Raw genomic sequence first — 57,341 nt, 5'->3', positions numbered from 1 at the left:
GTGCCATTGCCTGTTGCAGGCTCTTCAACAGCGTTTGCAGAAACCACTCCAGCCACTCGGTGAGATCGAGCGTGGCTTTTTGAGAGGTTTCCAGAACCCGGTAATAACCGGTGCGGTCGTCCAGGATACTGGCGGACATAACGTAGAAACGGATGGCCTGGTGTTCACCCTGAGCGAGCGCCAAATCAGTGAGGGCACGGGTCAAACGACCGTTGCCATCGTCGAACGGATGGAGGGTCACAAACCAGAAGTGCGCGATACCTGCACGCAGCAAGGGATCGAGTTGCGTGTCAGCACGGCTGCTCTCGAACCAGTCTAGAAAGACATCCAGTTGCTGCTCCATGCCCTCCCGCGCAGGAGTCTCGAAGTGGACGATCGGTCGGTCCAAACGACCGGAAACCACCTGCATCGGCTCATTGCCGCGCAATGCGCCGACGCGGATATGCCTCGCGTTGAAGTCTTCTTCCTGAGCAGGGAACAACCATTCATGCCAACGGAACAGACGTGTGAGATCAAGTGGTTCAGCGAAGTGTTGAGTGGCATCCAGCATCAACTCCGCCAACCCTTCACTGCGCTTGCTGACTCGGTTGCCGTCAGTCTCTACCAGGCCTAGACGTCGGGCCAACGAAGAGCGGACCGAACCCACATTCAACTGTTCGCCTTCGATGGCGGATGAAGTCACGATGTTCTGAAGTAACGAGTCCAGTTCACTTTGTGCGGTCAGTTCCGCCCCTGCATAACTGGACATCCCAAGCAGCCGACCTTGTGCCAGCACACAGTCACGCAACAGCGGCGACAAGCGCTCGGACTGCCAGCGAAAGTGCGGCCAATCGGGCTGTTGCCAGATCCAGCGAGGGTGGTCCATGGGGTCGTGCTCTTGGGTGTGAGCCGATTGTGTGAGCTATTCGGCTCACCGTCCAGTAGCTCGTCAGCGCGCCTGGCGATTCAGAAGAAACGGTCGGCCATCGATCAGTCACTCTGATCCGCTGTGGACAGCACGTCATTGATCTTCCAGCAGCCATTGTTCTTGACCAGCAGCACATCAATGATCTGGATCGTACCGGGCGTATTGCCCAACGTGACCTGCTCCCTGGCTGAGGCTCCCTGCACGTTCGGTTCACCGACCTTGATTTGGGTGAGCCATTCTTCCATGTAGTCTTGAGCCTTGATGAAATAGTCCTCTTCCAGCCCATCCGGACTGGCCATCTGCTTTTTGATCTTGCCGATCAGTTCGTCCGAAACGTACTGCTTCATCTGCGTAATATCATCGGTCAGCGGGTCTTTTTCATCGCTGAAACTTTGCAGGTACCAGTTATAGAAAGCTTCGGTCACGGGCTTGGGGGAGCTGGCACAGTCGGCGAAGGCGACGGGGTGATGAAAAACCGCAGCGGCGAACAGCAGGGAAAGCCACTTTCTCATGGTTGTGTCCTTACAGATGCGATGGGTTTGGGCGAGGCGTGGGTCATCCGCCGAGCCCGTTCGGGCGCCCGATAGATTGGGCGCTTTGGGGAAGGGCAGTCAATGGACCGTATATGGGCTGATGCGGTGGAGTTCGGCTTCATTTCCGGCGGCGCAGGACCCGAAAATGCCATAGCGTATCGGCGTGACCAGAAGGTTAATCACCCCGAGAGCGCTCACATACACGATAATCAGCGTTCTTTCATTCGCCCAGCCCAAGGAAGCGAATAGCCCCATGAGTCGCTACCAGCCACCGTTAACCCTGACTCCCTCGATGCTCGCTTTGGTTGCCGAGATCAGCGAGCAGGTTGGACGACTGTCGGCACGACATGAGGCAACACTGACGCCACAGTTGCGTCGGGGCAATCGCATTCGCACCATCCAGGCCTCGCTGGCCATTGAGAACAATACCCTGAGTGTTGAGCAGGTCACTGCGGTGCTGGACGGCAGACGGGTATTAGGCCTGCCACGTGAGATCCAGGAAGTGCGTAATGCTTTTGCGGCCTATGAGGCGATGCCCGGTTGGCAGCCTGCGTCTCGGCAGCAGCTGTTCGAAGCCCATGGCTTGCTGATGCACGGACTGATTGACGACGCCGGGCAGTTCCGACGTGGTGGGGTAGGCATCTATCGAGGGGAGACGCTGGTGCATATGGCCCCGCCGCCCAGCCGTGTGCCAACGCTGGTGGATGATCTGCTCGGCTGGCTGTCCGGTACCGACCTGCATCCACTGATTGCCAGCTGCGTATTCCACTATGAATTCGAGTTCATCCATCCGTTCGCCGATGGCAATGGGCGAATGGGGCGCTTATGGCAAACGCTGATACTCAGCCAATGGCGTCCCGTACTGGCCTGGCTGCCGGTGGAGACAGTGATTTGCGAGCAACAGGACACCTATTACGCCGCACTGGCCGCAGCCGATCAACAGGCCGAGGCCACGCCATTTGTGGAGTTTATGTTGCAGGCGTTGCAACAGGCCTTGCTGGATACAGCGCAGGACGACCCGGCAAGCGATCAAGTAGGCGATCAAGTTAGCGACCAAGTAGCCCGACTGCTTCAAGTCATGGACGGTAGCGTTGCCCTCAAAGCGGGGGAACTGATGCAGCACTTGCGACTGGCGCACCGCCCTACCTTCCGCAACAACTACCTGAACCCCGCATTGGCTGCCGGACTGATCGAAATGACACATCCCGATTCGCCACGCAGTCCGGCACAGAAGTACCGATTGACTGCACGAGGTGCACAGTGGGTGGTCAAGGAAAGCAAGTAGACGACCAGACCTGTGAGGCTGGGTGAAATGCCTGATTGGGCAGCAGGCCGCTGACTCATTTCGAGAATTTAAAAGGGACTGATGCAGTAATGACCGAAGACCAGTTGGGACAAGAAGCCCTCGGATGGTTGGGCGAACTGGGTTACACCCACGTCTACGGACCCACGATTGCCCCCGACGGAGAAAGCCCCGAGCGTGACAGCTATCGCGAGGTGGTGCTGGTGGGGCGTCTGCGTAGTGCAATCGATCGACTCAGTGATCAGCACCTTCCAAATCCGCCGGAAGCTGCTGCGGTGATCGAGCACCGAAGAAACTGTCGGCCCAAGTGCCGCGGACACTTCACCAAAGCAGCAGCGGTGAAGCGAACAGATTTAAGCTCACCTCGGGGCTCCCCACGGGGTAAAATCTGCGACGTTGAGCGATTGGCTACCTTTAAGTCCATGGTAAAGCCACCAGTCTGACCTTTAGCGCCGTGCTAGCAAGTGCGGCCAATGGTATGTGTGTGATCGGTAATGAAAGTCTGCTATAGAAAAGATAAATGTGGGGGCGGTAGAGTGGACAAGGTTGATGAACTGATAATTGCTGCCTTGAAGGATGACTCCAGGGTCAGCCTGGCGCAGCTTGCGCGACAAGTTCACAAGTCTAGAACCGCTGTGGAGTCGCGCGTTCAAAAGCTGATCGATAAGGGCATTATCCTGGGCTTTACCATCAGTGTTGCTGAGGATGATGAAGCAGAGCAATCAGCGTTTTTGATGTTGAAGCTCAATGGCAGCAGTTGCCATCTAGTGTTTCCGAAGATCTACCAGTATCGCGAGGTGGTTCACGCTTATTCGCTGTTTGGCGATGTAGACATGATGCTCGACGTCAAATACAGGAACTTTGAAGAACTGATGGTCTTCAAGGAAAACCTGCTGAAGATCGAGCATGTGAGTGAAGTGGTGGTAAACCCAGTACTGAAGGCCTGGCGCTAGAAATGTAGCCGCAGCAGCCGAGGTACGCGGCTGCGGCTACATGATTCCTGAGGTTAGCCGTATTCCAGATCGTGTACGGTTTCGAGAAAGTGATGACTCAAGGCTGGCATTCTCTGGCGAAGGGTGTCGACCAGTTCTTCAATAACCGCCTGATTGAACTCGAACGGCGTGTCGTCATGTCCCAATACCACCACCAGCAGGCTTGACGACTCTTTCGTCAGCCTGAAGTCATGGGCATCGGCGTCGACCTTGCCGATGCTCGCCAAGGGCACGTCACCGCAGGTATAGATGATATCACCGACGGGAATCGTGACGTCCTTCTTGGCGAAAAGCGGGCGGAAAGCCCTGGGTTTCTCCGAGCGCATGACGTAAATATCATCCTGCTGATGATAGGTGTGCACGCCGATGCTGAGCCCATGCCGAATTGCCACGGCGTTATAGGCATCCACGATATTGTTGATGGGGTGGACGCCCTTGGCGATGAAGCGCCGGAGCAGTTTTTCGTTGGCACTGACGGTGTTTTCATAACCGAGCTTTTTAAGTTGCTTGGTAAAGCCGTTGTAAACGATGTTCGAGTCCAGCTCGTTCAGGTGGGACGCAACGTGATTCAAGTTGCTTTGCAGGACGCCCACGAAACTCTGATCATCAGACACTGTAATGCCTTCGATAACGGCGGCACACGCGTTATTGATGCCCAGGTCACTGGCTGACTTTCTTATGATCAAGCGACTTTTCATAAACTTAACACCATAACTTTTTGCGTAGATTGTCGGTACTGATGTCCAGTTGCGGGGCCGAGGGATGCTGCAACCAGAACAGGCCAGGGCAGGTGGCGAAGTCGATTGTGATCGGGGTGGTGTCGCCTGGGCTGATGAAGTACCGGTGACCGCAATAGGCAACATCCTCAACCGCGCTCTGCAATACCTGCGGCGATGGCGCACGGAAGGTGCGGCTTTCGTCGGAGCAGAAGAAGCCGATGCGGCCATGGCTGGTCTGGCTGACAGCATCAACCTGGGGGCGTGGGCGTTCCAGATAGCAGTCAATGGCCAGCGACAGCAAGTCGGGTTGGTACACCTGTTGAAACAGCTGCGGTGCGATGCCGCCGTGCAACCGACCACCGGCTTCAATCATCACGGGACCGGCATCGGACCAGATGATTTCCATGTGAATCGGGCCAACCTTGATGCTCAAGGCCGCTGCCGCTTGGCGGGCATAGTCGATCAGGGGTTGCAGGTCCGGTGCCTGGGGATCGAGGGTGTCCAGGCTTTCGTAGACAAACATGCTGCCGTTTTTCTGAATCTTGGTGTATTTGCACACCGAGGCAATAATGTACGTTCCAGCAAACGCGACCATATCGACGACGTACTCCGGGCCCGATACGAACGGCTGCACGATAAAGCCGAGGTTGATTTCTCCCAGGTCATTCTTTTGCTGCCAGGCCGCGTTGTTCAATGCGGCTTCTACTTCATTCTTGCCTTGGGCAAACACCACGCCCTCGGTCGCTGCCGAATTCAGCGGCTTGACCACGTAGGTGGCTGTGGGATCCAGCGAGGCCACCACCTCTGCAATGCGGGTCGGCGAACTCAACAGCTGTGAGGCAATGTTTGCCAGCTGGTGTTTTTTCAGGGCCTGCTGCATGGAAAACTTGTTGCGACGAAGGTCGCTGGTGATTCGGCTGTTGCCGGGGATGTCGAGAATTTCCGTCAGATAATCGGTGAGGTAGATCGCCGTTTCACACCCCGCGATCACCGCGCTCAGCGACAGGGTTTCCAGGGTAATCAGCAGGCTCTCTTCCCAGTAGTAAACCTCCTGGAAATTTTCCGTGATCAGGTCATTGCTGAAGTGCTCGGGCAAATTGCGCGTGGAGATCACGGCAATGCAACGCACGCCCTGAGCATTGAGCAAAGGGGCATAGAGTTTGCCCGTGGAGAACGGGTCAACAATCAGTACGGTTTTCAAGTCATGCACTCCTTATTCAGTGGTGGCGGTGGCCGAGACTGCCGGGGTGAGATTCCACGCCAGTACGGCAGCGGCCAAGAGGGCGGCGGAGACGATCATCAACAGGCGTGCCCCTTCGAGCCCCAGGAACCCTGCGGTGGTGAAGAACGTCAGGATCATCGGCGCCGAGCCACTGACCAGCAGGTAGTAGAGCGAGCTTTTGGCGGCGATCACGTCGGCTATCCGTGCGTTGGGCGCCGACTCGATCAGGGTTTTACGCAACTGGATCCGCAGGCTGTTGATGCTGAAGCCCAGCAGGAAGGCGGCCGCCATCATCACGTAGAGGTTCTGGAAGTAGACGATCGCCACGTCGGCCAGTATCACCAGCAAGATGGCGCTGTAGCTGTTGAGCTTGATACGTGGCAACACCGCCGCGCTGAATGCACCCAGGCCCGCCAGGCCGCTGGCCACGCCAAACAGGGTGGCATTCCACTCATTGAGCTTTTGAAAAACGATGGGCACCAGGCTGTTGAACGCGCCGATATGGAAACCGATCATGCTCAGCACGATGATCAGGATGTAGAGGTTTCGCGGCAGGTACAGTGGCTGAGCGGTGTTGACGTCTGCTGCGTGCTCGGGGGCATCGGCGGTGGGGGTTGCGGCCACGAAGAGCATGGCCACCAGCGAAAGGATCGCGCCCAGGCTGATGATCTGCAGGGTCTGGTTGACCGAGAACACATCCACAATCACCCCGCCCAAGAGGGCACCGCCAAAGGCGCCGATCTGGATGGAGGTTTGCATCAACCGCGCCGAGGTGTCGCTGTTGGTCAGGCCGGCCAGCACCAGCTTGGTGTTTTTCGACTCCAGGGTGCTGATGGTGAAGTAGTCGGTGACACCCACCACAAAGGCGATGGCCAGGAAGCCGATCGGCAGCAGGGCGGCGTCGGTAAACGACAGCCCCAGCACGGCGGCGAACGCTGTCAGGCGAATGTACAACAGCCGTTTCATGCTCAGTTCTATGGTGAAAAACTTGCCTATGTACTGTTCGCACAAATAAGGCACCACCGTCGCCACACATAAGGTTGCGCCGACCAGAAACGTCGAGCCGGTGGTCTCCAGGCCGAACCAGACCATGGCAATGACAATTGCCATGTCCAGGCCGGTGAAGAGGGTCACGATCGAGTAGAACGCTGCAAGTGTTGATTTATTAGTCATGGGATCCATCAATCGTAACGAGAGATTTTAAGTAAAGGCACGCACCGCTCGGTGTCACCCACGACGGTACTGATCTGGTTTCTGACGCGGACGGTGGGCAGAGACTTCTTTTCCAGGTTGCATACCTTGTAAGCGTTGTCGTGCCACGGGCAGATCACACTTTGTCCGTCGCCCGTCACTTCGCCCATGTGCAACGGGCCACCGCGATGGGGGCACGCCGTTGGCAGCAGTTGGGTCGAATAAGCGTGACGCTTGAGAAAGTAGGTTTTCTCCTCCACGGCCACATAGTTGGTGTGGGTGATGTTCAGGCTGATGGCTTTCATTGGACTACTTACTCAAATGGCCGTGACGGTGTAAGTGCAGGACTTGCTGATGATGTACGTGCCATGAATCATTCCCTTGGGGATCACGACACCTTCCCCGGCCTTGAGGCGGACGGTCAGTTCGGGGCTGGCGACAAAATCCAGTTCGCCTGATTCGACCCAGAACAGCTCATCATTGGGGTGGGTGTGTAATACCGAAAGCTCATGTTCAGACTCGGTAATCGTCAGGTCCACCGGCTTGCGGCCCTGGAGGGCAGTGGCCTGTGCACGATGTTCGTCCATCTCGTCATGCCATTTGATATGGGCATAGAGTTCTTCGTCGGCGATGTCCTGAAGTAACTTGAATTCTTCAAAACCGCGGATAAGGTCGGGGATTATCTTGTTGCCGAATTGCTTGATCATGGGAAGGATCAGGCGCTGGAGGGCCATTCTTCCGTGATGGACATCAATGTGTGAATGTTCATCGAAGTATTCGGTGGAGACAGTGCCGTCGAAGATGGTCTTGATGGCGCGTGACTGATGCTTGGTCGTCAGGGCCAGCGTGGCTTCGGTGTAGTACATAGCGCCGATATACCGGAACAGCTCACCATGGTTGGCCGAAACGTAGTGGAAATAGTTGGTGAGCGATAGCGAGCCGGCGGTGTAGAACTGCCAGTAGTAGTGCACGTGATGCGACATGCCCAGGTCCTTGAGCATGTCTTCAAAAATGGTGCTGTGCTTTTTTTTGTCGATGCCGTAGCCATACTCGTCGATCAGAATCTTGAACAGCTCGCTGGTGTAAACACCGCAGTTGCCCAGCACATTGCGCGCCATGGCCGAGGCTTCACTGAGAAAGTCGCCTGCGCATTGAGTCATGAAAAACTTGGCGGCACGTTTTGGTTGGCGGCTGGTGGTCAGCACCTCATAGAGTTTGGATTCGGACTGGGCGACGTCATCCAGTACCTTGTCGGTGTGGGCCACGAAGGAGTCCAGGCACCAGGGACCGTTGATGTGGACCTCTTCCTTGAGCCAGTTGTACAGGTAGTGCTCCAGCAGCGGACGGATCTTTTTACCGCAGGCTACTTGCTGTGGGTCGTAGAAATTCTTGAATTCCTTGAGATCCAGTTCCATCGGCGGCTTGGGTAAAAAGACCAGGTCTTGCTCATAAATATTCAATAACAACCGCTGCGCCAATAGATGTTGGCTGTTTGAAAGCTGATCGCTTGTCAGGCTGGTGCTGATGATTGAGTCGGTGACGTCCTGCGGCCTCGAAGGTCGCTGATATGGGCTATTTGTATAGAAGGTGCGAGGTTGAGCAAAGGCCTTGGCGCCACAATAGTGAGTAAGCGCTTCGGCATCCGCACTTAACAAAAAGTTTGCCGCGTCGTCTGAAAGCTTAGTTGTCCATAACATAAGTAGCGCCTTTCTATGGAGTTGTTCGATGGCCAGATGCTATAGCTTTGGTTTTTCTAAAGACAGATTAAAAATTGTGTGCGCATGTAGTGAAATTCACTAAACGCATAGGTGGAGTTTTCTTTATCGTTCGGGCCGGTTGATTTTTTTGGGTGCGGCGACTACACATGTTTGTCGGTTTTTATTGGCCGCGCTTGGCGTGCCTTTCGGCCGGCGATTGAAGGGGCGTTAGGAGAAATATGATGTCTGTCAGGGAGTTGATATCGGCTGGCTCGCTCCATCCCGGTGAGCCGCCGGCCTCTGGAACGCTATTCGCTGCGCGGCAGCATCCGGTCATGCATCGCGTCCAATCCGTCGTCCTGGCCTTTGAAAAGGTAACACTCCCAATGGCCACGAAGTCAGTGAGGATGTACCTCTAGCATTCGCGAAACGTCGATTAAATTTGAGTGCTTTAGTTGTAGCTGTCCACTCGGACAGTTTCGTGGTTTCAATGTTTTTAGTAACTCCTCCACTTGGAATGGGTGCCTGCATGCATCCAGCATAAATACTTGTTGAAAATGGCAAGTTCATTTTGCATTGCGTCTGGGTGGGTGGTGTTTCTGTTTTCTTGAAGGCGTTTTATTGATTGGTGTTGCAAGGCAGTAGTTGAGATTGCACTTTAATCTGCGTTTTTAATTCTTTCGATTAACCTCTGTCCAGGTGAAGAATGTCTAAAGTTCCATTGTTGTGTTTTCCGTTTGCCGGCGCCGGTCCCTCTGTCTTCCAGCCATGGAAAGCCTTGGCGGGTGATCGCTTTGAAATTCTTCCGGTGACTTTGCCGGGCCGGGAGCGGCGTTTCATCGAACCGGCCTATCGCTCGGTCAAGAACGCGATTGAGGGAAGCCTGGCGCAAGTTCTGGAACTCCTTGCGGGACGCACCGAAGTGGCCATTTTCGGACATAGCATGGGTGCCGTTCTCGCGTTTGAGATGGCACGCAAGCTTTGTTCCGTTCCTTCACTGAAGGTGGTGCAACTGGTGGTCAGCGGCTCGCCCGGCCCCATGTCTCCCCGTGAGGCTCGGGCGACAGGCCTGAACGATGAAATGTTCCTGGCGCAAGTGGCATCGTTCGCTGGTTATAACCATCCGGCGCTGAGTAACCCCGATATGCGCGCCATGCTGCTGCCTTCCCTGCGTGCCGACGTCGAGTTGCATGAAGGCTACCTGCCTGAGTCGGATCAGCCGTTGCACGTGCCGGTGCTGTCGATTCGTGGTGTTCAGGATGACCTGGTCACCCGTGAGCAAGCAGCAGAGTGGTCCCGCGCCACCACTGCCACCTTCACTTCTCTGGAAGTGGACGGCGGGCATATGTACCTGAGTGAAAACCCTGCCGCCGTATTGCAGGCTATCGACACGGTGCTGTCGTGCGTCGAGCCGGAGGCTGCTCATGCGGCTGGTTGATAAGACGGCGGTGATTACCGGTGCGGCTCGTGGGTTGGGACGTTCCTGCGCGGTCCATTTTGCCGAGCAGGGCGCTGACCTGGTGCTGCTGGATGTTGCCTCGGACATCGAGGGTGTCCCCTATGCGCTGGGCACCCTCAGCCAGTTGGACTACACCGCGCAGCTTTGTCGGGAGCAGGGTGTCTCGGTGCTGACTGCCCAGGTCGATGTTCGGCACGGTGCGCAAATCGATGCGGTGATTGCCACGGCCCTGGAGCGTTTTGGCCGGATCGATGTGTTGGTCAACAACGCCGGTATTGCCGCGCCTTCGGGAAAGATGATCCATGAAATCTCTGAAGAGCAATGGCAACTGATGATTGATGTCGACCTGACGGGGGCCTGGCGAATGATCAAGGCGGTAGGGCACTGCATGTTGGCCCAGCGCAGCGGAAGCATCATCAACATCGCTTCGACCGCCGGGTTGGTGGGTTACCGCAATTTCGCCGGCTACGTCAGTGCCAAGCACGGCATTGTCGGGTTGACCAAGGCGGCGGCACTGGACTTCGCCTCCTTCAAGGTTCGGGTCAATGCCCTCTGCCCAGGCTCGGTGCGAGATGACCCCAAGGTCGAAGGCCGGATGTTGTCGGAGATCGCCCGTTCACTTGAAGTTCCCACCGGCGAGCACGAGGAAATCTTCGTCCAGGCTCAACCGATGAATGCCTTGATTGAGCCAGAGAGCATTGCCACCACTGCGATATGGCTGGCGTCCGATGATGCACGCCAGGTGACAGGCAGCGTCATCACGGTCGATGGCGGCTTTACTGCCCGTTGAAGGCGGCCCGTCTTTCATAATTTTCCAGGGCTCGTGGTTGTGTATACCCAGGAGCAATAAGGCCAGGTTCAAAATGGACAATCTACTTAGCACAGCTGTATCGACTGAGCCTCGTGTTTCTCAGCGTTCCGCCGTTGTTGGCTCAAGGAGCCGCGATGGTGCTTATTGCCATGCCGTGCGCTACAGGATAAGTGGCGTTTCTTGCACTACACAGCTTCAACAACATTACTCACGAGTGGTCGCTCGCTATTTGCCCGGTGGCGATACCGCCGGTGCGCCTGTGCCCTCCATCCTCTGGCATGAAACCGTTGCCGGTCAGTCCCGGGATGCCGTGGCGGTACGCCGCTATTCAGCGCAATTGCGCAAGCCACTTTCGCCATCGAGCCCAGCTGCATTACGGGCGGTGTTGCTTGAGTACGAAGACGATGTGTGCGACTTGATCCTCGTCGGGCGTCGCAGCCAACTGGATTTGCGCTCGTTGCTGCTGCTGGGGGATGCATTGCTGAGCGGCAGCGACCTGCCTCTTCAGTTGGTCGGCGATGCTGAGGAGGGCACCTGCCTGCCCGGTGAAGAGAGCCTGGAGGATGAGCGTTTTCCTGCTCCGGAATGGGCGCTTGCGGAGCCTGATCAGGCGCCGCGGCTCAAACGCTTCCGGCTGGCATTGGCGCAGAGCGACAAGGGCAGCACAGCCAGTTGGCTGGCGGCTTTGGCGGTGACCCTGGGTAAGTACAGTGAAATGGAACCTTGTGAGGTCGCGACCCTGGTTATGGATAGCCAGCGCCCGCCTTATGCCATGGGCGTCTACGAGCGACTGGTGCATGTGCCGATAGCGCCTGAGTCACAGAGCCTGTGCGCTGCTTTGCTGGAAGATGTTAACGCTCGTCTGTCGCGTCTGGAGGATGCGCCCTCGGGCACGCTCAAATCCTTTGTAGCGGCCATGATTGTCCCGGATCCCCAGGCGGACCTGGTCCCGTTCCGTGACTATCAGTCGTCGTTGAGCCGCCTGTACTCGCTGCTGTTTCTGCGTGGCAGCGACGCTGAAGGCCAGGCCTATCTCGAATGCTCCTACCATTGCCGATCGTTTGATGGCGAGGTGATCCGGCATTTTGCCCAGTCACTGATCTTCGTTCATCAGCAATTGCTCCTGAACCCGCACAACAGCGTGAAAAGCCTGCACCTGCTCAGTGATAGTCATGCCCTGCACCTGGGGGCACTGGGTCGTACGGTTCAGAGCGCGGATCCGGCCCAGCGGATTGATCAACTGTTTGCCGAGCAAGCCCGCTCTCATCCCCATGCCCTGGCGCTGTCGTTCGAGGGCCAGAAGCTGAGCTATCAGGCACTGGACGAGCAAAGTAGCCAGTGGGCCCACGTATTGCGCGCCGAAGGCGTTGCACAAGGGGATCTGGTGGGCGTCTGTCTGGAGCGTTCCCTGGAACTGGTGGTCATGCTGCTGGCGGTGCTCAAGGCCGGGGCCACTTATGTGCCGCTTGACCCGGCGTATCCTGCCGAACGGCTGGCCTATACCGTCGAAAATGCCCGCATCGGCCTGGTCGTCGCCACCCTTGCGCAGTTCCCGAGCCCGGTCCGGTTACTGTCCCCCCAGACCATTATCGAGCGCTGCGTTGCTTATCCGTCGGTTGCGCCGGCGATTATCACGGACTCGCAAGCACCTGCCTATGTCATTTACACCTCAGGCTCCACCGGCAAGCCTAAAGGCGTGGTGGTTCGCCATTGCAACCTGCTGAGCCTGCTGGCTGGCACACAGGAGGACTTCAAATTGTCCGCGTCCGATACCTGGACGCTGTTCCACTCCAGTGCGTTTGATTTCTCGGTCTGGGAAATGTGGGGCTGCTTGTTGACCGGCGGGCATTTGGTGGTGGTTCCGTATTGGGTGTCCAGGTCGGCCCGGGAGTTTCACGAACTGCTGGTGCGTGAACGGGTCAGCGTGTTGAACCAGACACCCTCGGCTTTTTCACAGTTGATCGAGGCCGACGAGCACAGCGGCGAGCCCTTGGCATTGCGCCTGGTAGTGTTTGGCGGTGAGCCCCTGGACGCCGGGATGCTGGTGCGCTGGTTCGACCGTCACCCTGAATCCGCTTGTCGAATGGTCAACATGTTCGGCATCACCGAAACCACCGTGCATGTGACGGCACAGACCATTACTCGTCGAGAGGCCCTCAAGGCCACGCGTTCGGTCGGTCGGCCGGTGGATGGCTGGCACGTCTACATCATGGACGAGGCGGGTCAATTGCTGCCGCCAGGGGTCAGCGGCGAGATCTGTGTCGCAGGTGCCGGGGTAGCCCTTGAATACCTTAATCAACCGCAGCTGACGGCGGAGCGCTTTATCAGCGGCCCCCAGGACACCGGCCGGCTCTATCGCAGCGGCGACAAGGGTCGCCTGCGCCCCGATGGCCGGCTGGAACACCTTGGCCGTCTGGACAGCCAGGTCAAACTGCGAGGCTTTCGTATCGAGCTGGATGAAATTCGCTCGGTGCTGTTGCAGGTCAATGCCGTGGTCGCCGCAGCGGTTGTGCTCAATCAAGGTAAGACGGGGGATGCGGCATCGGCGCGACTGGATGCTTATCTCGTGCTCAATGGCGGCAGTGTCCAGGACGTTCGTCAGCATGCTGGCAAGTTTTTGCCGGATTACATGCTGCCTTCCACCTTCACCGTGCTCGACGTCTTGCCACTGACGGCCAATGGCAAGCTTGACGTGCGTGCCTTGCCGGCACCGACTTTGCAAGTGCAGGCATCCCTGCCCGGGGAAAAAACCGTGGCTGCCGGCGACGACGTGACCCAGGGCCTGGTCGCGATCTGGGAAGCCGTGCTTGGCGTGCCGGTGGGCCTGGATGACAACTTCTTTGAGCTGGGTGGCAACTCACTCTATGCCGTGCGCATCGATGCCATGTTGCGTGAGCAGCATTTACCTTCGATTCCCATGCGCGAGATCTACATTCAGCAGACGGTTCGCAACCTGGTGGGTTTTCTGCAGGCCTCTGAGGCTGAACAGTCGAGTGCGGGTCTGTGATGATGAATGCCCACTCATCACTTGATGACATCCTCGTTCGCGAGCGAACGCTGGACCTGACTGATCTTGCTTCAATCACCCTCAGCCCGGCGTTGGTCCTGGCGGGATGGTCGTGGCTGATTCAGGTCTATGCACAACAGCCCTTTATCGAGCTTGAAATAGTGGCGCCGGGCGCGCCATCGTTGGCCCTGAACCTTGATATCGAGCTATCCCATTCCTTCTCGGTCTTTGCTGATCAGATTGAACGGCGCCTGGGTCAAGTGCCCGGGACTGCGCTGTACGTCGCCTCCATCAGGGCCAGCGTGCCAGATGCCATCGACGCACTGCGCACCTGGCAGGAAATCAAGGTGGTCTGGGGTGGCGGGCAACTGCAACTGCGCAGTGACCTGACCCTGGATGAACCGGCTTTCGGGCGTTATGCCGATCAATTGGCGCATGTCTATCGACAGCTGGCGCAAGCGCCCGATCGGTTCATGAGTGAGATGGGCGCCTTGCCGGCCGAGCAGGTCGCGCAGGTGCTCGATGGGTTCAACCAGACCCGGCGTAGCTACCCGGCAGGCCAGACCATTGAACAGCGGTTTTCAGTAATTGCCTGGCAGTTTCCCGACCGGTGTGCGGTCATGTACCGCACTCACGGCTTGACCTATCAACAACTGGAGCAGCAGGCCAACGGGCTCGCCGCTCGCTTGCGGGCCGAAGGCGTTGTCGCGGGCCAGATCGTGGCGCTACTGATGTCGCGTGCGCCCGCCATGGTAGTCGCGACCTTGGCGATTCTGAAGGCCGGCGGCGTGTATCTGCCGATTGATCCAGACTATCCTGAGGACCGTATCAACTACCTGTTGCGCGACAGCGGCGCGGGCCATTTGTTGGTGGATGGCGCCCGGCAGGCGGAGAGGCGTGAGGTCTTTGCCGGCCGAGTCATGACGGTCGACGATCTTGCCTCCCAACTGCCAGCGGATCCCGCGCCATTGGCCCCTGACCGTGCCGGGACCGCGGCTTATGTCATGTACACCTCCGGCACGACAGGCCAGCCCAAGGGGGCGATCGTGACCCATAAGGGCGTGATGCGCCTGGTCTGCAACCCTGACTATGTCGAGCTAGATCAGCACACCCGCATGCTGCAGGCGGGGGCCATCGGTTTCGATGCGGCGACGTTCGAAGTCTGGGGCGCGCTGCTTAACGGTGGCTGCCTGCAAATCGTTGATCGCGACGTGTTGCTTGATGCGACGGCGCTGGGCCGGTTCCTCGCCCTCCATCAAACCACCTGTGCCCTGATCACCACATCGCTGTTCAACCAGTTGGCTGAACAGGATCCGGCGTTGTTCAAGCCATTGCATCAGTTGGTGATCGGCGGGGATGTCATTTCCCCCCTGCATGTTCAACGGGTGCTTCGCGCCTGTACGCCGTTACGCCTGATCAATGCTTACGGACCGACTGAAAATACGGTGATCTCGACGGCTTGCACCGTTACGGAGGCCGACGGTCTGCAGATTACCATCGGGCGTCCTATTGCTAATTCGACCGCCTTTATCCTCAACCGCTTCGGTTACCCCGTACCGATCGGTGTTGAAGGTGAACTGTGCGTCGGAGGAGACGGCCTGGGCTTGGGGTATCTGAATCAGCCGGACCTGACACGGGCTGCGTTCCGGCCCGAGGCGGGCATTGGTGGGCGCAAGATTTACCACACCGGTGACATGGCGCGCTGGCGGGAGGATGGTCGTATCGAGTTCCTGGGTCGACGTGACCATCAGGTGAAAATTCGTGGCTTTCGGGTGGAAACCAGCGAGATAGAGCAGCAACTGCTCGCATTGGAAAACGTTCGTGAAGCCCTGGTGCTGGTGCTCAAGCAACCAGTGACCCAAGAGCGTGTCCTGGTGGCATACGTGACCCTGGATGAAGCCGGGTCCCTTGACCGCGTGCGGCATTTGCTTGCGCAGAAGCTGGCGTGGCACATGGTGCCCGCTGCCTTTGTCAGGCTATCGGGTTTGCCTCTGGCGACCAATGGGAAGGTCGACCGTTCGGCGTTGCCGCTCCCTGAGCCTGCTGATTTTGCCTTCGGTGGGCTTGATACCACGCCGCCTTCGAATGAGACCGAACAGTCATTGGCGCGGCTATGGGCCAAGGAGCTGGGAATGGCTCAGGTGGGTATCCATGCCAGCCTGTACGAACTGGGGGCCAGTTCGTTGACAGCGACGCTGCTGGCGGGGCGTATCGAGCACGCGCTGGGTTTGCGCTGCCCGGTGGCACAGTTGCTGGCAACGCCGACCATTGCGCAGGTCGCGGTTTACCTGGATTCGACAGAGGGTCTTTCGGCGGCGCTTCCCGAAGGGATGAGCGCTGCTGGCAAACAACCGCTCTACGCGGTTTCAGCGCAACAACACCGCGTCTATATCGAGCAAATGAAGGACGATCGGGCTACCCACTACCATTTGCCGATGGTTGTGCAGCTCCCCGAGACACTGGACGCGGAGAAATTGTTGGGGGCCTTGCAAGAGGTTGTGCAACGCCACGAAATCTTGCGCACGGATTTTCTACAGGAAGGCACCTCAACCTGGCAGCGGGTCCATGAGCAAGTGCCGGTCGAACTGAACGTCCATGACTATGCCGGGACGGCCGAGGCATTTCTCTGCGAGTTTGTCCGCCCGTTCCAGTTAAGCAATGCTCCATTGTGGCGTGCGGCATTGGTGCGGCACAGCGGCGGTACCGCGCTGATGTTCGATATCCATCACATCATTACCGACGGCTTCTCCCTGGCCATGCTGTTCAGACAATGGGCCCAGGCCTATGACGCAGTGCCGGTCGCCCAGCCGGGCCTGCACTACAAGGACTATGCCCAATGGATCTCGCAGGGCGCAGCTGCACCACTGTTGGCGCAAGCCAGAGCTTATTGGCACGAGGTTTATCGTTTGCCCTTCAGGCCGCTGGATATCCCTTGTGATCATCCACGCACGGCAAAGCGTTCCAACGCCGGCGGCAGGCTTGATTTTGAGCTGGGATCTATGCGCACCGCCGCGCTGCGCGCACTGGCGCGGGAGCGAAACGTCACACTGTTCCAGGTACTGCTGGCCGGTTACGGCCTGTTTCTGGCGCGCGTCAGTATGGCGCGGGACGTTACCCTCGGGACGCCGGTCTCCGGCCGTAACCTGGCGCAAAGCCAGACTCTGCAGGGCATGTTCGTCAACACCGTGTGCCTGCGTTTACAGCTGCCGGGGCACGTACGTTTTGATCAGTTCCTCCAGGACGTTGCCGGACACGCCAACCAGGCTTTCGATCATCAGATCTACCCGTTTGACGGGCTGGTGAAAGAGTTGCCAATCGTCCGTGAGCCCAACCGCAACCCGCTGTTCGACAGCCTGTTTGCCCTGCAAAACACTGACCTTGAGTCGATTGATTTTCTTGGTGGCCAGCCACGTTGGGTACCCGAGGCGACGCAGAGCACGATTTTCGAGCTCAACTTGCAGATCAGCGAGCAGCCGCAGCAACTCACGGCCGCCTGGATGTACAGCACCGATCTGTTTCTTGCACCGACGATAGGCAGTTTTCGCGATACCTATCTGGCGTTGCTGGATGCGTTGTTGGCCGACCCTTCGCAAACCCTTGATTCGCTGATCACAGAGCCGGCCGAACAGGCCGTTGAACTGCCCACTATCGATTTCTGTTTCTGAAATTCTGGAGCTTGTCATGCAATCCATTGAAACCCTTGGCCAACTCAAGGTCGCCGCTGCCCAGCGCCCGAAACAAGCCAGTTACTGGCGCGAACTGTTCAAGCTGGACTGGAGTAAAACCGGTTTTGCCGTGGACAAGTCCGCGAGCGCTGAGCCACGCCAGGGTACGTTGAGCTTCACGTTACGCGCTGATGTCGCGGCCAATGTCATCAAGGTGGCCCGAGGCAATGAAGCCAGCCAACAAGTACTGCTGACTTCAGCGGTCATGGCGCTGTTGCATGTCTACACGCGTCACGAGGTGATTGTGGTCGGCCTGCCGGCCAGCTTTGAGGCCAGCCTGGCCGCTTCGCAAAACCTGGCATTCCCCCTGCACGCCAGCCTGGATGGTGCTACCAGCTTCAAGCAGTTGCTGGATCAGGTGCGCAGCCGGGTACTGGGTGCGATAGAGCACAGTGACTACCCGCTTGAGCTGTTTGCCGAAGAGTTTTCACTGCCTGAAACCGAGGGCCAGAGCCCGTTCTTCGAGGTGGCCGTGGAAATCGCCCACCCTGAAAAACCAAGCCTTGCGCAGTGTCTGGACATCGCGACGCTGTTCAGTTTCACCGTCACTGCTGAACAGGTCGAATTGGCCATCAGCTTTGATGAGCGCCTGTATGAGACGACGACGCTGCGCTGGCTGGCCATGCACCTGGAGGAACTGCTGGCCCAGGTCCTGCGAGCGCCTGAAGCGCCGTTGGCGGATCTGAACTTGATGACGCCCCGCGACGTGGATTTCCTTGCCACCGTCAATGCGACCGAGCAGGCCTACGACCAGAACGTGAGAATCGAAGCGTTGTTCGCCCGTCAGGTGGTCCAGCGACCCGATGCCATTGCGGTGGTCACGGACAATGGACAGATGACGTTTGCTGAACTGGACAAACGCTCCAATCAACTGGCCCGTACCCTGGCCGATAGGGGCGTATGTCGTGATCAGGTCGTGGCGGTGGTCGCCCAGCGCTCCAACGAAATGCTGGTGGCGATTCTCGCGGTCATCAAGGCCGGCGGGGCGTACTTGCCCATTGATCCGAACTACCCGCAGTCGCGCATCGACTATGTGCTCAATGACAGCGGCGCCCGTCTGATCCTGGCGCAGACGCACTTGTTGAGTGACTCCCAGGAGCGCACCCAGCAGGTCATCGACATTGACGATGCCAGCGCTTACGCCGCTGACGATCAGGCTCTGCCTGCCGTGGGCGACTCACGCAATCTCGCCTATGTCATCTACACCTCCGGCTCCACCGGGCAACCCAAGGGCGTCATGGTGGAGCACCACTCGGTCGTCAATCGCCTGGCCTGGATGCAGCGTGCTTATCCCATCGGCCCTGGCGATGTCATTTTGCAGAAGACGCCCATTGCCTTCGATGTGTCGGTATGGGAACTGTTCTGGTGGATGATCGAGGGCGCGACGGTATGTCTGCTGGCGCCGGGCGCGGAACGTGACCCGGAGGCAATGGTCAGCGCAATCGAGGCCCATCGGGTCTCAACCCTGCACTTCGTGCCTTCGATGTTGAACGCGTTCCTCGGTTATGTGCAAAGCACTCAATCAGGCGCCAGGTTGGCGAGCCTGCGCCAGGTGTTTGCCAGCGGTGAAGCGTTGGGGGTGCATCAGGTGCGGCTGTTTGAAACGCTGCTGTTCGACACTCACTCAACGGCCTTGATCAATTTGTACGGGCCGACTGAAGCCACGGTGGACGTGTCGTACTTCAACTGCTGCGGGCGCGATTTGAGCCACGTGGTACCGATCGGCAAACCCATCGATAACACTCGCCTGCACATTCTGGATGCCAACCTCAAGGCCATGCCGGTGGGCGTACCGGGTGAGTTGTGCATTGCCGGCGCCGGCCTGGCCCGTGGTTATCATAAGCGCGAGGCGTTGACTGCCGAACGCTTTGTCGAGCAGCCAATGGAAGGTGAGTCGCGCCTCTACCGCACCGGCGACCTGGCGCGCTGGTTGCCGACCGGAGAAATAGAGTACCTGGGGCGTATCGATAACCAGGTCAAGCTGCGTGGCTTGCGCATCGAACTGGGGGAAATCGAAACCCGCCTGCGGGCCTTTCCCGAGGTTCGTGAGGCGGTGGTAGTCGTTCGCCAGATCGGTGAGACCCAATCGCTGTGCGGCTACGTCGAGGCTCCGCAGACATTGGACTTGACGCACTTGCGCAGTTTTCTCGGACAATTTCTGCCGGACTACATGGTGCCGACGCACTTGACTGTCCTTGAGACCTTTGCCTTGTCCCCCAGCGGCAAACTTGATCGCAAGGCCTTGCCGGATCCGCTGTTGGCAAAAACCGACGACACCGAATATGTGGCGCCGCGTAATGCCTCCGAGGCGTTGTTGGTGACGATCTGGGAGGACGTGCTGGGCGTCCGGCCGATTGGCGTCCATCACAACTTCTTTGCGCTGGGGGGCGACTCCATCCACTTCGTGACCATTCTGGCCCGGGCTCGTACCCAAGGGCTGGACTTCACGTTCCAGGACTTCTTTGCCCGCCCGACGATCGCCAAGCTGGTGGACGGGCTGGCGTCAGGCAGTGTCGGCGAGCAGGCTCGCCATACCTTTGAGCCTTATGAGCTGCTGACCCAGTCTGATCGCGATCGCCTGCCGGACAGCGCCGAAGACGCCTACCCGTTGTCCATGCTGCAGGCGGGGCTGATCTTCCAGAACGAACTGAGTTTCGGCACGGCGCAGTATCACGACATCATCAGCTATACGATCAAAAGTGCGATTGACCTGGCGGTATTCGAGCAAGCAGTGCAGATTCTGGTGCAGCGCAATCCGATTTTCCGCACCAGCTATCACTTGTCCGGGTTTGACCAGTTCATTCAGATGGTCAATCGGGAAGTGGAGTTGCCGCTGACCATGGCGGACCTGCGTGGCATGGACGAGCGAGCGCAGGAACAGTGGTATCAGCAATGGCTCGAGGATGAAAAGGCCCACCGTTTCGTCTGGGAAAACGCCGGTCTGGTGCGCCTGCATGTGCATGTACTGAGCGACAACCTCTACCGGTATGTCCTCAGTCAGCACAATTCGGCCCTGGATGGCTGGAGCATTACGCTGGTGCACACGCAACTTTTTGAAATCTACTACAGCCTGCTCAAGGGTAATGCCTACGACAAGCCGCTGGTGGATAACCATCTGCGCAATTACATGGGCCTGGAACAGCAGTCCCTGGCCAGCGACGCCGACCGGCAGTTCTGGCGCAACCTGATGGAGAACGCGCGGTTTACCCAACTGCCGCGCTTGCAACCGGAGGTACCAACCTCGGGCTTGTCGGTGGTGTTCCATGAAGTGAAGATCGACAGCCTGCTGTCGGAGCGCATCATCGCCCTGGCCGACGCCCTGAATGTGCCGGTCAAAACCGTGCTGATGGCCGCACACTTGAAAGTCTTGAGCGAGCTGGCGGCCGATGACGACGTGTTGGTGGGCTATGAACACAGCGGCCGCCCGGAAGTGGATGGGGCGACGCGGGCGATTGGCTTGTTCCTCAACACCCTGCCGCTGCGGGTGAAGATTGCCGAGGGCTCCTGGGCGCAATTGATCCAGCAGGTGTACAACGCGGAAACGGACTTGTTGCCGCACCGTCGTTACCCGATGGCCCGGATCAAGCAAGACATGGGGACTCAGCAACCGCTGTTCGAAACCGCGTTCAACTACACGCACTTCTACCTGCTCAAGGACCTGGAAAGCCTGCCGGAGTTTGACCTGCTGGACGTGCGCGCCAACTCCGAAACCGAGTTTGTCCTGCGGGCCGAATTTTCCCGGCATTTTTCCACCGATGACGTCCGGCTCAGCCTGCACTACCACGACCATGTCTTCAGCGCGCAATACATTGAGCAGATGGGCAGTTATTACCGCCAGGCGTTCGAGTTGATGACCCGTGACATGCAAGCCCGCCATGACGCAACCCCACTGCCGACACCTGAGCAAACAGTGCAGTTGAACCTGGCACGTACCTCTGAGGCGTTGACCTTCCTGCGTGCGATTAAGCCGCAAGCCAATGAACAGGGAGCTGCGCCACTGACCCCAAGCTCACCGACGGAGCGACGCATTGCCCAAGTGTGGGCAGAGGTCCTTGGTGTGCCGGTAGAGAACATCATGCTCGAGGACAACTTCTTTGAGCTGGGGGGCACATCGTTGGCGGCGATCCGTGTTGCCCTGGTGTCTGAAGGGTTGATTTCCATTCCCAACCTGATGCGTCATTCCACGCTCAAACCCCTGGCACAGGCAATCGATGAAGGGGCGGGCAATACCCAGAGTCTTTTGCAGCGCCTGGCGCCTGCATGTGGCGATGCAACCATATCGGTGGTGTGCTTTCCCTATGCGGGGGGCAACGCCATCAACTTCCGGGACCTGGGCCAGACCCTGGCGTCTGGCGGCACTGCACGGGATATCTTTGCCGTGGAACTTCCAGGGCATGACATTACCCGTGCCGACGAATCCTTGCTGGATGTACGTGAGGCTGCGCAATGCGTCGCCCGTGCGATCGATCAAACCTCGCCGACCGTGCCGTTGCTGTTCTGGGGCCATTGCGTGGGGGCGGCGCTGATGCTGGAGACCGCGAGAATCCTGGAAGACAACGGCCGGGAGATTGTCCGGGTATTCGTGGGCGGCAAACTGCTGGACAACGCCGAGACGACTCGCCAGCGCACGGCCCAGACCCAGGCGCTTTCCCATGATCAGGTGATGAACTGGATGGTGGGCGAGACCGGTTACCAGGAGTTGGCGGATATGAGTGAGCAGCAGTCGGCAACCTTGATCCGTGCGTTTCGCCACGACGCCACGGTGGCCAATCTCTACCTGGCAGACGCGGAGCAGGAGTGGAGCGCTCGCACATTGACGGCCCCCCTGACCGTGGTGGTCACCCGGGACGACACCATGACACCCGAATATGCCAATCGCTATCAACGGTGGGGCCTGTTCAGCGAGGAGGTTTCCTTGCACATCATCGAGGACGGTGGACATTACTTCTGCCGGACTCGCCCTGAGGCGGTCGCTGCCGTGATCAAAGGGGCGATCCAGGCATGCACCCCACGTACTAATCCATAAGGAATTGACATGACCAACAAAGAGTCATTTGTGCAGGATGTGGCGGTTGCGGTTTCATCCGTCGACCTTGATGCCTCGCCCGCGCCCACCCGGCGAGAAGAGTTGATTGCCGGGGCGAGGGCCATGACGCCGTTCCTGATCTCGGCTTTCCCCATGGGCCTGCTGGGCGGTGCCTTCGGCATGACCAGCGGCCTGGGTGAAGCCAAGACCCTGGCGCTGGCCATGGTGTTGAACTCCGGAACCGTGCAATTTATTGCCATCAAGTTACTGCAACAGGATGCTGCGGCGTCGGTATTGTTATTGACCGGCCTGGTGCTCAGCCTGCGTTTGTTGATCTACAGCACAGTGCTGCGTTCAAGCACCCGCTACCTGTCGCAGCGCTGGCGCGCTGTGTTGGCGTTCGGCATGATCGACGCGGTCTTTTTCGTGTTGCTTGAGCGCTTCAAGAAAAAGCAGGATGCCTATCTTGGTTGGCAGTGGTTCTACTGCGGCGCTTCACTTGCCATGTACCTGAACTGGATGGTGGCGACCGTTATTGGTATTGCAATCGGCGCTTCATTGCCCGACCTGATTCAACATGGATTGGATTTCCCGATGATTGCCGTTTTTGTCGCCATGTTGGCCTCTACGCTAGTCAACTGGAAAGTCTGGGCCACCGTGACCTGTGCCGGCATTATCGCACTGCTTTTTGTCGGGTTACCTTACAACCTGGGCCTGTTGGTTGCGACCGTGGGGGGCGCGGCGATGGGCGTGCTCTGTGAAATGCTGGAAAAACGTCGCGCCAAGGAGGTTTGAAATGAGTACCTGGATCTTGATTTTCGGCTTGGGTCTTTGCACCTTTCTGCCTCGTTACCTGCCTCTGGTGCTCTGGGGGCAACGAGAGCTGCCGCCGCTGGCCAGGACCGTGCTGGGCGCCGTGCCGCCGGCGGTGCTGGCGGCGCTGGTGGTTCCAGCGATGCTGGTGCCCACGGGCACAACGCTTGATACCAGCCTGGAAAATCCTTATCTGCTGGGGTCATTGGCTGTTTTTATGCTGTTCTTCCTGACTCGGCGCATGTTGTTGTCGAGTTTCATCGGTGTGCTGGTGTTTTTTGCAGCCCAATGGTTCTTTGGTGGCGTATGAATGCTTTTAAAGGGGAAAAGAAGATGGCAGTCAGCGTATTGATCTTGCCGGGATTGTTCAATTCGGGTGAAACACATTGGCAGTCACAGTGGGAGCGGCAGTTTTCAAGCTTGCGCAGGGTTGAGCAGCAGGACTGGGAAACGCCAGTCGCTGAGGATTGGATTGAGCGCCTGAATGAGGAAATAGCTGCAGCTGACGGGGAAGTCGTGCTGGTGGCCCACAGCCTGGCTTGTACCCTAATCACCCGCTGGGCGCAGCAGTATCCCAAAGCGCACAAGGTACGTGGCGCATTGCTGGTGGCTCCTAGTGATACTGAAGCGGATAGCTATCCGCCTGGTACCACAGGTTTTGTGCCGATGTCGACGCAACGCCTGCCTTTTCCAACGATCATGGTGGCGAGTACGGACGACCCGTACGTTACCCATGACCGAGCCAAGGCCTTCGCCCAGGCTTGGGGCAGTGAATTGGTCTGGGTGGAAAATGCCGGCCATATCAACGGCCAAACCGGATATGGACCCTGGCCCGAAGGCGTTGAGTTAATGTCCAAACTGACGGGCGACCCGCAGTTTCAGCTTAAGTAGCCCTCACGGGTCTGGCTATGGCAGTGGGATCACCAACGTTCGCGGTAGAGGCCCAAGACTTTGCCACTCGTGGTAGCAAACGAATCCGGTCAGATTTTCGATTTGTTCCGGATTCAGCTTAATCGTTCTTTTTCGCCAGGTGTCCGCTTTCCCCCAGCCGTCCCCCCACTCCATCGTCGATGGGGTGGAGTTTGATCGAACAGCATCAGATAGGGAAATAGCTGTAACCCCCGGAATAGCTAAGCTATCAGGTGGATTCTCGGATGGGACAGGATTATTTCGGGCATTAAAAAGCCGGCTTGTGGCCGGCTTCTCGGGGACTGGCTTGGTTTATTTTTGGTAAACCGTACCAGCCTTCAAAACGTACACCCGGATCTTGCGTCCGGCTGTGGGACTTGGCGAGAAAGTCATCTGCCTTGTCGGTGCGATCGGACCGGCGTAGGCGGGTCGATGCAAATGTGGGGCGCAGCATACTGATTTTTTTGGGGAATTCCCAGCCTGAAGTGCTGCCCAGAGCGTTGTGCTGCTTAAAAGGGCGGTGCGGTTTCAACTGAACGGCACCGGTGGCCGCTGTTTGTTCAGCGTGGACCACCAGAAAACCCAGCCGAGGATTTCGATGTTTTGTGCTTCGATCTCTTTGGCGCTGAAGATTTCGTCGGGGTAGCCACCGCTGTTGTGGCTGCGCAGTCGCAGAGCGCCGGCGGGGAGGCGGTGCAGGTATTTGATGCGCAGCATGCCGGCGTGTTCGAGGGCGTAGATCTGGCCGTCGACGACTTGGGTCAGGCTGCGGTCGATGGCCAGGGTTGAGCCGTCTTCGATTTTCTCCGACATGCTGTCGCCGACCATCGGCACGCAGATGGCCTGGGCCGGCTCGACTTCCAGGCTTTCGAGGTAGTGTCGTGGCAGGCGGATGAATTCGCCGGGTATTTCGGCGACCTGGGTGTCGCTGGCGCCGGGCGCTGTGGGGACTTCTTTATACAGCGGGATTTCTATATCGGCCGAGTCGACGTTCACGGTGTACACGCCACGTGTTTCTTGTGCGTCGAAAACATTGCCGGTCTGATCGGCAAGTTGGCTCGGACCTGGGTGCATGGGGCCTTCGCCGTTGAGCAGCCAAAGGCTGTTGACGCTCAACAGACGGGCGATTTCGTCCATTCGCGGGTAGGGGACGCCGCGGATATACCAGTTGTTCACGTGCTGGGGCTCGACGTTGCAGAAGGCTGCGAATTCCGTCGGGGTGATGTTCACCGCTTTCAGGAGCGCTTTGAAGCGTGGGCCGCATTTGTGCTTTTTCATGAATACGGAGTTTACGGGCCGGGGTGGCCGGATTAAATAAACAACCGGATCAATTTTCGCGGGAATATTCTGGTGTAGTGCAGGATATTGTTAGTTCATATTAAACATGTCTAAACGTTAGACTTTGTTTCATTAAACGCTCTGTTTATTTTGATGTTTTAACGCTCATAAAAAAACCCCGGATAACCGGGGTTTCTCTTGAAGCTTGCCGCTAGAAGCTTACCGCTGCTTCTCAGCCTTTATAGGCAGCAACCGACTTCATGATCGCGGCGCGAGCGGCATCTGCGCCGTCCCAGCCTTCGATCTTCACCCATTTGCCTTTTTCGAGATCTTTGTAGTTCGCAAAGAAGTGCTCGATCTGCTGGATCAGCAGCGGTGGCAGGTCGGTGTATTCCTTCACGTCGACGTACAGCTGGGACAGCTTGTCGTGTGGAACTGCGATGACTTTAGCGTCGCCGCCGCCGTCGTCGGTCATGTTCAGGATGCCGACTGGACGCGCGCGGATCACCGAGCCTGGAGCAACCGGGTAAGGGGTCACGACCAGCACGTCGAGGGGATCACCGTCGTCCGCCAGGGTGTTCGGGATGTAACCGTAGTTGGCCGGGTAGAACATTGGGGTGGCCATGAAACGGTCAACGAACAGGCAATCGCTGTCTTTGTCGATTTCGTATTTGATCGGCGCGTGGTTGGCCGGAATCTCGATCGCGACGTAGATGTCGTTCGGCAGGTCTTTGCCAGCCGGAATCTTGCTGTAGCTCATTGGGCGGTGCCCCCGTAAGTGGCCAAATGACTTGGCCGGATTGACCAAAAAGTGGCGGCGATTATAGGCATATTCCGTCGCCGACGCCATGTGCCAGAGGTCGTATAGACCCTAGTCGTGTGCCTGATAAGCCGGATGTTCGGCGTGCAGTCGCGTAAGCCTGGCCAGTGGGTCCTGGCGGTAAAACAGCTGCAGTTGCTGATAGACCTGTGGATAAGTTGCGTGCAGTAAATCCGGGGCGCTGAAGAAGTACTCGCTGGTGACCGCGAAGAACTCGGCCGGATTTTCCGCCGCGTAAGGGTCGATCGGAGTGTCGGTGTGCGGGTGGCGATCCAGTTGGCGATTAAGGTCGTCGTAGGCATGCTGCATGACCTTCGCCCAATCGCTGACGCGCATGTCGCCGTGGAGCGGCGGCAAACCGTTGGCATTGCCATTGAGCATGTCGAGTTTGTGCGCCAGTTCGTGGATCACCAGGTTGTAGCCTTCCCAGCCGCCACTGGCCATCACGCCCGGCCAGGCCAGAATGATCGGTCCCTGTTGCCAGGCTTCGCCGCTGTGCTCGCCCTTCCATTCATGCTCGACGCCGCTGGCATCGCGATGGCGCTGCGGGCTGAGGAAGTCGTCGGGGTAGAGCACGATTTCGTGGAAACCCTGATACCAGTTCAGGTCGCCCAGGTGCAGCAGCGGCAATTGCGCTTGCGCGGCAAGCAGCAGGCGTTGTTCCTGGTGCAGTTCAACGCCGGGCAGGCAGGTCAGGTGTTTGTCTTGCAGGAAAAGCACGGCGGCCTCGCGCAGCCACTGATCTTCGGCCTCGCTGAGGCCGTCGAGAAAACTCAGGTGTTGGCGCACCCGCTGCCAGGTTTCATCGGCAACGGGGTGCTTGGCCAGCGTGCGCTGGCGGCGCCAGGCATTCAGGAACCACATGGACGCTCAGCGCGATTCGGCTTTGGAGCTCGCGTTGGCCAGGCGATTGCGGATCAAGCTAATGATCATCGGCAGCAGTGACAGCAGGATGATGCCCACCACCAGCAGCGACAGGTTCTTCTTGATGAATGGCACGTTACCGAAGAAATAACCCAAGGTCACCAGGCCACCGACCCAGAGGATGGTGCCGAACACGCTGAAGGCGAAGAAGCGCGGGTAAGGCATTTTGCCTACGCCGGCGACGAACGGTGCGAAGGTCCGGATGATCGGCAGGAAACGCGCCAGGGTCACGGTCTTGCCGCCATGCTTGTCATAGAAGTCATGGGTTTGCTGCAGGTAATCGCGACGGAAGATCTTCGAGTTCGGATTGCTGAACAACTTTTCGCCGGCCGTTCGCCCGACGAGGTAGTTGGTGCTGTCACCGAGAATCGCCGCCAGCATCAGCAAGCCGCCCAGCAGCACCGGGTCCATGCCGCCACCAGCCGCTACTGCGCCAGCGATGAAGAGCAACGAATCGCCCGGCAGGAAAGGCATCACTACCAGGCCGGTTTCGCAGAAAATCACCATAAACAGGATGGCGTAGATCCATGGCCCGTAGTTGGTCACCAGCATGTCGAGGTAGACGTCGAGATGCAGGATTAGGTCGATCGGGTTGAAATCCATGGTGGGCACCTGTGGTAATGACCCGACTCAGCAGGCCTGTGCGAATGTATTGGAAAATTAGGCTACAGGACCGTGGAGTTATTCTTACAGCCCGTGAGGCTCTGGATTATACGGACTGAAAGGTGAAAAGCGTGTCGAGTTTGTAGCGAGGGATTTCCAAGTCGGATCGGTGGTTCCGCACTGAACCTTGTGGGAGCGAGCTTGCTCGCGATTCAGACGCCTCGGTGTGTCAGTCATACCGAGGCGATGCTATCGCGAGCAAGCTCGCTCCCACAGAGTCTGGATCAGAGCTCTTCGCTGATCGGCAAGACGTAGTTCTTGAACTCGGTGTCTTCGCGAAAACCGATGGATTCGTAGGTTTTCTGCGCCACTTTGTTGTCGCTGCTGGTGGACACGCGCATGCGGACAGCCTGGGTTTCCTTGGCCATTTTCTTTGCGGTGCGCATCAGGTTATCGGCGACCAATTGGCGGCGGGCGTCTTCGGCGACGTAGATGTCGTTGAGGATCCACACGCGCTTGAGCGACAGCGACGAAAAGCTTGGGTACAGCTGACAAAAGCCCAGCAGTTTGTTGTCGTCATCATCGGGCAGGGCCAGATAGATCACCGACTCTTTGCGCCGCAGGCGCTTTTCCAGAAAGGCCCGGGACGAGTCCGGGTAAGCCAGCGAGCCATAAAACTCGCGGTACTTGACGAACAAGGGCGTCAGAAGGTCCAGGTGCTCGAGGGTTGCTTGAGTAATCCGCATGCTAGACCTCAACTTCAAGTAGATAGGACGACAGTTTCCAGTGGATACGATGGCAATCGGTTCACTACTCGGACAGCCGTTCGTCGACTCTGCCTGAAAGCGGATCAAAAACGCAATTCGAATACGGGTCAGGCATCCGGCGGACTCAGTAGGAAATTTCCTTTCATATCAGCGTCATCTTTCGACCCAAGAGTCTGGACCTGGGCTTCGTCCTTCAGGTTGACCCCCGACAACTGCCGCCGACAGGCCTCACGCATCAAGTAAAGCAAACGGTGTGCCGCCATGCCATAGCTCAAACCTTCGAGCCGGACATTGGAAATACAGTTGCGATAGGCGTCCGTCAGGCCGACCTTTGGATTATAGGTGAAATACAAGCCGAGACTGTCTGGCGAGCTGAGGCCAGGGCGTTCGCCGATCAGGATCACGACCATTTTTGCGCCGAGCAATTCGCCGATTTCGTCAGCCACGGCGACACGGCCCTGTTCCACCAGAATCACTGGCGACAGCGACCAGCCTTCGGCCTGGGTCTGTTCCTCCATGCGCGCCAGAAACGGCAAGGTGTGCCGATGCACCGCCAGCGCCGACAGGCCGTCTGCCACGACTACCGCCAGATCAACGCCGCCCGGGTTGGCCGAAGCGTGTTCGCGCAGCTTTTGCGCGGACTCGTCACTCAGCTTGCGGCCCAGGTCTGGCCGTTGCAGATAACTGTGGCGATCAGTGGCGGCGCTGTGCAGCAGCAGACTGTCGCGCCCGCGCTCAGCCAATTGCGCGTTCAGCCCGACGTGATCGAAGGGCAGGTGCACGGCATCGCGGGCCTCGGCGTGGGCGTATTGGAAATCCAGTTGCGCGCTGGTCGGCATACTGGTGCCGGTACGACCCAGAGCGATGCGTGCCGGGGTCAGGCGGCGCAGTCCCAGCCAGGGGTTTTGCGGGTCGACAGTTGGTTTATCCATCAGCAGATTGCTCATCCCAGTTGCGCCATGGCCTGGCGGAAGGCCGGCGGCAGGTTGTTGCCGAAATGCACTTTGCCATCACCTTGGGTGAAGATGCCCATTTTCGCCAGCCACCTCTCGAACTCCGGCGCCGGTTTCAGGCCCAGGGTCTGGCGTGCGTAGAGCGCGTCGTGGAACGAGGTGGTCTGGTAGTTGAGCATGATGTCGTCGGAGCCGGGAATGCCCATGATGAAGTTGATCCCGGCCACGCCCAGCAGCGTCAGCAGGGTGTCCATGTCGTCCTGATCGGCTTCGGCGTGGTTGGTGTAGCAGATGTCGCAGCCCATCGGTACGCCAAGCAATTTGCCGCAGAAGTGGTCTTCGAGGCCGGCGCGGATGATCTGTTTGCCGTTGTAGAGGTATTCCGGGCCGATGAAACCGACCACGGTGTTTACCAGAAACGGCTTGAAGTGCCGTGCCACGGCATAGGCGCGGGTTTCACAGGTTTGCTGGTCGATGCCGTGGTGGGCGTTGGCTGACAGCGCGCTGCCCTGGCCTGTTTCGAAGTACATCAGGTTTTGCCCCAGCGTGCCGCGATTGAGGCTCAAACCGGCGTCGTAACCTTCCTGCAGCACGCTCAGGCTGATGCCGAAACTGGCGTTGGCCGCTTCGGTTCCGGCGATCGACTGGAACACCAGATCCAACGGCACGCCACGGTTGATCGCCTCGATGGAGGTGGTGACGTGGGTCAGTACGCAGGCTTGGGTCGGGATTTCGTAGCGCTGGATCACCGCGTCGAGCATTTCCAGCATGGCGCAGATCGAGGCGATGCTGTCGGTGGCCGGGTTGATGCCGATCATCGCGTCACCGTTGCCGTAGAGCAGGCCGTCGAGAATGCTCGCGGCGATGCCGGCCGGTTCGTCGGTGGGGTGGTTGGGTTGCAGGCGGGTCGACAGGCGGCCGCGCAGACCCATGGTGCCGCGAAACTGTGTCACCACGCGGATTTTCTGTGCCACCAGCACCAGGTCCTGCACGCGCATGATCTTCGACACGGCGGCAGCCATTTCCGGGGTCAGGCCGGGGGCGAGGGCACGCAGGCTGTGTTCGTCGGCCGCATCGCTGAGCAGCCAGTCGCGAAAACCGCCGACGGTCAGGTGGCTGACAGGCGCAAAGGCGCTGGCGTTGTGGGTGTCGATGATCAGTCGGGTGACTTCATCGGATTCGTAAGGGATCAGTACTTCTTGCAGGAAATGCTTGAGCGGGATGTCAGCCAAGGTCATTTGCGCGGCAACCCGTTCGCCATCATTCAGGGCGGCGACGCCGGCCAGAAAATCCCCGGAGCGCGCCGGGCTGGCCTTGGCCATGACTTCCTTGAGGCCGTCGAAACGGTAGGTCCGGGCGCCGACGGTATGGGCAAATGCAGCCATGAGCGGTGTCCTCCTGGTTCAATAAATGACTCAAATGCACCTCTGAACCCATGTGGGAGCGGGCTTGCTCGCTCCCACACTGGGTCTCAGTGCACTTCAATAATGCATGCGCCGGGCCATTCGCCCGGCGCAGGTGCACGTTATATACCGGTGAGCATCGCGTCCGCCGGTGCGTCGAAGCGCTGTTTGGCGGTCAGTTGGAAGTAGATGAAGCCTGCCACCATGAAGCCGAGGAAAATCATCCCGATCAAGGCGTTGAACCAGGCCATCGCCACCAGGCAGACCACCGCCAGGAACAGCGCAATGCCCGGCACGATCGGATAACCCGGGGCGCGGAAGGTGCGCTCCAGGTTCGGCTCGGTTTTACGCAGTTTGAACAGGCTGAGCATACTGATGATGTACATCACGATGGCGCCGAACACCGACATGGTGATCATCGCCGCCGTCAGGGTCATGCCTTGCAGATTCACCAGGCCGTCGCTGTAGATTGCCGCGATACCGATCACGCCGCCGGCGAGAATCGCCCGGTGCGGGGTCTGGAAACGCGAGAGCTTGGCCAGGCTGCGAGGCAGATAACCGGCGCGAGCGAGGGCGAAGAACTGTCGCGAGTAACCCAGGATGATCCCGTGGAAGCTTGCTACCAGACCGAACAGGCCGATCCACACCAGCATGTGCATCCAGCTGGAGTTATTGCCGACCACGGCTTTCATCGCCTGAGGCAGCGGGTCGTTGATGTTCGCCAGTTGACGCCAGTCGCCCACGCCGCCGGCCATGACCATCACGCCCATCGCCAGGAACACCAGGGTCAGGATGCCGCTGACATAGGCCTTGGGAATCGTACGTTTCGGATCCTTGGCTTCTTCGGCAGCCATGGCCGCGCCTTCGATGGCGAGGAAGAACCAGATAGCAAACGGTATCGCCGCAAACATCCCGGGAATCGAGCCCATCGTAAACTCGCTTGAACCCGACCAGCCATTGAGCACGAAGTTGCTGAAGCTGAAGCCCGGTGCAACCACGCCCATGAACACCAGCAACTCGGCCACCGCCAGAACGGTCACCACCAGTTCGAAGGTCGCGGCAATGCTGACGCCGAGGATGTTCAGGCCCATGAACACGAAGTAGGCGCCGACCGCGGCGATTTTCGGGTCCAGATCCGGGTATTGCACGTTCAGGTAGGCGCCGATGGCCATTGCAATGGCCGGTGGTGCAAAGACGAACTCGATCAGCGTGGCGATCCCGGCGATCAAGCCGCCTTTCTCACCGAAGGCCCGTCGGCTGTAGGCAAAAGGCCCACCAGCGTGGGGAATCGCGGTGGTGAGTTCAGTGAAACTGAAGATGAAGCAGGTGTACATCGTTGCCACCATCAACGAGGTGACGAGAAACCCCAGGGTGCCTGCGGTGCCCCAGCCGTAACTCCAGCCGAAGTATTCGCCGGAAATCACCAGGCCGACGGCAATGCCCCACAGGTGCAGGGTGCCGAGTGTGGGTTTGAGCGTGGTTGTCGAAGTCATAAGTCCTCTCTGCTTTTTATTGTTTGATCTGTTGGACTTTCGGGTACGGCGGTTTGGGTGGACGCTGTTCACGCAGCGGTTTATCTGTCGAGCGGGCACGCAAAGCCCGTGCCAGAGCGGCGGGGCGATGTTCTGTGTGTCATTTAGGACGCCATCGCGAGCAAGCTCGCTCCCACAGGGTTATGTGGTGAATACACTTTTGGGACTGACCCAAATCCAATGTGGGAGCGAGCTTGCTCGCGATAGCCATTTGAAGGGCGACACAGAAATACCTGTATCGCCCCCGGTTTTTAGAAGAAGCCCAATGGATTAATGTCGTAGCTCACCAGCAGGTTTTTGGTCTGCTGGTAGTGGTCGAGCATCATTTTGTGGGTTTCACGACCGACACCGGACTTCTTGTAACCACCGAATGCGGCGTGGGCCGGGTACAGGTGGTAGCAGTTGGTCCAAACACGACCGGCCTTGATCGCCCGGCCCATGCGGTAGGCGCGGTTGATGTCGCGGGTCCAGAGGCCGGCGCCCAGGCCGAACTCGGTATCGTTGGCAATCGCCAGGGCTTCGGCTTCGTCCTTGAAGGTGGTGATGCTCACCACCGGGCCAAAGATTTCTTCCTGGAACACGCGCATTTTGTTGGTGCCCTTGAGCAGGGTCGGCTGGATGTAATACCCGGTCGCCAGGTTGCCCTCGAGTTTTTCCACCTTGCCGCCAGTCAGCAGTTCGGCGCCTTCGCCTTTGGCGATTTCCAGATAGGAGAGGATTTTGTCGAATTGCTGCTCGGATGCCTGGGCGCCGACCATGGTGTCGGTGTCCAGAGGGTCGCCACGTTTGATTTGCAGAACTTTCTTCATCACCACTTTCATGAAGTCGTCGTAGATCGACTCTTGCACCAGTGCGCGGGACGGGCAGGTGCAGACTTCGCCCTGGTTGAAGAACGCCAGCACCAGGCCTTCAGCGGCTTTCTCGATGAAGGTCGGTTCGGCTTGCATGATGTCGGCGAAGAAGATGTTCGGCGATTTACCGCCCAGTTCCACGGTGGACGGAATGATGTTTTCGGCAGCACATTTCATGATGTGCGAGCCGACCGGAGTCGAGCCGGTGAAAGCGATTTTGGCGATGCGTTTGCTGGTGGCCAGGGCTTCACCGGCTTCTTTGCCGAAACCTTGCACCACGTTCAGTACGCCGGGCGGCAGCAGGTCACCGATCAGTTCCAGCAGTACGGTAATGCCCAGCGGGGTTTGCTCGGCGGGCTTGAGCACCACGCAGTTACCGGCGGCCAGCGCTGGAGCGAGTTTCCAGGCCGCCATCAGGATCGGGAAGTTCCACGGGATGATCTGCGCGACCACGCCCAGTGGTTCGTGAATGTGATAAGCCACGGTGTTGCCGTCGATTTCGGCGGCGCTGCCTTCCTGAGCACGCAGGCAACCGGCGAAGTAGCGGAAATGGTCAGCGGCCAGCGGGATGTCGGCGTTGAGGGTTTCACGTACGGCTTTGCCGTTGTCCCAGCTTTCGGTAATCGCCAGGACTTCCAGGTTTTGTTCGATGCGGTCGGCGATTTTCAGCAGCACCAGCGAGCGTGCCTGAGCAGACGTGCTGCCCCAGGCATCGGCGGCGGCGTGGGCAGCGTCCAGGGCTTTTTCGATGTCTTCGGCCGTGGAACGGGGGAATTCGGCAATCGGTTGGCCGTTGACCGGCGAGGTGTTGGTGAAGTACTGACCTTTGACAGGCGCGACGAATTCGCCGCCGATGTAGTTGCCGTATTTACTCTTGAACGAAACGATAGCGCCTTCAGTACCTGGGTGAGCGTAACGCATGGTGAGTATCTCCTTGGCTTTTGTGCTTATAAGGGAGTACGCGCGGTGAGCGCTTGAGAAGCGTAGAGCAAAGGTCGGGCCAGTGCTTTGCAGGTCAGGTAAATCAATGGCTTACGGACTTTTTGAGCGTTGCCGGAACAGGGCGTGTGACAGATTCGGTACAGGTGCTGTGACAGTTTGTACCGCTTGTGGCACAGCCTGTGACCTGGCGGTCAGGCCGACATTGCAATACTCGCGGAGCTGGAGGATGCTCGGCCTCACGCGATTGCTTTGCTTCGCTTTTGTAGCAGCTGCCGAAGGCTGCGTTCGAGGGCGAAGCGCTCGCAATCTGGTTGGTCGCGGTTGTTCAGTGAGAGGCGGGATTCAGATTTACGACCGCTTCGCGGCCGGACGCAGCCTGCGGCAGCTGCTACGGGAACGAGCCAGGCCCTACGGGGAGAATAATAAGAAATGCACAGCAACCATTTGAGTCGCCATGCCCAGCAAGTCTTGACCGTGACCCAAGGCAAATCCCATTTGCACGGTCCGGGCAGCGATCCGTCCATCGCCCGTTCCTGGCTGCGTTGCCTTGAGGACTATCACCTCGACCCGGCCCTGACCATGGCGCCGACGGTGCTTGAACACGGTCGTGTGCTGGAGAGTCGCGAGCGTTTGCAGCAAGTCCTGCACATCGCCGGCGGCGAAATGACCAGCCTGCATCAACAACTCTCCGGTGCCGGCCACGCGGTGCTGTTGACCGACGCCCGCGGGGTGATCCTCAACTGCGTCACCGCGCCCGCCGAACGGAAGATTTTCGAGCGCGCCGGTCTCTGGCTCGGTGCCGACTGGAGTGAAGCCTGCGAAGGCACCAACGGCATCGGCACCTGCCTGGTGGAACGTCAGTCGCTGACCATCCACCAGGACGAGCATTTTCGGGGGCGTCATACAGGCCTGACCTGTTCGGCGAGCCCGGTGTTCGACCCGCACGGCGAACTGCTGGCGGTACTCGACGTTTCGTCGGCGCGCCACGATGTCTCGCGCCAGAGCCAGTTCCACACCATGGCGCTGGTCAACCTCTCGGCGAAGATGATCGAGAGCTGCTATTTCCTGCGTTACTTCGACAATCAATGGCTGTTGCGCTTTCACTTGCAGGCCGAGTCGGTCGGGCTGTTCAGCGAGGGGCTGCTGGCGTTCGACGGAGACGGACGCATAAGTGCGGTCAATCAGAGTGCTCTGAACCTGCTGGGGCATATTCGTGGCGGGTTGTTGGGCAAACCGGTCGAGGCATTTTTCGATTGCTCGCTGGACGAACTGCTGGGGCGCGCGAGCGTCAATGCCAGCGCCAGTTGGCCGCTGCGCACTCATGACGGACGGGTGTTGTTTGCGCTGTTGCGCGGCCAGCCGCGCAGCGTGCCGACCCCGGTGGTGCAAACTCCTATGCTTGCCGAGCGCCCAGTGCTTGCGGGCATTTGTCTGGGGGATGAAGGGCTGCAGGCTGATTTTCGTAAAGCCTTGCGGGTCTTCGAGCGTGATGTGCCACTGTTGATCAACGGTGAAACCGGCTCGGGTAAAGAGGCCTTCGCCAAAGCGGTGCATCAGGCCAGTCAGCGCGCAGAAAAAGCCTTCGTCGCGCTCAATTGTGCGGCGATCCCGGAAAGCCTGATCGAGAGCGAACTGTTCGGTTATCGCGGCGGCAGTTTCACCGGTGCGCGCAAAGAGGGCATGCGCGGCAAGTTGCAGCAGGCCGATGGCGGCACGCTGTTCCTCGACGAGATTGGTGACATGCCGCTGGCCTTGCAGACGCGGCTATTGAGGGTGCTGGAAGATCGACTGGTGGTGCCGATCGGTGGCGAGCCGCAGGCGGTCAATGTGCGGATCATCAGCGCCACTCACCGCAATTTGCTGGAGCGCGTGCAGGACGGCAGTTTCCGCGAGGATTTGTACTACCGCCTCAATGGCCTGGAAATCGCCTTGCCGGCATTGCGCGAACGCAGCGACAAGTCCCAGTTACTCGATTTTTTACTGGCTGAAGAGTCGGGCGGGGAGGCGGTACTGATTGACGCTGCGGCGCGACAGGCGCTGCTCGACTTCGCCTGGCCGGGCAACGTGCGGCAGTTGCGCAACGTGTTGCGGACTTTGGCGGCGTTGTGTGAAGACGGGCGGATCGGGGTTGAGGATTTGCCGGTGATGATTCGCCAGGGGCGGCCGGTACTTGCGCTGGTGCAGGCGGACGAGGTGTCCGAATATCCTCTGGACGATGCCGAACGTCTGGCCTTGCTCAATGCCCTAGAGCAGCAACGTTGGCACATGACCCATACCGCTGAGCAGTTGGGTGTCAGCCGTAATACGCTTTATAGAAAGCTGCGCAAACACGGAATAGCGCGGTAGAGCTGCACCACAAAACCGTAGGAGCAAGGCTTGCCCGCGATGGCCACGACGCGGTCCTTCTGGCATACCGCGTTATCGTTCATCGCGGGCAAGCCTTGCTCCTACAGGGTTTAGATCGTCAGCTAAAGAGTGCGATTTTTCCCACCCTACGCTAACCTGCCTCGATGTTTTACGAGGTTGACTATGCACATTCATATTCTGGGTATTTGCGGCACTTTCATGGGTTCGATGGCAGTCCTGGCCAAAGAACTGGGCCATCACGTGACCGGCTCCGATGCCAACGTCTACCCGCCGATGAGTACGCAGTTACAGGCGCAGGGCATCGAGCTGACGCAAGGCTATGATCCCGCACAACTCGATCCGGCCCCGGATCTGGTGGTGATCGGCAATGCCATGTCGCGCGGCAACCCTGCGGTCGAATACGTCTTGAACAAAGGCCTGCCGTACGTCTCCGGTCCGCAATGGCTGGCCGATCACGTGCTGCAAGGTCGCTGGGTGTTGGCCGTTGCCGGCACCCACGGCAAAACCACCACCAGCAGCATGCTTGCCTGGGTACTGGAGCACGCGGGCATGAGCCCGGGCTTTTTGATTGGTGGTGTGCCGCAGAACTTCTCGGTGTCGGCGCGTCTGGGCGACACGCCGTTCTTTGTCATCGAAGCCGATGAATATGACAGCGCCTTCTTCGACAAGCGTTCGAAATTCGTTCACTACCGTCCGCGTACCGCGATCCTCAATAACCTTGAGTTCGATCACGCCGACATCTTCCCCGATCTGCCGGCCATCGAGCGGCAGTTCCACCATTTGGTGCGGACCATTCCGAGTGAAGGCCTGGTGATTCACCCAACCACCGAACCTGCGTTGCAGCGCGTTATCGACATGGGCTGCTGGACCCCGGTGCAAACCACCGGTGCGGGCGGGCAGTGGCAGGTCAAGTTGCTTAGCGAAGACGGCTCGAAGTTTGAAGTGATGTTCGAAGGTGTTGCCCAAGGCGTGGTCGAGTGGGACATGACCGGCCAGCACAACGTTGCCAACGCCTTGGCCACTCTGGCTGCTGCACGGCATGTGGGCGTGGTTCCGAGTATGGGCATTGCTGCGTTGAGCGCGTTCAAGAGCGTCAAGCGTCGCATGGAAAAAGTCGCTGAAGTTCACGGCGTCACCATCTATGACGACTTCGCTCACCACCCGACTGCCATTGCGGCCACCCTCGACGGTCTGCGCAAACGGATCGGCGACGCGCCGTTGATCGCGATCATCGAACCGCGCTCCAACTCGATGAAGCTCGGCGCGCACCGTGACGGTTTGCCACAAAGCGTGGTCGATGCCGATCAGGTGATCTGGTACGCGCCGGCCAATCTCGGCTGGGACTTGCCCGCCGTTGCTGCGCTGTGCACCGTGCCGTCGATTGTCTGTGATTCGCTGGACGGCATCATCGAGCACGTGAAGCACCAGGCCAAACCCGGCACTCACGTGGTGATCATGAGTAACGGCGGCTTCGGCGGCCTGCACGGCAAACTGGCCGAGGCGCTTAAATGAGTAACGGTCCGGATCGCATCACGCTGGCCATGACCGGCGCTTCCGGCGCCCAGTACGGTTTGCGCCTGCTCGATTGTCTGGTGCGCGAAGACCGTGAGGTGCACTTCCTGATTTCCAAGGCGGCGCAACTGGTGATGGCGACCGAGACCGACGTCACGCTGCCGTCGAAGCCGCAGCTGATGCAGGCTTTCCTCACCGAATACACCGGCGCTGCTGCCGGGCAGATTCGGGTGTACGGCAAGGAAGACTGGATGTCGCCAGTGGCCTCGGGCTCCGGCTCGCCGGCCGCGATGGTGGTGGTGCCGTGCTCGACCGGGACCTTGTCGGCGATCGCCACGGGCGCTTGCAACAACCTGATCGAACGCGCCGCCGATGTGACGTTGAAAGAGCGTCGGCAATTGATCCTGGTGCCACGTGAGGCGCCGTATTCAAGCATTCACCTGGAAAACATGCTCAAGCTGTCGAACATGGGCGTGACCATTCTGCCGGCCTCGCCGGGCTTCTATCACCAGCCGCAGACCATCGATGATCTGGTGGATTTCGTTGTGGCGCGGATTCTCAATCTGTTGAACATCCCGCAAGACATGCTGCCGCGTTGGGGCGAGCACCACTTGAGCAGCGATGAATAAGTTATTGAGTCTGCTGCTCGCCCTGCAATTGGGCGGCTGTGCCACCGCGCGCACATTGGACGCTGCCAAGCCCGGTGCACCGGTGGTGTATTCGGGAATGCGCCTTGATCTGTATGCGCTGGACGGTGGTTGCTGCGCCAAGGATCGTTTTGGCGCCGAAGCACCGAGTTACCCCGGCATCGACCTGCCAGCCAGTGCACTGCTCGACACGCTGCTGTTGCCGCTGTCGGTGTTGACGGTGTTGGGTGTGGGGTTTCAGGCGACGGGCGGGTTGTAGCGCTCGGCTTTGAATCGGTGTTGCGCCCTTCGCGAGCAAGCCCGCTCCCACATTGGATCTTCAGCGAATGCAAATTATGTGTACGCCGCCGATCAAATGTGGGAGCGGGCTTGCTCCGGGCGGCGTTCCGACGAAGGCGTCCTGTCAGACGCCGCAATATTATTTGCCGAGCTTGCGCAACTCGTCGGACTCGACAATCCGCACGCCATCCTGTTCTTCCAGCGCCAGGCGCCACATGGCACGGGCCAGTTGGCAGGCTTCGATGCCGCGGTATTTGCCGGGAATCAGTTTGGACAGTGGCCCCGCCAGTTGTTCGGCGAGTCGCGGCTCAAGGCGATCGCCCAGCAGCAGGGAAGGCCGGCAGATGGTCAGTTGCGGCCAGTTCTGGGCCTTCAAGGCATATTCCATTTCGCCTTTGACTCTGTTGTAGAGCACCGAGGATCTCCGATCGGCGCCGATGGCGCTAATCACGATCAGATGCCGTGCACCCATCTCCCGGGCGCGTTTGCCGAGGGCCACGACCAAGTCTAAGTCCACCGCCCGAAAGGCTTGCTCGGAACCGGCCTTTTTGATGGTAGTGCCCAGACAGCAGAAAGCGAGATCGACGCGGCCGCTGAGTTGTGGGAGAAACACAGCCGGATCGCCGACCGGGTTTTCCAGATGAGGATGTTCAGCCAGTGGTCGGCGTGACGGTGCCAGTACGCGGCTGATGGTCGGCTCGTTGAGCAGCCGATCGAGTAAGTGTTCACCGGTCAGACCGGTGGCTCCAGCGAGCAATACATGCTGAGGCGTCAAGTACATAATGTTTCCCCCTTGATACTGTTCAGCTTAGTTGCTCTTTGCTTCCTTGCTGGTTAAAGCGGCACTTTGTAGTGCCTTGCGTGCTTGCTGCTTGCGCAGTAATTGCCAATGCGCCAACACCCCTTTAGGCGCCCAGATCTGTGGTTCGGATGCCTCGAAGTTGTCTGCCAGTTCGCGCTCGGCGACGATGCCCTTGGCCAGTTTGAACGCCTGCTCGAGATCGTCGGTCTGGTTCAGTGCCTGGACGAACAACGCATCGCCAAAGTAGGTGAAGTCAGCTTCTTCCGAGCAACCGAACGACACTCGGTCGGCGCGCGATGCGGTCATGATCAGCGTGCGTTCGTCTTTGAGTGCCGGGATAAAACCACCGGAGTAGCAGGCAGAAATCACGATGATCTTGTCGCGGTTTTTCAGCGGCGCGAGGACTGCGGCCAATTCGTCGGCCGGCAAATCGGCCAGCTCCATGCGCGGTTGGTCGAGTACCAGTTCATGTTCACGGGTGCCGTGGCTGGTCAGGTAGATGAACACCAGATCTTCCGGTCCGCTGCGTTCGGCCAGGGTCAGGGCGGCACGGCGCAGGTTCTCGCGCGTGGCCATTGGCCGGTCGCCGAGATGATCGCGATGGTTGACCAGGCGGATCTGGCCGTAGGCGCCGAAGCGGCTGGCGAGCATGTTGCTGACGTAGTCGGACTCGCGCAGAAACACACTCTGTTTACCGTCGCCGCCCACTGTCAGGGTGTATAGCTCGATCGCCGGGGTCGAGGCGGGCACATTGGCCAGCGCTTCTTCGAGCAAACGCCCTTGCGCCAGCAAGCCCAGCTCGAGGGTGTCCGGCAGCAACTTGCCATTGGCATCGCGTACACGCTGACCGTTGATCCAGTCGCCGCTTTGCACCGTGCCATCGGTCAGCACCAGCGTGCCGTGCCCCTGATAGCTGTCGTTGTCGAACTCGCCAATGTAAAAGCTGCCGTCAGCCAGGTTCAAACGGCCTTGACCTGTGAAGCGCCAATCACTGAACTGGCCGATGTAGTGGCTGTTATCGGCGCCAATCAATTCGCCTTTGCCGTTCAGCGCGCCTTCCTTGAACTGGCCGACCCACACGTCGCCGTCGGCGTTCTCGTAGCGGCCCTTGCCGTTTAGCTGATTCTGTTTGAAACCACCGACGTAGCTGTCGCCCTCGGCACTGCTGAAGGTGCCGTTGCCTTCCAGCTGGCCGTCGACGAAATTCCCGGTGAACTGGTTGCCGCTGGCATCGCCGCGTTGGCCTTCACCGTTGGGTTTGCCATTGGTGAACTGACCCTGATACTGGCTACCGTCTTCAAGTTCGAGGCGACCCAGGCCGGAATATTGATCGGCCTTGAACTCGCCGCGGTAGGTCATGCCGTCTTCTTTGAGGGTGCCTTCACCGTCGCGCCGACCGAGTTTGAAACTGCCGGTGTAGCTGTTGCCATTGGTTGTCAGCGTGCCTTGGCCATGGAACAGCCCCTGCTGGAATTCACCGCGGTAGACCTCGCCGTTGCTGCCGTGCCATTCGCCCTGACCGTGCCACTGGCCCTTATCGAACTGACCGGCGTACCAGCTGCCGTTCGGGTAGTCGATCCGGCCCTGTCCTTGCAGTAACCCATTGACCAGATCCCCCCGATAGCGGCCGCCATCGGGCAGGCGTGCGTCAGGCGGCAACAGCGATTCGCCGTCACCACACGCGGTGAGCAACAGGGTCAGAACAAGAGGTACAAGTGAGCGCATAGCGGGATCCGGGCAATTAGGCGAGGGAGTATGCCGCAGCTATGTGTCTGATATATAGAGACGCGGTGCGAAACAGCACGAACTGCTTCGCATCCGGCAGGGGTTACACGAATGCCAGCGACAGCGGTTCAGCGATGTACGCAGGTTTATCCGAGCCTTCGATTTCCAGCGTGGCGGTGGCCTTGAGCAGCCATTGGCCGGGTTTCTTTTCGGTGACTTCAGACAGTTCGACCTTGAGCCGGACTCTGGAGTCGACCTTCACCGGTTGAATGAAACGCACGCTGTCCAGGCCGTAATTGACCACCATCTTCAAACCTTGCGGCAGGACCAGGATGTCTTCCATCAGTTTCGGGATCAGTGACAGCGACAGGAAGCCGTGGGCGATCGTGCTGCCAAACGGGGTTTGTGCGGCTTTTACCGGGTCAACGTGGATGAACTGATAATCACCTGTGGCTTCAGCGAACAGGTTGATGCGGTCCTGATCGATAGTGAGCCATTCGGAACGTCCGAGTTCCTTGCCGACATAATCTTTGAGCTCTGCAACTGGAACATAGGGCATTGAGACTCTCCTTGGGTTCATCGGTTTTATAGTTTTTTAGGGTAGGGATTTGGCCCCGAACCAACCACTTTAGATCAACATGGCGATTAGATCCGGTCAAGCATCCATACCTTTGGCGAATACCCATGCATAGCAGGTGCCATGCTTATAATGTCCGGCCCGCTTGTGGGGGACGAGTTTTGCTGGAGATCACGGATGTTGTTACGCGGCCTGACCTGGCTGGTGCTGTTTCAATTGCTTGGCACGGCCATCAACCATTTGTTTCTGCCGGTGCTGCCGGGGCCGATTATTGGCCTGCTGTTGCTGCTGGGGTTTCTGGTTATTCGCGGCGAAGTAGCTGAACCCCTGAACCTGGCGGCTGGCAGCCTGCTGCGTTATTTGCCATTGCTGCTGGTGCCACCGGCGGTGGGCGTGATGGTTTACGCCGCTGATATCGCCGCGGACTTCTGGGCCATCGTTGGCGCACTTGTATTGTCGTTGCTGCTGTCCTTGGCCTTCGCCGGGGTATTGATGCAACGGTTGGTCAAGCGCCACGCGGCTCGCTCGGAGGAGTCGTTATGATCTTCGATTGGCAAGGTGCATTGGCGGCAGTGATTCATCATCCGTTGTTCGGCATCGGCATTACCTTGGGCGCGTATCAACTGGTGCTGGCGGCGTTCGAGAAAACCCGCTGGATTTTTCTGCAGCCAGTACTGGTATCAATGCTGCTGGTGATTGGCGTGTTGCTCGCGTGTGGACTGACGTACGCCGAGTACCGCAAAAGCACCGAGATCCTCAGTATTTTGTTGGGGCCGGCAACTGTTGCGCTGGCGGTGCCGCTGTACCTGAACCTGCGGCGGATTCGGCAGCTGTTCTGGCCGATTTTTACTACGCTGGTGATAGGGGGAGTGGTTGCCACCGGGATGGGCGTGTTGCTCGGTTGGTGGTTTGGTGCCGAGCACATGATTCTGATGACCATGGCACCCAAATCGGTCACCTCGCCGATTGCTATGCTGGTGGCCGAGCAGATCGGCGGGGTGGCGGCGCTGGCGGCGGTGTTCGTGTTGATCACCGGAGTAATTGGAGCGATTTTCGGCCCGAGTCTTTTGACACGCCTGGGGGTCCATAGCCCTGAAGCCCGGGGCATGGCGCTGGGCATGACGGCTCACGCCGTCGGCACGGCGGTGGCGATGCAGGAAAATGAAGAGTGCGGTGCATTTGCCGCGTTGGCGATGAGCCTGATGGGTGTGGCCACGGCGGTATTCCTGCCGTTGGCGGTGTCGATGGTGGTTTAAGGAAATCTCTATGAGCCTGGCGCTTTTCCCGCTGAACACAGTGTTGTTTCCCGGTTGCATCCTCGATTTGCAGATATTCGAGGCGCGCTACCTGGACATGATCGGCCGCTGCATGAAACAGGGCACAGGCTTTGGTGTGGTGTGCATTCTGGATGGCGATGAAGTGGGTGTCGCGCCCGAGGGGTATGCATTGGTCGGCTGCGAAGCATTGATCACCGATTTCAAGCAGCAGGACAACGGCCTGTTGGGCATTCGGGTTCAGGGTGGGCGACGCTTTCATGTGCTGCGCACCGAGATCCAGCGCGATCAACTGACCGTCGCCGATGTCGAGTGGCTGGATGATCTGCCTGAGCAGCCCTTGCAGGATGAAGACGCCGACCTCATTGCCTTGCTCAAGGCGCTGGCCGAACACCCGATGGTCGAGGCACTGAACATGGGCACCGAAGCCACGGGCCAGCAATCGTTGGCGAATCAGTTGGCGTATCTGCTGCCATTTTCCGAGCTGGACAAGATCGACCTGCTGCAACTCGACGACCCGCAACAACGCCTGGATGCGATTCAGGCGTTGCTGGATGAGTTGCAGGGTGAGTTGTTTGCCTGACGTCCGCTAAAAGATCGCAGCCTGCGGCAGCTCCTACAGGACGCACACCGAATCCATGTAGGAGCTGCCGCAGGCTGCGATCTTTTGCTTTAACTAATACGCATACCTCAACATCATATGCGGCAAATGCCACAGCGCGAAGAACCCGAACATTGCCACCAACACTGGCAAGACCAGCCACCAGACCTTGGCCGGCATCGGGTTCAGGAGTGTCTGGCGCTGGGTCAGGTTCAGGCTGGCGGCACACACGCAGGCGGCCAGCATGGCGCCGGCCAGTACATCGGTTGGCCAGTGCGCGCCGAGATAAACCCGCGACCCCGCAATGGCTGCTGCCGGCAAGCAACCGAGCAGCAGCCAGGTCAGGCGCATGCGCGTTGGCTGGCCTCGACCGGCCAGTACCGCCAGGGTCAGGAACAACGCAAACGAACCTGACGAATGACCACTGGGCATGCTGTAGCTAGTCAGTGGGTCGGTCAGTACTTCCGGGCGCATCCGGGCGAACAGGTTCTTGGTTCCGGTGTTCGCCAGCGCGGTGATCAGCAGCGTGCTGCCCGCGAAGAGCATGTGTCGCCATTGCCGCGTGACCAGCAGCAGGATCGTCAGCGCGGCGCTGATCACCAACATGTTTTTGAATTCGCCGAGCTGGGTGAACATCACCGCGACTTCATCCAACAGCGGGCTGCGGTGTTCCTGAACCAGCGTCATCAGGCCCTGATCGATGGCGTTCAGATGCGGGTAACCAATAAACAGTCCACCGAGTATCACCAGACTGAGGCCGGCGATCAGTGCGGTGGCCTGGCGATGACCGCGCAAGCTGCTATTGATGCTCAGGCCCACCAGCACCGCGATACTGCCGACTACCAGCCCGGCCTGTGGCCAGAAACCTTCGGGCAGCGGCAGGCGAATCGCCGCTCCCGTGGCCCAGCCCGGCAGCAGATAGGCCACCGACCAGCCTGCACCCGCCAGCAAGCTGACGGCCAAGAAGCGCGGGAACGGCATGTCGAACATCCCGGCCACCATCGGCAGCATCGGGCGCAACGGGCCGATGAAGCGCCCGACCAATAAGCTCGCGATGCCATAGCGCTGGAAATAGCTTTCGGCGCCGCTGATCCATTCCGGATGGTGGCGTAGCCCCGGCAAGCGCCGAATGTTCTGGTGGAAGTGTCTGCCCAGGAAATACGACAGCAGATCGCCGAACACGCCGCCGAGGAAGCCCAACAGCAGCGTTTCACCCAGCGACAGCGCGCCGCTGCCGGCCAATACGGCGATGGCAAACAGCAAGACCGTGCCAGGCACGATCAACCCGACAATTGCCAGGCACTCAACGCAGGCCACTATGAATACCGCCACCGCCAGCCATTGCGGATTTACCGTCAACCAGACGGTCAGGCTATCGAGCCATGGGCCCATACATACAACTCCATTTCATTTATTGGCCCCGTAGGAGCTGCCGCAGGCTGCGATCTTTCAAGATCAAAAGATCGCAGCCTGCGGCAGCTCCTACGGGGGATAGTGTTTCAGATCAGAAAATCGTCGCGGTTTGATTGTGTTTCAGAGCAGGAAATAGTCGCGGTCTTCGACCTGACCACGTCGCAGAGGGTTCCGGGTGCAGTAGGGCGCGTAGGCGCTGTCGACGAAGCGGTACATCAAGTGTTCGTCGCGGCCGTGGGGAATGCCCAGGCGCGTGGTCTGGATGACATGCGCGGGTGGTGTGCCGACGTCTTCGACAAACAGCACTTCATGATCGAAGCGCTTGGCATCCCAGGTCGGCACCTTCAGGCCCAGCGCCTTGCACAGCAAGGTCTGGCCGGCACAGAGCTTCTGCGAGGGGCGAGGTCGACCGTTGGCGTCGGGGTTGTTGAGCAGCATCTGCGCCAGGCTTGCCGGACCGGAGATTTCATCGACCCAGGGATAAGCCGATTTGATCAGTACCGCATTACCCGGCCCGCGGGCACTGAAGTTCAGCGAATCGCCACCGCGGGCGTAATACATATAGATGTGGCCGCCATCCAGAAACAAAGCCTTACGCTTTTCTGTATAGCCGAGGGAGGCGTGGCTGCCTTTTTCTTCGCAGTAATAGGCTTCGGTCTCGATAATCCGCGCCGAAAGCCACAGATCACCGACTCGATGGCGGATCACTTTGCCCAGCAATTCACAGGCAAGCAGCTGAGCATCGCGGTTGAAAAAGCTGTCAGGCAGGGCTTTTGGCAGTCTCGCAGTGGTCAGAATGGACATAGCGGCCGAATTGATCAGGCTAAATGTGACGGAATGATAACAACTCCTGACTTAATCGAGGCTGAACACTGCCCATTTCGACCATCCGCCCGTCACTGCTGTTAGTAGGAGCGCGCGACAGCTATAATCTGCCGCTTTCCTCTTTGCCAAGACCACAGAGACCATGACTGAGTCCGTTCTTGACTACATGACCCGTTTGGGTCGCGCTGCCCGCGACGCTTCCCGCGTGATCGGCCGTGCCAGTACCGGGCAGAAAAACCGCGCCCTGCTGGCTGCCGCCAACGCTTTGGATAACGCTCGCGCCGAGTTGACCGCCGCCAATGAACTTGACCTGGCCGCTGGCCGGGCCAATGGACTTGAGCCGGCCATGCTCGAACGTCTGGCCCTGACCCCCGCACGCATCGACGGCATGATCGTCGGTTTGCGTCAGGTGGCGGCGCTGCCCGACCCGGTCGGCTCGATCCGCGACATGAGTTACCGGCCGTCGGGTATCCAGGTTGGCAAGATGCGCGTGCCTCTGGGCGTGGTCGGGATCATCTATGAGTCGCGGCCGAACGTGACCATCGATGCCGCGAGCCTGTGCCTGAAGTCGGGCAACGCAACCATCCTGCGCGGTGGTTCCGAGGCCATTCACTCCAACCGTGCCATTGCCGCCTGCATCCAGCGCGGTCTGGCTGAAGCCGGTTTGCCGGCGGCCGTGGTGCAAGTGGTCGAAACCACCGACCGTGCCGCCGTCGGCGCGCTGATCACCATGCCCGAGTACGTCGACGTGATCGTACCGCGTGGCGGCAAGGGCCTGATCGAACGGGTCAGCCGCGACGCTCGCGTGCCGGTGATCAAGCACCTGGACGGCATCTGTCACGTATATGTCAGTGCCCACGCCGAGTTGCCGAAGGCCCAGCGCATTGCGTTCAACGCCAAGACTTACCGTTACGGCATCTGCGGCGCCATGGAAACCCTGCTGGTCGATCAAGCGGTCGCCAAGGACTTTTTGCCGGCGATGGCTGCACAGTTCCGCGAAAAAGGCGTCGAACTGCGCGGTTGCGAGCGCACCCGAGCGATCATCGACGCCGTGGCCGCCACTGAAGAAGACTGGAGCACCGAATACCTGGCGCCGATTCTGTCGATCCTGGTGGTTGACGGCCTGGACCAGGCGATCGAGCACATCAACCATTACGGCTCGCACCACACCGACTCGATCGTCAGCGAACACCAGGGCGAAGCCCGGCGTTTCGTGGCTGAAGTCGATTCGGCCTCGGTGATGATCAACACCCCAACCTGCTTTGCCGATGGCTTCGAATACGGATTGGGTGCCGAGATTGGCATTTCTACTGATAAGCTGCACGCCCGCGGCCCGGTGGGCCTCGAAGGTCTGACCTGCGAGAAGTACATCGTGGTCGGTGATGGCCAGTTGCGCGGCCAGGAGCCGGTCTGACTTGGGCGATCTCGGCCAGAGCGCCGCAGTGACGGCCAGCGAACCCCTGCCTCGGCGCATTGGCGTCCTGGGCGGGACCTTCGATCCGGTGCACATCGGCCATTTGCGCAGTGCACTGGAAGTGGCTGAATCACTGGCCCTCGATGAGTTGCGCCTGACGCCCAGCGCCAGGCCGCCCCATCGGGATACGCCGCAGGTCTCGGCGCAGGACCGCCTGGCGATGGTCGAATGTGCGGTGGTCGGTGTGGCCCCGTTGGTGGTGGACGACCGCGAGCTCAAGCGCGACAAGCCGTCCTACACTATCGACACCCTGGAGCTGATGCGCGCGGAACTCGCCGCTGACGACCAGTTGTTTCTACTTTTGGGCTGGGACGCATTTTGCGGCCTGCCCACTTGGCACCGCTGGGAAGAGTTGCTCCAGCATTGCCACATCCTGGTGCTGCAACGCCCGGATGCCGACAGCGAACCGCCGGATGCCTTGCGCAACCTGCTGGCAGCGCGCTCGGTGAGCGACCCGCTGGCCCTCAAAGGGTCGAGCGGACAGATTGCATTCGTCTGGCAGACGCCGCTCGCGGTATCCGCCACCCAGATCCGTCAACTGCTGGCCAGCGGTAAGTCGGTACGTTTCCTGGTGCCCGACGCGGTCCTGGCCTACATCGATGCGCACGGACTTTACCGTGCGTCGAACTGAATAGGAGTGCTTTGAGGCACGTGGCAACAACGTGTATTGAAGCGCCCGAACATACGAGCAAAACGAGTTTTATATGACTGACAAAGACGTAACTAAAGTAAAGCGCAAAGGTTCGTTCAAGAGCGCCCCGCTGCCAGTAACGGCTGAAACCGGCCCGGCACTCGTCGGCGAAGAGCTGGTCAAGGTCGCCGTAGCGGCCCTGGAAGACGTCAAGGCCCAGGACATTCTGGTGATCGACGTTCGTGAAAAGCAGAGCATCACTGACTTCATGATCATCGCTACAGGTACTTCCAACCGCCAGATCGGCGCGATGCTGGATAAGGTCCGCGAGGCGGTCAAGGCCCAAGGCGTCAAGCCGCTGGGTGAAGAAGGCAAGGGCGACAGCGACTGGGTGTTGCTGGACATGGACGATGTCATCGTACACATGATGACCGCCTCTGCTCGCCAGTTCTACGACCTGGAGCGTCTGTGGGAAGGTGCCGAGCTGAGCCGTGCCACCGATGGCAAGCACCACAGCCCTGAAGTCGGTCACGAGCATTTCACCAAGCTCAACAAAGACCAGCAATAAGGGTTCGCTGTGCGACTGCGTCTGATCGCCGTCGGTTCACGCATGCCCAAATGGGTGGAAGAAGGCTGGCATGAATATGCCAAGCGTCTTCCGTCCGAGCTGGCGCTGGAACTGGTGGAAATACCGCTCAACACCCGTGGCAAGAACGCTGACGTGGCGCGCTTCATCCGCCAGGAAGGCGAAGCCATGCTGGCCAAGGTCGGCCCGAACGAGCGCATCGTTACCCTCGAACTTCATGGCAAGCCCTGGAGCACCGAGCAACTGGCGGTCGAACTGGACCGCTGGCGACTGGATTCGCGCACGGTGAACTTCATGGTCGGCGGCCCCGAAGGGCTCGCACCGGAAGTCTGTGCGCGGGCTGATCAGCGCTGGTCGCTGTCGCCACTGACCTTGCCGCACCCGCTGGTGCGGATTCTGATTGGTGAACAGCTGTATCGCGCCTGGACAGTGCTGTCCGGGCACCCTTACCACAAGTAGTTCAGCGCCCTCATGTCTCAGCCGATCCGCATCAAGGACCACGAGAAAGACGCCCGTCTGGTGCGCGGCCGGGTCGTGTTCGGGGCAATTGCGGTGGTCACGCTGATCGGCGTGCTGATCGCGCGGTTGTATTTTCTGCAAGTGATTCAGTACGAGTACCACTCAACGCTGTCGGAAAACAACCGCGTCCACGTTCAGCCTATTCCGCCGACTCGCGGCTTGATCTACGACCGTAATGGTGTGGTGGTGGCCGATAACCGGCCCAGCTTCAGCCTGAGCATGACCCGCGAGCGTTCGGGTGACTGGAAGCAAGTGCTCGATGTGATCGTTGAAGTGCTGCAACTGACGCCTGAAGACCGGGTGGTCTTCGAAAAGCGCATGAAGCAGGGGCGCCGACCGTTTGAGCCGGTGCCGATCCTGTTCGAGCTGACGGAAGAGCAGATCGCCCGGATCGCGGTGAATCAGTTCCGCCTGCCGGGCGTTGAAGTGGTTGCGCAGCTGGTGCGTCATTATCCGCAGGGCGCGCATTTCGCGCACTCGGTCGGTTATATGGGGCGGATCAACGAGAAAGAGCTCAAGACTCTGGATCCGGTGGGCTACAGCGGCACCCATCAAATTGGCAAAACCGGCATCGAGCGCTTCTACGAGCCGGAGCTGCACGGTCAGGTCGGTTACGAAGAAGTCGAGACCAACGCCCGTGGCCGCGTGCTGCGGGTGCTCAAACGCACCGATCCGATTCCCGGCAAGGACATCGTCCTGAGCCTGGACATCAAGTTGCAGGAAGCCGCCGAAGCTGCATTGGGCGGACGCCGTGGTGCGGTGGTGGCGCTGGACCCGAACACCGGCGAAGTCCTGGCGATGGTCAGTCAGCCGAGTTTCGACCCGAACCTGTTCGTGACCGGCATCAGCTTCAAGGCCTATGCCGAGTTGCGTGACTCCATCGACCGGCCACTGTTCAACCGCGTGCTGCGCGGTCTGTATCCGCCGGGTTCGACCATCAAGCCGGCCGTGGCGATTGCCGGGCTGGACTCCGGTGTGGTGACCGCTTCGACCCGGGTATTCGACCCCGGTTACTACATGCTGCCCAACTACGATCACAAATACCGTAACTGGAACCGCACCGGCGACGGCTATGTGGATCTGGACACGGCGATCATGCGTTCCAACGATACCTATTTCTACGACCTGGCCCACAAGCTGGGGATTGATCGGTTGTCGGCGTACATGGGCAAGTTCGGCATCGGCCAGAAGGTCTCGCTGGACATGTTCGAAGAGTCGCCGGGGCTGATGCCGTCCCGTGAATGGAAACGCGTGACCCGACGCCAGGCCTGGTTCCCGGGTGAAACGCTGATTCTGGGGATTGGCCAGGGTTATATGCAGTCCACCCCGTTGCAACTGGCTCAGGCCACCGCGCTGGTCGCCAACAAGGGCAAGTGGAACCGTCCGCACCTGGCCAAAACCATTGAAGGCGAGAAGCCGTTGGACCCGAACCCGATGCCGGACATCGTTCTGCGTGATGCGTCGGACTGGACCAAGGTCAACCACGGTATGCAGCAAGTGATGCACGGTGCCCGCGGCACTGCACGTAAAGCGGCGATCGGCTCGCAATACCGGATTGCCGGTAAGTCGGGTACCGCCCAGGTGGTCGCGATCAAGCAGGGCGAGAAGTACGACCGCTCCAAGGTTCAGGAACGTCACCGCGACCACGCCCTGTTCGTCGGCTTTGCGCCGGCCGACAACCCGAAAATCACCGTGGCGGTAATGGTCGAGAACGGTGAGTCCGGCTCCGGCGTCGCGGCGCCAGTGGTGCGGCAAGTCATGGATGCCTGGCTCCTGGGCCCGGATGGCCGACTCAAACCCGAGTTCGACAGCCCTATCAGCGCGGAGGCTACGGCCCGTGAAGAGTAATTTTGATCGCATCCTCTCCAGTGAGGATGTGATGCGTCGCCGCGCGACGCTGTTGCAACGCCTGCACATCGACGGTCCCTTGCTGATCCTGCTGCTGATCCTCGCTGCCGGCAGCTTGTTCGTGCTGTATTCGGCCAGCGGCAAGAGCTGGGACCTGTTGGCCAAACAAGCGACGTCGTTTGGCATCGGCCTGGTGTCGATGATCGTCATCGCTCAGTTCGAGCCGCGTTTCATGGCGCGTTGGGTGCCGCTGGGCTATGTGCTCGGGGTGATCTTGCTGGTGGTGGTGGACGTGATGGGCCACAACGCCATGGGCGCCACGCGCTGGATCAATATTCCCGGGGTGATCCGCTTCCAGCCCTCGGAATTCATGAAGATCCTGATGCCGGCGACCATTGCCTGGTACCTGTCCAAGCGCACCTTGCCGCCGCAACTCAAGCACGTCGGGGTCAGTCTGTTCCTGATTGGGTTGCCGTTCATATTGATCGTCCGTCAGCCGGACCTCGGCACATCGCTGCTGATCCTTGCCGGCGGTGCTTTCGTGTTGTTCATGGGGGGGCTGCGCTGGCGCTGGATCCTCAGCGTGGTCGCGGCAGCCGTGCCGGTGGCCGTCGCCATGTGGTTCTTCATCATGCACGACTACCAGAAGCAGCGGATCCTGACCTTCCTCGACCCGGAGAGCGATCCGCTTGGCACTGGCTGGAACATCATTCAGTCCAAGGCCGCCATCGGTTCCGGCGGTGTGTTTGGCAAGGGCTGGCTGCTGGGCACGCAGTCGCACCTGGACTTCCTGCCGGAAAGCCATACCGACTTCATCATCGCGGTGATGGGCGAAGAGTTCGGTCTGGTGGGCATATGCGCCTTGCTGCTGATTTACCTGCTGTTGATTGGCCGTGGCCTGGTGATTACCGCCCAGGCGCAGACATTGTTCGGCAAATTGCTTGCCGGCAGCCTGACCATGACGTTTTTTGTTTATGTTTTCGTCAACATCGGTATGGTCAGTGGCCTGCTGCCGGTGGTGGGGGTGCCGTTGCCGTTCATTAGCTATGGCGGAACTTCGCTGGTGACGCTGCTGTCAGCGTTTGGGGTTTTGATGTCGATCCATACCCATCGTAAGTGGATCGCACAGGTTTGAATAAGGTGAAGATTTCAATGCAAGTAATGCGTGGCTGGGCGACTCGATACGCTCCGTGGGTCGGCCTGGTAAGCATCCTTGGTGCAGCGCAGGAAGCGCTGGCCGGCGATTATGAAGGCTCACCCCAAGTGGCCGAATTCGTCGGTGAGATGACCCGCGACTACGGTTTCGCTGGCGAACAGCTGATGGGCGTGTTCCGCGAAGCCGAGCGCAAACAATCGATTCTCGACGCAATCTCCCGACCGGCCGAGCGGGTCAAGCAATGGAAGGAATATCGCCCGATGTTCCTGACCGATGCACGGATCGCCCGGGGCGTGGACTTCTGGCGTCAGCACGAAGCGGCTTTGGCCCGCGCCGAGCAGGAATACGGTGTTCCGGCCCAGGTAATCGTCTCGATCATCGGCGTTGAAACCTTTTTCGGCCGAAATACCGGTAATTATCGGGTGATCGACGCCTTGTCGACCCTCAGTTTCGACTACCCTCCACGTGCTGAGTTTTTCCGTAAGGAATTGCGCGAGTTCTTGCTGCTGGCCCGCGAAGAGCAGCTCGACCCGCTCACGCTTAAAGGCTCGTACGCCGGTGCAATGGGCTTGCCGCAGTTCATGCCGAGCAGCTTTCGCGCGTATGCGGTGGATTTCGACGGTAATGGTCACATCAATATCTGGACCAATCCGGACGATGCCATCGGCAGCGTTGCCAGCTATTTCAAGCGTCATGGCTGGGAGGCTGGTCAGCCGGTGGTCAGTCGGGCCGATGTGCGCGGCGATCAGGTCGACGAAGGCTTGACCATCGGCATCGAGCCGACGAAAACCGTCGGGGAGTTGCGGGCGTTGGGCTGGTCGAGTCATGATGCGCTGCGCGATGATATGCCGGTCACGGCTTTCAGGCTGGAAGGTGATAATGGCCCTGAATACTGGATGGGTCTGAAGAATTTTTACGCGATTACGCGTTATAACCGCAGCGTGATGTACGCCATGGCTGTACATCAGTTGTCTGAAATGCTGGTCCAAGCACGGGGCGTCAAGTAATGCTGGCATCGCCAATCCGCAAACCCCTGAAGCTGGTGGCTTTCGCCGCGTTGACGTTGCTCGTGGTCAGTTGTTCGACCAGCCGTGCGCCGCAACAAAAATACACGACCGCCGTACGCGCAACACCCGGGCTGGATATCAACCGTGCCCACAAGGACGGTGCGCCGTGGTGGGATGTGGACATCTCGCGCATTCCCGACGCCACACCGACCCTGCACTCCGGCCCGTACAAGGCCAACCCGTATACCGTGCTGGGCAAGACCTACTTCCCGCTGGCCGACTCCAAGCGCTATGTTGCCTCGGGCACGGCGTCCTGGTACGGCACCAAGTTTCACGGGCAGAACACCGCCAACGGCGAAGTGTATGACCTGTACGGCATGAGTGCCGCACACAAGACTCTACCTTTACCGAGTTACGTTCGGGTGACCAACCTGGACAACAACAAGAGCGTAATCCTGCGGGTCAACGACCGTGGGCCGTTCTATTCGGACCGCATCATCGACTTGTCCTACGCTGCGGCCAAGAAACTCGGGTATGCCGAGATTGGTACTGCACGGGTCAAGGTTGAAGGTATCGACCCACAAGAGTGGTGGGCGGCAAAAGGCCGACCAGCGCCGTTGATGCTTAACGAGCCGCAAGTCGCGCAAAATAGCGCACCGGTGATTACGGCTTCGGCCGGCACCGTCGAGCAATGGACGCCACCGCCGCAGCAACACGCCGCGGCCGTTGTGCCCGTGCAGCTCGATGCAAAAAAAAACGCTTCTGTACCAGCCTCTGGCCAGTATCTGCAGGTGGGCGCGTTCGCCAACCCGGACGCTGCAGAACTCCTGAGATCGAAGTTGAGCGGGATGGTGAGCGCTCCGGTGTTCATCAGCTCGATCGTACGCAATCAACAGACGCTGCATCGGGTTCGCCTGGGGCCAATCGGTTCGCAGGGTGAAATCACGCAAGTGCAAAACAGCGTGCGTCTGGCCAATCTCGGTTCGCCGAGCCTGGTGACTGCCGAATAAGTAATTCCTGATTCAAGGTTCGCTTGCGGTTTGGGGGGCGAACCTGAGTTGTTGGCTCGTCGAACAACAAAAGCCCGGCAAGGGTTAGAGAGTGAACAACTGAACACGCGACAATCGTCAGGTTCTGCCTGAATGATTGTCTGATTAGTTTTGCCCATAGGGCAGTTTCCATTAGCGATTTCGAGAGACGGATGAACATCACCACCTTTGCCAAACGCCTGTGCCTGCTAGTCCCGCTGCTCCTCTCGCCCGCCGCTTTTGCGGCCGAGATGATGCCGTCGCCACCGCAACTGGCCGCTAAAGCCTACGTGCTCATGGACGCCAGCAGCGGCAACGTGCTGGTCGAGAACAATGGTGACCAGCGTCTGCCGCCAGCCAGCCTGACCAAGCTGATGACGGCGTACATTGCGACCCTGGAAATCCGTCGCGGCCAGATCGGTGAAAACGATCCGGTTACCGTCAGCGAAAACGCCTGGCGTACCGGCGGTTCGCGGATGTTCATCAAGGTTGGCTCGCAGGTTACTGTCAGCGACCTGCTGCACGGCATCATCATCCAGTCGGGCAACGACGCCAGCGTCGCGCTCTCCGAGCACATCGCCGGTAGCGAAGACGCGTTCGCCGACATCATGAACAAAACCGTTGCCGACCTGGGCATGTCCAACAGTCACTTCATGAACCCGACCGGCCTGCCGAACCCGGAGCACTATTCCACGGCTCACGACATGGCCGTTCTGGCGCGCGCGATCATCCACGAAGACCCGGCTCACTATGCGATCTACTCGCAGAAAGAGTTCTTCTGGAACGGCATCAAGCAACCGAACCGCAACCTGCTGCTGTGGCGTGACAAGACCGTTGACGGTCTGAAAACCGGTCACACTGAAGAAGCCGGCTACTGCATGGTGTCCTCGGCGGTACGTGACGGCATGCGTCTGATCGCCGTGGTATTCGGTACCAACAGCGAAACCGCTCGCGCCGCTGAAACCCAGAAGCTGCTGACTTACGGTTTCCGCTTCTTCGAAACCCAGACCTTCTATCAGAAAGGCGCCGAGCTGGCTCAGGCTCCAGTCTGGAAGGGCGCCACCCACCAGGTCAAAGCAGGCCTGGCTGAAGACCTGACCATGACCCTGCCAAAAGGCCAGCTGAAAAAGCTCGCTGCCAGCATGACCATGAACCCGCAACTGGTTGCGCCGATCGCCAAGGGCGACGTGATTGGTAAAGTCGAAGTGAAACTGGACGACAAGGTGGTGCACAGCGCCAACCTGATCGCTCTGGACGCGGTCGACGAAGGTGGTATCTTCCGCCGCATGTGGGATAGCATCCGTCTATTCTTCTACGGCTTGTTCAACTGAATTTAGTGTGGACCTGCATGGCCCCGTTCCGATCCGGAGCGGGGCCATGTCCGTTGCCACGGCTTACGAGGCCGTTACGCCATGACAGACACCGAAGTAAAGGCGCCAAAGATCGAATTCCCCTGCGCGGATTACCCGATCAAGGTAATCGGCGATACCGGTGTGGGCTTCAAGGACAAGATCATCGCGATTCTTGAGAAGCACGCCACCGTAGACCACAAGACCCTGGCCGAGCGCCAGAGTACCAATGGCAAGTACACGACCATCCAGTTGCACATCATCGCTACCGGTCAAGAACAGCTGTACGACATCAACAGCGAGTTGCGGGCTACCGGTTTCGTGCACATGGTGTTGTGATGTCCGAACCGCTGGGTTTTCGCGAGCTCGGCCAGCTGGCTTACGAGCCGGTCTGGCATGCTATGCAACGGTTCACCAACGAGCGTGGCAGCGAGCGCGCCGATGAGATCTGGCTGGTCGAGCACCCGCCGGTTTTCACTCAGGGCCAGGCCGGCAAGGCCGAGCATCTGCTGCTTCCCGGCGATATTCCGGTGGTGCAGGTCGACCGTGGTGGTCAAGTGACTTACCACGGCCCGGGTCAGTTGGTGGCTTATCTGCTGCTGGACGTGCGCAAGCTGGGTTTCGGCGTGCGCGATCTGGTCAGCCGGATGGAGCAGTGCCTGATCGAGCTGCTGGCCAGCTACGGCGTAACCGCCGTGGCCAAGGCCGATGCACCGGGCGTCTACGTCAACGGTGCAAAAATCGCTTCTCTGGGTCTACGGATCCGCCACGGTTGCTCCTTTCATGGCCTGGCCCTGAACGTGGATATGGACCTGGAGCCGTTTCGCCGGATTAACCCCTGTGGATACGCCGGGCTGGCCATGACCCAGCTGCGCGATCACACCGGGCCGATTGAATTTGCCGAGGTAAGTGCCCGGCTGCGTGCGCAGCTCGTCAAACACCTCGACTATGCTGAGCAGACGACCCTAACGGGCGGAATCGACTGATATGACTACTGCGCAAGACGCTGTGCAAACCATGATCCCGACGCTGGATGTTACCGAGCGCCCGGCCCCGCGTGCCAAAGTGGAAGCTGGCGTAAAGCTGCGCGGCGCCGAAAAGGTTGCGCGCATCCCGGTGAAGATCATTCCGACCACCGAATTGCCGAAAAAGCCTGACTGGATTCGCGTGCGCATCCCGGTTTCCCCGGAAGTCGACCGCATCAAGGCCTTGCTACGCAAACACAAGCTGCACAGCGTCTGCGAAGAAGCCTCCTGCCCGAACCTGGGCGAGTGCTTCTCCGGTGGCACCGCGACCTTCATGATCATGGGTGACATCTGCACCCGTCGCTGCCC

50 protein-coding genes and 1 pseudogene (1 of these 51 running past the window's edge) are annotated in these 57,341 nt (G+C 59.2%); 30 read left to right on the top strand and 21 right to left on the bottom strand.

The window, feature by feature from the left end; all coding sequences use genetic code 11:
• Together ACIPIN_RS14415 and ACIPIN_RS14410 are read right to left on the bottom strand one after the other, a co-directional pair.
• Positions 1-865, bottom strand: partial view of a Fic family protein gene (locus ACIPIN_RS14415; RefSeq protein WP_401119709.1) — the 5' portion only. It extends 284 nt beyond the left edge of the window; the window shows 865 of its 1,149 coding nt (coding positions 1-865); its start codon is at positions 863-865; its stop codon lies off the left edge, out of view.
• Between the two features lie 104 nt (positions 866-969).
• Entirely contained in the window at positions 970-1,419 is a 450-nt protein-coding gene (locus tag ACIPIN_RS14410) for a DUF3828 domain-containing protein (protein ID WP_401119708.1), read from the bottom strand.
• A gap of 274 nt (positions 1,420-1,693) precedes the next feature.
• Between ACIPIN_RS14410 and ACIPIN_RS14405 the strand changes: the two genes are divergently transcribed.
• The 3 genes from ACIPIN_RS14405 (at position 1,694) to ACIPIN_RS14395 (ending at position 3,696) form a co-directional block, all read left to right on the top strand.
• A complete protein-coding gene (locus tag ACIPIN_RS14405; protein WP_401119707.1) occupies positions 1,694-2,725 on the top strand; it encodes a Fic family protein in 1,032 nt (343 codons plus the stop codon).
• Between the two features lie 89 nt (positions 2,726-2,814).
• Entirely contained in the window at positions 2,815-3,186 is a 372-nt protein-coding gene (locus ACIPIN_RS14400) for a hypothetical protein (RefSeq protein WP_401119769.1), read from the top strand.
• A gap of 93 nt (positions 3,187-3,279) precedes the next feature.
• Positions 3,280-3,696: an Lrp/AsnC family transcriptional regulator gene (locus tag ACIPIN_RS14395; protein WP_401119706.1), complete on the top strand. Its 417-nt coding sequence runs from the start codon at positions 3,280-3,282 to the stop codon at positions 3,694-3,696.
• 53 nt (positions 3,697-3,749) lie between these two features.
• Here the strand turns inward: ACIPIN_RS14395 and ACIPIN_RS14390 are convergent, their stop codons facing one another.
• The 5 genes from ACIPIN_RS14390 to ACIPIN_RS14370 are packed head-to-tail and all read right to left on the bottom strand — an operon-like array spanning position 3,750 to position 8,333.
• Entirely contained in the window at positions 3,750-4,433 is a 684-nt protein-coding gene (locus ACIPIN_RS14390) for a phenylalanine--tRNA ligase beta subunit-related protein (RefSeq protein WP_401119704.1), read from the bottom strand.
• Between the two features lie 4 nt (positions 4,434-4,437).
• Positions 4,438-5,664, bottom strand: a complete 1,227-nt coding sequence (locus tag ACIPIN_RS14385; RefSeq protein ID WP_401119702.1) for an ATP-grasp domain-containing protein — start codon at positions 5,662-5,664, stop codon at positions 4,438-4,440.
• Positions 5,665-5,667: 3 nt separating this feature from the next.
• Positions 5,668-6,849: a hypothetical protein gene (locus ACIPIN_RS14380; protein WP_401119700.1), complete on the bottom strand. Its 1,182-nt coding sequence runs from the start codon at positions 6,847-6,849 to the stop codon at positions 5,668-5,670.
• Between the two features lie 8 nt (positions 6,850-6,857).
• A complete protein-coding gene (locus ACIPIN_RS14375; RefSeq protein ID WP_401119698.1) occupies positions 6,858-7,172 on the bottom strand; it encodes a Rieske 2Fe-2S domain-containing protein in 315 nt (104 codons plus the stop codon).
• 12 nt (positions 7,173-7,184) lie between these two features.
• On the bottom strand, positions 7,185-8,333 hold the full coding sequence (locus tag ACIPIN_RS14370) for an iron-containing redox enzyme family protein (RefSeq protein ID WP_401119697.1): 1,149 nt from the start codon (positions 8,331-8,333) through the stop codon (positions 7,185-7,187).
• 937 nt (positions 8,334-9,270) lie between these two features.
• Here ACIPIN_RS14370 and ACIPIN_RS14365 point away from each other — a divergent pair.
• The 8 genes from ACIPIN_RS14365 (at position 9,271) to ACIPIN_RS14330 (ending at position 24,296) form a co-directional block, all read left to right on the top strand.
• Entirely contained in the window at positions 9,271-10,002 is a 732-nt protein-coding gene (locus ACIPIN_RS14365) for a thioesterase II family protein (protein WP_401119695.1), read from the top strand.
• Complete coding sequence (locus tag ACIPIN_RS14360; RefSeq protein WP_401119694.1) at positions 9,989-10,813, top strand: SDR family oxidoreductase; 825 nt, start codon at positions 9,989-9,991, stop codon at positions 10,811-10,813. The genes ACIPIN_RS14365 and ACIPIN_RS14360 overlap by 14 nt, the downstream gene beginning before the upstream one ends.
• Before the next feature lie 280 nt (positions 10,814-11,093).
• Entirely contained in the window at positions 11,094-13,841 is a 2,748-nt protein-coding gene (locus tag ACIPIN_RS14355) for an amino acid adenylation domain-containing protein (protein ID WP_401119693.1), read from the top strand.
• 2 nt (positions 13,842-13,843) lie between these two features.
• Positions 13,844-17,506 carry an amino acid adenylation domain-containing protein gene (locus ACIPIN_RS14350; RefSeq protein ID WP_401119692.1) on the top strand — a complete coding sequence of 1,221 codons (3,663 nt, stop codon included), beginning with the start codon at positions 13,844-13,846 and terminating at the stop codon, positions 17,504-17,506.
• Positions 17,507-17,522: 16 nt separating this feature from the next.
• Positions 17,523-22,592 (top strand): amino acid adenylation domain-containing protein, encoded by a 5,070-nt coding sequence (locus ACIPIN_RS14345; RefSeq protein ID WP_401119690.1) that lies wholly within the window; start codon positions 17,523-17,525, stop codon positions 22,590-22,592.
• A gap of 9 nt (positions 22,593-22,601) precedes the next feature.
• Complete coding sequence (locus tag ACIPIN_RS14340) at positions 22,602-23,387, top strand: AzlC family ABC transporter permease (protein WP_401119688.1); 786 nt, start codon at positions 22,602-22,604, stop codon at positions 23,385-23,387.
• A gap of 1 nt (position 23,388) precedes the next feature.
• Positions 23,389-23,715 carry an AzlD domain-containing protein gene (locus ACIPIN_RS14335; RefSeq protein WP_401119686.1) on the top strand — a complete coding sequence of 109 codons (327 nt, stop codon included), beginning with the start codon at positions 23,389-23,391 and terminating at the stop codon, positions 23,713-23,715.
• Positions 23,712-24,296 carry an RBBP9/YdeN family alpha/beta hydrolase gene (locus ACIPIN_RS14330; protein WP_401119684.1) on the top strand — a complete coding sequence of 195 codons (585 nt, stop codon included), beginning with the start codon at positions 23,712-23,714 and terminating at the stop codon, positions 24,294-24,296. The genes ACIPIN_RS14335 and ACIPIN_RS14330 overlap by 4 nt, the downstream gene beginning before the upstream one ends.
• A 546-nt stretch (positions 24,297-24,842) precedes the next feature.
• Here the strand turns inward: ACIPIN_RS14330 and ACIPIN_RS14325 are convergent.
• The 9 genes from ACIPIN_RS14325 to ACIPIN_RS14285 form a co-directional block, all read right to left on the bottom strand.
• Positions 24,843-25,592: a helix-turn-helix transcriptional regulator gene (locus ACIPIN_RS14325; RefSeq protein ID WP_401119682.1), complete on the bottom strand. Its 750-nt coding sequence runs from the start codon at positions 25,590-25,592 to the stop codon at positions 24,843-24,845.
• Positions 25,593-25,824: 232 nt separating this feature from the next.
• Positions 25,825-26,352, bottom strand: coding sequence for an inorganic diphosphatase (gene ppa, locus ACIPIN_RS14320; protein WP_123423475.1), 528 nt, complete (start codon positions 26,350-26,352; stop codon positions 25,825-25,827).
• A 111-nt stretch (positions 26,353-26,463) separates the two neighbouring features.
• Positions 26,464-27,276 carry a zinc-dependent peptidase gene (locus tag ACIPIN_RS14315; protein ID WP_401119681.1) on the bottom strand — a complete coding sequence of 271 codons (813 nt, stop codon included), beginning with the start codon at positions 27,274-27,276 and terminating at the stop codon, positions 26,464-26,466.
• 6 nt (positions 27,277-27,282) lie between these two features.
• On the bottom strand, positions 27,283-27,939 hold the full coding sequence (locus ACIPIN_RS14310) for a DedA family protein (RefSeq protein WP_401119679.1): 657 nt from the start codon (positions 27,937-27,939) through the stop codon (positions 27,283-27,285).
• A 284-nt stretch (positions 27,940-28,223) separates the two neighbouring features.
• Entirely contained in the window at positions 28,224-28,685 is a 462-nt protein-coding gene (locus ACIPIN_RS14305) for a GNAT family N-acetyltransferase (protein ID WP_401119678.1), read from the bottom strand.
• Between the two features lie 128 nt (positions 28,686-28,813).
• Positions 28,814-29,638: an ethanolamine ammonia-lyase subunit EutC gene (gene eutC / locus ACIPIN_RS14300; RefSeq protein WP_401119676.1), complete on the bottom strand. Its 825-nt coding sequence runs from the start codon at positions 29,636-29,638 to the stop codon at positions 28,814-28,816.
• A gap of 11 nt (positions 29,639-29,649) precedes the next feature.
• Positions 29,650-31,044 (bottom strand): ethanolamine ammonia-lyase subunit EutB, encoded by a 1,395-nt coding sequence (locus tag ACIPIN_RS14295; RefSeq protein WP_401119675.1) that lies wholly within the window; start codon positions 31,042-31,044, stop codon positions 29,650-29,652.
• 140 nt (positions 31,045-31,184) lie between these two features.
• Positions 31,185-32,555 (bottom strand): ethanolamine permease, encoded by a 1,371-nt coding sequence (eat, locus tag ACIPIN_RS14290; protein ID WP_401119673.1) that lies wholly within the window; start codon positions 32,553-32,555, stop codon positions 31,185-31,187.
• A gap of 290 nt (positions 32,556-32,845) precedes the next feature.
• Positions 32,846-34,366, bottom strand: a complete 1,521-nt coding sequence (locus ACIPIN_RS14285; RefSeq protein WP_401119672.1) for an aldehyde dehydrogenase family protein — start codon at positions 34,364-34,366, stop codon at positions 32,846-32,848.
• Positions 34,367-34,816: 450 nt separating this feature from the next.
• On the opposite strand from ACIPIN_RS14285, the gene ACIPIN_RS14280 reads away from it, so the two are divergent.
• From ACIPIN_RS14280 to ACIPIN_RS14265, 4 genes are all read left to right on the top strand, one after another.
• Complete coding sequence (locus tag ACIPIN_RS14280; protein ID WP_401119670.1) at positions 34,817-36,733, top strand: sigma-54-dependent Fis family transcriptional regulator; 1,917 nt, start codon at positions 34,817-34,819, stop codon at positions 36,731-36,733.
• Between the two features lie 183 nt (positions 36,734-36,916).
• Positions 36,917-38,266 carry a UDP-N-acetylmuramate:L-alanyl-gamma-D-glutamyl-meso-diaminopimelate ligase gene (gene mpl, locus ACIPIN_RS14275; RefSeq protein WP_401119669.1) on the top strand — a complete coding sequence of 450 codons (1,350 nt, stop codon included), beginning with the start codon at positions 36,917-36,919 and terminating at the stop codon, positions 38,264-38,266.
• Positions 38,263-38,895 (top strand): flavin prenyltransferase UbiX, encoded by a 633-nt coding sequence (gene ubiX / locus ACIPIN_RS14270; RefSeq protein WP_401119667.1) that lies wholly within the window; start codon positions 38,263-38,265, stop codon positions 38,893-38,895. Before mpl ends, ubiX begins: the two co-directional genes overlap by 4 nt.
• Positions 38,888-39,172 carry a YceK/YidQ family lipoprotein gene (locus ACIPIN_RS14265; RefSeq protein ID WP_123584516.1) on the top strand — a complete coding sequence of 95 codons (285 nt, stop codon included), beginning with the start codon at positions 38,888-38,890 and terminating at the stop codon, positions 39,170-39,172. Before ubiX ends, ACIPIN_RS14265 begins: the two co-directional genes overlap by 8 nt.
• A gap of 159 nt (positions 39,173-39,331) precedes the next feature.
• Here ACIPIN_RS14265 and ACIPIN_RS14260 read toward each other — a convergent pair whose 3' ends face one another.
• From ACIPIN_RS14260 to ACIPIN_RS14250, 3 genes are all read right to left on the bottom strand, one after another.
• The gene (locus ACIPIN_RS14260) at positions 39,332-39,973 is read right to left on the bottom strand and encodes an oxidoreductase (protein WP_401119665.1); all 642 of its coding nucleotides are present in this window, start codon (positions 39,971-39,973) and stop codon (positions 39,332-39,334) included.
• Between the two features lie 27 nt (positions 39,974-40,000).
• Entirely contained in the window at positions 40,001-41,719 is a 1,719-nt protein-coding gene (locus tag ACIPIN_RS14255; protein ID WP_401119664.1) for a C13 family peptidase, read from the bottom strand.
• A gap of 103 nt (positions 41,720-41,822) precedes the next feature.
• Positions 41,823-42,278, bottom strand: a complete 456-nt coding sequence (locus tag ACIPIN_RS14250) for a MaoC family dehydratase (RefSeq protein WP_071552066.1) — start codon at positions 42,276-42,278, stop codon at positions 41,823-41,825.
• A 195-nt stretch (positions 42,279-42,473) separates the two neighbouring features.
• Between ACIPIN_RS14250 and ACIPIN_RS14245 the strand changes: the two genes are divergently transcribed.
• The 3 genes from ACIPIN_RS14245 to ACIPIN_RS14235 are packed head-to-tail and all read left to right on the top strand — an operon-like array spanning position 42,474 to position 44,153.
• A complete protein-coding gene (locus ACIPIN_RS14245) occupies positions 42,474-42,839 on the top strand; it encodes a CidA/LrgA family protein (protein WP_401119662.1) in 366 nt (121 codons plus the stop codon).
• Positions 42,836-43,552 carry an LrgB family protein gene (locus ACIPIN_RS14240; RefSeq protein WP_401119660.1) on the top strand — a complete coding sequence of 239 codons (717 nt, stop codon included), beginning with the start codon at positions 42,836-42,838 and terminating at the stop codon, positions 43,550-43,552. The genes ACIPIN_RS14245 and ACIPIN_RS14240 overlap by 4 nt, the downstream gene beginning before the upstream one ends.
• Positions 43,553-43,562: 10 nt before the next feature.
• Positions 43,563-44,153: an LON peptidase substrate-binding domain-containing protein gene (locus ACIPIN_RS14235; RefSeq protein WP_401119659.1), complete on the top strand. Its 591-nt coding sequence runs from the start codon at positions 43,563-43,565 to the stop codon at positions 44,151-44,153.
• A 93-nt stretch (positions 44,154-44,246) separates the two neighbouring features.
• Here the strand turns inward: ACIPIN_RS14235 and ACIPIN_RS14230 are convergent, their stop codons facing one another.
• Positions 44,247-45,563: a bifunctional DedA family/phosphatase PAP2 family protein gene (locus ACIPIN_RS14230; protein WP_401119657.1), complete on the bottom strand. Its 1,317-nt coding sequence runs from the start codon at positions 45,561-45,563 to the stop codon at positions 44,247-44,249.
• Positions 45,564-45,704: 141 nt separating this feature from the next.
• Positions 45,705-46,388, bottom strand: coding sequence for a DNA-3-methyladenine glycosylase (locus tag ACIPIN_RS14225; protein ID WP_401119656.1), 684 nt, complete (start codon positions 46,386-46,388; stop codon positions 45,705-45,707).
• A gap of 163 nt (positions 46,389-46,551) precedes the next feature.
• Between ACIPIN_RS14225 and ACIPIN_RS14220 the strand changes: the two genes are divergently transcribed.
• The 12 genes and pseudogenes from ACIPIN_RS14220 to ACIPIN_RS14165 form a co-directional block, all read left to right on the top strand.
• Positions 46,552-47,823 carry a glutamate-5-semialdehyde dehydrogenase gene (locus ACIPIN_RS14220; protein WP_401119654.1) on the top strand — a complete coding sequence of 424 codons (1,272 nt, stop codon included), beginning with the start codon at positions 46,552-46,554 and terminating at the stop codon, positions 47,821-47,823.
• 46 nt (positions 47,824-47,869) lie between these two features.
• On the top strand, positions 47,870-48,514 hold the full coding sequence (gene nadD, locus ACIPIN_RS14215) for a nicotinate-nucleotide adenylyltransferase (protein ID WP_401119768.1): 645 nt from the start codon (positions 47,870-47,872) through the stop codon (positions 48,512-48,514).
• A 73-nt stretch (positions 48,515-48,587) separates the two neighbouring features.
• Positions 48,588-49,082 carry a ribosome silencing factor gene (gene rsfS, locus ACIPIN_RS14210; protein WP_071552060.1) on the top strand — a complete coding sequence of 165 codons (495 nt, stop codon included), beginning with the start codon at positions 48,588-48,590 and terminating at the stop codon, positions 49,080-49,082.
• A 9-nt stretch (positions 49,083-49,091) separates the two neighbouring features.
• On the top strand, positions 49,092-49,559 hold the full coding sequence (gene rlmH / locus ACIPIN_RS14205; protein ID WP_401119652.1) for a 23S rRNA (pseudouridine(1915)-N(3))-methyltransferase RlmH: 468 nt from the start codon (positions 49,092-49,094) through the stop codon (positions 49,557-49,559).
• Positions 49,560-49,571: 12 nt separating this feature from the next.
• A complete protein-coding gene (gene mrdA / locus ACIPIN_RS14200; RefSeq protein ID WP_401119650.1) occupies positions 49,572-51,467 on the top strand; it encodes a penicillin-binding protein 2 in 1,896 nt (631 codons plus the stop codon).
• 31 nt (positions 51,468-51,498) lie between these two features.
• Positions 51,499-52,602, top strand: coding sequence for a rod shape-determining protein RodA (gene rodA, locus ACIPIN_RS14195; RefSeq protein WP_054594208.1), 1,104 nt, complete (start codon positions 51,499-51,501; stop codon positions 52,600-52,602).
• Between the two features lie 17 nt (positions 52,603-52,619).
• On the top strand, positions 52,620-53,630 hold the full coding sequence (gene mltB, locus ACIPIN_RS14190) for a lytic murein transglycosylase B (RefSeq protein WP_401119649.1): 1,011 nt from the start codon (positions 52,620-52,622) through the stop codon (positions 53,628-53,630).
• Entirely contained in the window at positions 53,630-54,640 is a 1,011-nt protein-coding gene (locus ACIPIN_RS14185) for a septal ring lytic transglycosylase RlpA family protein (protein ID WP_401119648.1), read from the top strand. Before mltB ends, ACIPIN_RS14185 begins: the two co-directional genes overlap by 1 nt.
• A 191-nt stretch (positions 54,641-54,831) precedes the next feature.
• A complete protein-coding gene (locus tag ACIPIN_RS14180) occupies positions 54,832-55,989 on the top strand; it encodes a D-alanyl-D-alanine carboxypeptidase family protein (protein ID WP_401119646.1) in 1,158 nt (385 codons plus the stop codon).
• 81 nt (positions 55,990-56,070) lie between these two features.
• The gene (locus ACIPIN_RS14175) at positions 56,071-56,346 is read left to right on the top strand and encodes a DUF493 domain-containing protein (RefSeq protein ID WP_008152827.1); all 276 of its coding nucleotides are present in this window, start codon (positions 56,071-56,073) and stop codon (positions 56,344-56,346) included.
• Positions 56,346-56,993, top strand: a complete 648-nt coding sequence (lipB, locus tag ACIPIN_RS14170) for a lipoyl(octanoyl) transferase LipB (RefSeq protein ID WP_401119644.1) — start codon at positions 56,346-56,348, stop codon at positions 56,991-56,993. Before ACIPIN_RS14175 ends, lipB begins: the two co-directional genes overlap by 1 nt.
• Before the next feature lie 31 nt (positions 56,994-57,024).
• A pseudogene (locus ACIPIN_RS14165) lies at positions 57,025-57,341 on the top strand (lipoyl synthase); the annotation flags it as partial.

This window comes from Pseudomonas sp. NPDC087697, assembly GCF_044743155.1.
In the GTDB taxonomy this organism is placed as follows: Bacteria; Pseudomonadota; Gammaproteobacteria; order Pseudomonadales; family Pseudomonadaceae; genus Aquipseudomonas.
Note: the sequence above shows the minus strand (reverse complement) of the source record. Positions and strands in the feature narration are given on the sequence as shown.

What these genes read in the sequence shown, in the direction of transcription:
- ACIPIN_RS14250 (WP_071552066.1), bottom strand. Translation starts at nt 42,278, where the DNA reads ATGCCCTATGTTCCAGTTGCAGAGCTCAAAGATTATGTCGGCAAGGAA.
- ACIPIN_RS14285 (WP_401119672.1), bottom strand. Translation starts at nt 34,366, where the DNA reads ATGCGTTACGCTCACCCAGGTACTGAAGGCGCTATCGTTTCGTTCAAG.
- ACIPIN_RS14245 (WP_401119662.1), top strand. Translation starts at nt 42,474, where the DNA reads ATGTTGTTACGCGGCCTGACCTGGCTGGTGCTGTTTCAATTGCTTGGC.
- eat (WP_401119673.1), bottom strand. Translation starts at nt 32,555, where the DNA reads ATGACTTCGACAACCACGCTCAAACCCACACTCGGCACCCTGCACCTG.
- ACIPIN_RS14220 (WP_401119654.1), top strand. Translation starts at nt 46,552, where the DNA reads ATGACTGAGTCCGTTCTTGACTACATGACCCGTTTGGGTCGCGCTGCC.
- mltB (WP_401119649.1), top strand. Translation starts at nt 52,620, where the DNA reads ATGCAAGTAATGCGTGGCTGGGCGACTCGATACGCTCCGTGGGTCGGC.
- ACIPIN_RS14230 (WP_401119657.1), bottom strand. Translation starts at nt 45,563, where the DNA reads ATGGGCCCATGGCTCGATAGCCTGACCGTCTGGTTGACGGTAAATCCG.
- mrdA (WP_401119650.1), top strand. Translation starts at nt 49,572, where the DNA reads ATGTCTCAGCCGATCCGCATCAAGGACCACGAGAAAGACGCCCGTCTG.
- ACIPIN_RS14390 (WP_401119704.1), bottom strand. Translation starts at nt 4,433, where the DNA reads ATGAAAAGTCGCTTGATCATAAGAAAGTCAGCCAGTGACCTGGGCATC.
- lipB (WP_401119644.1), top strand. Translation starts at nt 56,346, where the DNA reads ATGTCCGAACCGCTGGGTTTTCGCGAGCTCGGCCAGCTGGCTTACGAG.
- ACIPIN_RS14330 (WP_401119684.1), top strand. Translation starts at nt 23,712, where the DNA reads ATGAATGCTTTTAAAGGGGAAAAGAAGATGGCAGTCAGCGTATTGATC.
- ACIPIN_RS14305 (WP_401119678.1), bottom strand. Translation starts at nt 28,685, where the DNA reads ATGCGGATTACTCAAGCAACCCTCGAGCACCTGGACCTTCTGACGCCC.
- ACIPIN_RS14225 (WP_401119656.1), bottom strand. Translation starts at nt 46,388, where the DNA reads ATGTCCATTCTGACCACTGCGAGACTGCCAAAAGCCCTGCCTGACAGC.
- ACIPIN_RS14410 (WP_401119708.1), bottom strand. Translation starts at nt 1,419, where the DNA reads ATGAGAAAGTGGCTTTCCCTGCTGTTCGCCGCTGCGGTTTTTCATCAC.
- ACIPIN_RS14325 (WP_401119682.1), bottom strand. Translation starts at nt 25,592, where the DNA reads ATGAAAAAGCACAAATGCGGCCCACGCTTCAAAGCGCTCCTGAAAGCG.
- ACIPIN_RS14260 (WP_401119665.1), bottom strand. Translation starts at nt 39,973, where the DNA reads ATGTACTTGACGCCTCAGCATGTATTGCTCGCTGGAGCCACCGGTCTG.
- ACIPIN_RS14375 (WP_401119698.1), bottom strand. Translation starts at nt 7,172, where the DNA reads ATGAAAGCCATCAGCCTGAACATCACCCACACCAACTATGTGGCCGTG.
- ACIPIN_RS14335 (WP_401119686.1), top strand. Translation starts at nt 23,389, where the DNA reads ATGAGTACCTGGATCTTGATTTTCGGCTTGGGTCTTTGCACCTTTCTG.
- ACIPIN_RS14240 (WP_401119660.1), top strand. Translation starts at nt 42,836, where the DNA reads ATGATCTTCGATTGGCAAGGTGCATTGGCGGCAGTGATTCATCATCCG.
- ACIPIN_RS14310 (WP_401119679.1), bottom strand. Translation starts at nt 27,939, where the DNA reads ATGGATTTCAACCCGATCGACCTAATCCTGCATCTCGACGTCTACCTC.
- ACIPIN_RS14350 (WP_401119692.1), top strand. Translation starts at nt 13,844, where the DNA reads ATGAATGCCCACTCATCACTTGATGACATCCTCGTTCGCGAGCGAACG.
- ppa (WP_123423475.1), bottom strand. Translation starts at nt 26,352, where the DNA reads ATGAGCTACAGCAAGATTCCGGCTGGCAAAGACCTGCCGAACGACATC.
- eutC (WP_401119676.1), bottom strand. Translation starts at nt 29,638, where the DNA reads ATGGATAAACCAACTGTCGACCCGCAAAACCCCTGGCTGGGACTGCGC.
- ACIPIN_RS14400 (WP_401119769.1), top strand. Translation starts at nt 2,815, where the DNA reads ATGACCGAAGACCAGTTGGGACAAGAAGCCCTCGGATGGTTGGGCGAA.
- ubiX (WP_401119667.1), top strand. Translation starts at nt 38,263, where the DNA reads ATGAGTAACGGTCCGGATCGCATCACGCTGGCCATGACCGGCGCTTCC.
- ACIPIN_RS14345 (WP_401119690.1), top strand. Translation starts at nt 17,523, where the DNA reads ATGCAATCCATTGAAACCCTTGGCCAACTCAAGGTCGCCGCTGCCCAG.
- ACIPIN_RS14380 (WP_401119700.1), bottom strand. Translation starts at nt 6,849, where the DNA reads ATGACTAATAAATCAACACTTGCAGCGTTCTACTCGATCGTGACCCTC.
- ACIPIN_RS14185 (WP_401119648.1), top strand. Translation starts at nt 53,630, where the DNA reads ATGCTGGCATCGCCAATCCGCAAACCCCTGAAGCTGGTGGCTTTCGCC.
- ACIPIN_RS14280 (WP_401119670.1), top strand. Translation starts at nt 34,817, where the DNA reads ATGCACAGCAACCATTTGAGTCGCCATGCCCAGCAAGTCTTGACCGTG.
- ACIPIN_RS14235 (WP_401119659.1), top strand. Translation starts at nt 43,563, where the DNA reads ATGAGCCTGGCGCTTTTCCCGCTGAACACAGTGTTGTTTCCCGGTTGC.
- ACIPIN_RS14315 (WP_401119681.1), bottom strand. Translation starts at nt 27,276, where the DNA reads ATGTGGTTCCTGAATGCCTGGCGCCGCCAGCGCACGCTGGCCAAGCAC.
- mpl (WP_401119669.1), top strand. Translation starts at nt 36,917, where the DNA reads ATGCACATTCATATTCTGGGTATTTGCGGCACTTTCATGGGTTCGATG.
- ACIPIN_RS14295 (WP_401119675.1), bottom strand. Translation starts at nt 31,044, where the DNA reads ATGGCTGCATTTGCCCATACCGTCGGCGCCCGGACCTACCGTTTCGAC.
- ACIPIN_RS14360 (WP_401119694.1), top strand. Translation starts at nt 9,989, where the DNA reads ATGCGGCTGGTTGATAAGACGGCGGTGATTACCGGTGCGGCTCGTGGG.
- rsfS (WP_071552060.1), top strand. Translation starts at nt 48,588, where the DNA reads ATGACTGACAAAGACGTAACTAAAGTAAAGCGCAAAGGTTCGTTCAAG.
- ACIPIN_RS14405 (WP_401119707.1), top strand. Translation starts at nt 1,694, where the DNA reads ATGAGTCGCTACCAGCCACCGTTAACCCTGACTCCCTCGATGCTCGCT.
- ACIPIN_RS14340 (WP_401119688.1), top strand. Translation starts at nt 22,602, where the DNA reads ATGACCAACAAAGAGTCATTTGTGCAGGATGTGGCGGTTGCGGTTTCA.
- ACIPIN_RS14365 (WP_401119695.1), top strand. Translation starts at nt 9,271, where the DNA reads ATGTCTAAAGTTCCATTGTTGTGTTTTCCGTTTGCCGGCGCCGGTCCC.
- ACIPIN_RS14255 (WP_401119664.1), bottom strand. Translation starts at nt 41,719, where the DNA reads ATGCGCTCACTTGTACCTCTTGTTCTGACCCTGTTGCTCACCGCGTGT.
- rodA (WP_054594208.1), top strand. Translation starts at nt 51,499, where the DNA reads ATGCGTCGCCGCGCGACGCTGTTGCAACGCCTGCACATCGACGGTCCC.
- ACIPIN_RS14180 (WP_401119646.1), top strand. Translation starts at nt 54,832, where the DNA reads ATGAACATCACCACCTTTGCCAAACGCCTGTGCCTGCTAGTCCCGCTG.
- ACIPIN_RS14175 (WP_008152827.1), top strand. Translation starts at nt 56,071, where the DNA reads ATGACAGACACCGAAGTAAAGGCGCCAAAGATCGAATTCCCCTGCGCG.
- ACIPIN_RS14265 (WP_123584516.1), top strand. Translation starts at nt 38,888, where the DNA reads ATGAATAAGTTATTGAGTCTGCTGCTCGCCCTGCAATTGGGCGGCTGT.